The organism is Nonomuraea roseola, assembly GCF_039535395.1.
In the GTDB taxonomy this organism is placed as follows: Bacteria; Actinomycetota; Actinomycetes; order Streptosporangiales; family Streptosporangiaceae; genus Nonomuraea; species Nonomuraea roseola.
Genome location: NZ_BAAAXC010000015.1, coordinates 4192443 through 4247156, shown reverse-complemented (window position 1 = coordinate 4247156; position 54714 = coordinate 4192443). Strand labels below are relative to the sequence as shown.

Annotated in this window: 59 protein-coding genes (2 of these 59 running past the window's edge); 24 read left to right on the top strand and 35 right to left on the bottom strand. The window is 70.2% G+C overall.

Annotation, left to right across the window (positions count from 1 at the left end; translation table 11 throughout):
* A protein-coding gene (locus ABFX55_RS43640; protein ID WP_346129507.1) for an aminotransferase-like domain-containing protein crosses the window boundary here: on the bottom strand, positions 1-782 show its 5' portion. The gene continues 556 nt to the left of window position 1, outside the view; only the first 782 of its 1338 coding nucleotides appear in the window; the start codon lies at positions 780-782; its stop codon lies beyond the left edge, outside the window.
* A gap of 157 nt (positions 783-939) precedes the next feature.
* On the opposite strand from ABFX55_RS43640, the gene ABFX55_RS43635 reads away from it, so the two are divergent.
* A complete protein-coding gene (locus ABFX55_RS43635) occupies positions 940-1593 on the top strand; it encodes a LysE family translocator (protein ID WP_346129505.1) in 654 nt (217 codons plus the stop codon).
* A gap of 31 nt (positions 1594-1624) precedes the next feature.
* On the opposite strand, the gene ABFX55_RS43630 is transcribed toward ABFX55_RS43635, so the two are convergent.
* From ABFX55_RS43630 to ABFX55_RS43605, 6 genes are all read right to left on the bottom strand, one after another.
* On the bottom strand, positions 1625-2101 hold the full coding sequence (locus ABFX55_RS43630) for a flavin reductase family protein (RefSeq protein WP_346129504.1): 477 nt from the start codon (positions 2099-2101) through the stop codon (positions 1625-1627).
* A gap of 251 nt (positions 2102-2352) precedes the next feature.
* The gene (locus ABFX55_RS43625) at positions 2353-2646 is read right to left on the bottom strand and encodes a DUF1963 domain-containing protein (RefSeq protein WP_346129502.1); all 294 of its coding nucleotides are present in this window, start codon (positions 2644-2646) and stop codon (positions 2353-2355) included.
* A 254-nt stretch (positions 2647-2900) separates the two neighbouring features.
* Entirely contained in the window at positions 2901-3833 is a 933-nt protein-coding gene (locus ABFX55_RS43620) for an ABC transporter substrate-binding protein (protein WP_183656089.1), read from the bottom strand.
* 36 nt (positions 3834-3869) lie between these two features.
* Positions 3870-4541, bottom strand: coding sequence for an ABC transporter permease (locus tag ABFX55_RS43615; protein WP_312895828.1), 672 nt, complete (start codon positions 4539-4541; stop codon positions 3870-3872).
* Positions 4538-5215 carry an ABC transporter permease gene (locus ABFX55_RS43610; protein ID WP_246452252.1) on the bottom strand — a complete coding sequence of 226 codons (678 nt, stop codon included), beginning with the start codon at positions 5213-5215 and terminating at the stop codon, positions 4538-4540. The genes ABFX55_RS43615 and ABFX55_RS43610 overlap by 4 nt, the downstream gene beginning before the upstream one ends.
* Entirely contained in the window at positions 5208-6254 is a 1047-nt protein-coding gene (locus tag ABFX55_RS43605) for an ABC transporter ATP-binding protein (RefSeq protein ID WP_346129500.1), read from the bottom strand. The genes ABFX55_RS43610 and ABFX55_RS43605 overlap by 8 nt, the downstream gene beginning before the upstream one ends.
* A gap of 237 nt (positions 6255-6491) precedes the next feature.
* Between ABFX55_RS43605 and ABFX55_RS43600 the strand changes: the two genes are divergently transcribed.
* Entirely contained in the window at positions 6492-8057 is a 1566-nt protein-coding gene (locus ABFX55_RS43600) for an RNA polymerase sigma factor (RefSeq protein WP_346129498.1), read from the top strand.
* A 69-nt stretch (positions 8058-8126) separates the two neighbouring features.
* Here ABFX55_RS43600 and ABFX55_RS43595 read toward each other — a convergent pair whose 3' ends face one another.
* Genes ABFX55_RS43595 through ABFX55_RS43570 form a run of 6 tightly spaced genes read right to left on the bottom strand, consistent with a single transcriptional unit; the run spans position 8127 to position 14200 of the window.
* The gene (locus tag ABFX55_RS43595) at positions 8127-9290 is read right to left on the bottom strand and encodes a lipid-transfer protein (protein WP_346129496.1); all 1164 of its coding nucleotides are present in this window, start codon (positions 9288-9290) and stop codon (positions 8127-8129) included.
* Positions 9287-9718: a MaoC family dehydratase gene (locus ABFX55_RS43590; protein ID WP_346129494.1), complete on the bottom strand. Its 432-nt coding sequence runs from the start codon at positions 9716-9718 to the stop codon at positions 9287-9289. The genes ABFX55_RS43595 and ABFX55_RS43590 overlap by 4 nt, the downstream gene beginning before the upstream one ends.
* Positions 9718-10626, bottom strand: coding sequence for a bifunctional MaoC family dehydratase N-terminal/OB-fold nucleic acid binding domain-containing protein (locus ABFX55_RS43585; protein WP_346129493.1), 909 nt, complete (start codon positions 10624-10626; stop codon positions 9718-9720). Before ABFX55_RS43585 ends, ABFX55_RS43590 begins: the two co-directional genes overlap by 1 nt.
* On the bottom strand, positions 10623-11777 hold the full coding sequence (locus ABFX55_RS43580; RefSeq protein WP_346129491.1) for an acyl-CoA dehydrogenase family protein: 1155 nt from the start codon (positions 11775-11777) through the stop codon (positions 10623-10625). Before ABFX55_RS43580 ends, ABFX55_RS43585 begins: the two co-directional genes overlap by 4 nt.
* The gene (locus ABFX55_RS43575) at positions 11777-12625 is read right to left on the bottom strand and encodes an acyl-CoA dehydrogenase family protein (protein WP_346129489.1); all 849 of its coding nucleotides are present in this window, start codon (positions 12623-12625) and stop codon (positions 11777-11779) included. The genes ABFX55_RS43580 and ABFX55_RS43575 overlap by 1 nt, the downstream gene beginning before the upstream one ends.
* Positions 12626-14200 carry an AMP-binding protein gene (locus ABFX55_RS43570; RefSeq protein ID WP_346129487.1) on the bottom strand — a complete coding sequence of 525 codons (1575 nt, stop codon included), beginning with the start codon at positions 14198-14200 and terminating at the stop codon, positions 12626-12628.
* Between the two features lie 169 nt (positions 14201-14369).
* Between ABFX55_RS43570 and ABFX55_RS43565 the strand changes: the two genes are divergently transcribed.
* Positions 14370-14975: a TetR family transcriptional regulator gene (locus ABFX55_RS43565; RefSeq protein WP_346129485.1), complete on the top strand. Its 606-nt coding sequence runs from the start codon at positions 14370-14372 to the stop codon at positions 14973-14975.
* A gap of 10 nt (positions 14976-14985) precedes the next feature.
* Here ABFX55_RS43565 and ABFX55_RS43560 read toward each other — a convergent pair whose 3' ends face one another.
* Positions 14986-15933, bottom strand: coding sequence for a GlxA family transcriptional regulator (locus ABFX55_RS43560; protein WP_346129483.1), 948 nt, complete (start codon positions 15931-15933; stop codon positions 14986-14988).
* Between the two features lie 71 nt (positions 15934-16004).
* Between ABFX55_RS43560 and ABFX55_RS43555 the strand changes: the two genes are divergently transcribed.
* The 6 genes from ABFX55_RS43555 to ABFX55_RS43530 all read left to right on the top strand — a co-directional run bounded on the left by ABFX55_RS43555 (position 16005) and on the right by ABFX55_RS43530 (position 21278).
* Positions 16005-16952 (top strand): NADP-dependent oxidoreductase, encoded by a 948-nt coding sequence (locus ABFX55_RS43555; RefSeq protein ID WP_346129482.1) that lies wholly within the window; start codon positions 16005-16007, stop codon positions 16950-16952.
* Positions 16953-16996: 44 nt separating this feature from the next.
* Positions 16997-18115 (top strand): steroid 3-ketoacyl-CoA thiolase, encoded by a 1119-nt coding sequence (locus ABFX55_RS43550; RefSeq protein WP_346129480.1) that lies wholly within the window; start codon positions 16997-16999, stop codon positions 18113-18115.
* Positions 18112-19116: an MBL fold metallo-hydrolase gene (locus ABFX55_RS43545; RefSeq protein ID WP_346129478.1), complete on the top strand. Its 1005-nt coding sequence runs from the start codon at positions 18112-18114 to the stop codon at positions 19114-19116. Before ABFX55_RS43550 ends, ABFX55_RS43545 begins: the two co-directional genes overlap by 4 nt.
* Before the next feature lie 24 nt (positions 19117-19140).
* On the top strand, positions 19141-19812 hold the full coding sequence (locus ABFX55_RS43540; protein WP_183656057.1) for a FadR/GntR family transcriptional regulator: 672 nt from the start codon (positions 19141-19143) through the stop codon (positions 19810-19812).
* Between the two features lie 76 nt (positions 19813-19888).
* Entirely contained in the window at positions 19889-20329 is a 441-nt protein-coding gene (locus ABFX55_RS43535) for a GNAT family N-acetyltransferase (protein ID WP_346129476.1), read from the top strand.
* 10 nt (positions 20330-20339) lie between these two features.
* Complete coding sequence (locus tag ABFX55_RS43530) at positions 20340-21278, top strand: DNA polymerase ligase N-terminal domain-containing protein (RefSeq protein WP_346129474.1); 939 nt, start codon at positions 20340-20342, stop codon at positions 21276-21278.
* A gap of 64 nt (positions 21279-21342) precedes the next feature.
* Here the strand turns inward: ABFX55_RS43530 and ABFX55_RS43525 are convergent, their stop codons facing one another.
* From ABFX55_RS43525 to ABFX55_RS43490, 8 genes are read right to left on the bottom strand one after another with little or no spacing between them, the layout of a single operon-like run.
* A complete protein-coding gene (locus ABFX55_RS43525) occupies positions 21343-22272 on the bottom strand; it encodes an aldo/keto reductase (RefSeq protein WP_346129472.1) in 930 nt (309 codons plus the stop codon).
* Positions 22269-22574, bottom strand: a complete 306-nt coding sequence (locus ABFX55_RS43520) for an L-rhamnose mutarotase (RefSeq protein ID WP_346129470.1) — start codon at positions 22572-22574, stop codon at positions 22269-22271. Before ABFX55_RS43520 ends, ABFX55_RS43525 begins: the two co-directional genes overlap by 4 nt.
* 1 nt (position 22575) lies before the next feature.
* Positions 22576-23574 (bottom strand): ABC transporter permease, encoded by a 999-nt coding sequence (locus tag ABFX55_RS43515; RefSeq protein WP_312895826.1) that lies wholly within the window; start codon positions 23572-23574, stop codon positions 22576-22578.
* A complete protein-coding gene (locus tag ABFX55_RS43510) occupies positions 23571-25013 on the bottom strand; it encodes a sugar ABC transporter ATP-binding protein (RefSeq protein ID WP_346129468.1) in 1443 nt (480 codons plus the stop codon). Before ABFX55_RS43510 ends, ABFX55_RS43515 begins: the two co-directional genes overlap by 4 nt.
* Before the next feature lie 29 nt (positions 25014-25042).
* Positions 25043-26083: a sugar ABC transporter substrate-binding protein gene (locus tag ABFX55_RS43505; protein ID WP_183656045.1), complete on the bottom strand. Its 1041-nt coding sequence runs from the start codon at positions 26081-26083 to the stop codon at positions 25043-25045.
* 29 nt (positions 26084-26112) lie between these two features.
* Positions 26113-26850 (bottom strand): SDR family NAD(P)-dependent oxidoreductase, encoded by a 738-nt coding sequence (locus ABFX55_RS43500; RefSeq protein ID WP_346129466.1) that lies wholly within the window; start codon positions 26848-26850, stop codon positions 26113-26115.
* Positions 26847-28136: an L-fuconate dehydratase gene (locus tag ABFX55_RS43495; RefSeq protein ID WP_346129464.1), complete on the bottom strand. Its 1290-nt coding sequence runs from the start codon at positions 28134-28136 to the stop codon at positions 26847-26849. Before ABFX55_RS43495 ends, ABFX55_RS43500 begins: the two co-directional genes overlap by 4 nt.
* Positions 28133-28978 carry a fumarylacetoacetate hydrolase family protein gene (locus tag ABFX55_RS43490; RefSeq protein WP_346129462.1) on the bottom strand — a complete coding sequence of 282 codons (846 nt, stop codon included), beginning with the start codon at positions 28976-28978 and terminating at the stop codon, positions 28133-28135. Before ABFX55_RS43490 ends, ABFX55_RS43495 begins: the two co-directional genes overlap by 4 nt.
* 289 nt (positions 28979-29267) lie before the next feature.
* Here ABFX55_RS43490 and ABFX55_RS43485 point away from each other — a divergent pair, with 289 nt between their 5' ends.
* Together ABFX55_RS43485 and ABFX55_RS43480 are read left to right on the top strand one after the other, a co-directional pair.
* Positions 29268-32495, top strand: a complete 3228-nt coding sequence (locus tag ABFX55_RS43485; protein ID WP_346129460.1) for a glycosyl hydrolase family 95 catalytic domain-containing protein — start codon at positions 29268-29270, stop codon at positions 32493-32495.
* A gap of 10 nt (positions 32496-32505) precedes the next feature.
* On the top strand, positions 32506-32676 hold the full coding sequence (locus tag ABFX55_RS43480) for a hypothetical protein (RefSeq protein ID WP_346129458.1): 171 nt from the start codon (positions 32506-32508) through the stop codon (positions 32674-32676).
* Positions 32677-32758: 82 nt separating this feature from the next.
* On the opposite strand, the gene ABFX55_RS43475 is transcribed toward ABFX55_RS43480, so the two are convergent.
* Genes ABFX55_RS43475 through ABFX55_RS43465 form a run of 3 tightly spaced genes read right to left on the bottom strand, consistent with a single transcriptional unit; the run spans position 32759 to position 34546 of the window.
* Entirely contained in the window at positions 32759-33475 is a 717-nt protein-coding gene (locus tag ABFX55_RS43475) for a hypothetical protein (RefSeq protein ID WP_346129456.1), read from the bottom strand.
* Positions 33472-33810, bottom strand: a complete 339-nt coding sequence (locus tag ABFX55_RS43470) for a PadR family transcriptional regulator (protein ID WP_346129454.1) — start codon at positions 33808-33810, stop codon at positions 33472-33474. The genes ABFX55_RS43475 and ABFX55_RS43470 overlap by 4 nt, the downstream gene beginning before the upstream one ends.
* 31 nt (positions 33811-33841) lie before the next feature.
* The gene (locus ABFX55_RS43465) at positions 33842-34546 is read right to left on the bottom strand and encodes a CPBP family intramembrane glutamic endopeptidase (protein ID WP_346129453.1); all 705 of its coding nucleotides are present in this window, start codon (positions 34544-34546) and stop codon (positions 33842-33844) included.
* Between the two features lie 476 nt (positions 34547-35022).
* On the opposite strand from ABFX55_RS43465, the gene ABFX55_RS43460 reads away from it, so the two are divergent.
* The gene (locus ABFX55_RS43460) at positions 35023-36147 is read left to right on the top strand and encodes a cytochrome P450 (protein WP_346129452.1); all 1125 of its coding nucleotides are present in this window, start codon (positions 35023-35025) and stop codon (positions 36145-36147) included.
* Positions 36148-36611: 464 nt separating this feature from the next.
* Positions 36612-37964: an erythromycin esterase family protein gene (locus ABFX55_RS43455; protein ID WP_346129450.1), complete on the top strand. Its 1353-nt coding sequence runs from the start codon at positions 36612-36614 to the stop codon at positions 37962-37964.
* Between the two features lie 127 nt (positions 37965-38091).
* On the opposite strand, the gene ABFX55_RS43450 is transcribed toward ABFX55_RS43455, so the two are convergent.
* Both ABFX55_RS43450 and ABFX55_RS43445 read right to left on the bottom strand, forming a co-directional pair.
* Positions 38092-38955, bottom strand: a complete 864-nt coding sequence (locus ABFX55_RS43450) for an AraC family transcriptional regulator (RefSeq protein ID WP_346129448.1) — start codon at positions 38953-38955, stop codon at positions 38092-38094.
* Positions 38956-39512: 557 nt separating this feature from the next.
* Complete coding sequence (locus ABFX55_RS43445) at positions 39513-40088, bottom strand: TetR/AcrR family transcriptional regulator (protein ID WP_346129446.1); 576 nt, start codon at positions 40086-40088, stop codon at positions 39513-39515.
* 85 nt (positions 40089-40173) lie between these two features.
* On the opposite strand from ABFX55_RS43445, the gene ABFX55_RS43440 reads away from it, so the two are divergent.
* Genes ABFX55_RS43440 through ABFX55_RS43430 form a run of 3 tightly spaced genes read left to right on the top strand, consistent with a single transcriptional unit; the run spans position 40174 to position 41691 of the window.
* Positions 40174-40905: an SDR family NAD(P)-dependent oxidoreductase gene (locus tag ABFX55_RS43440; RefSeq protein WP_346129444.1), complete on the top strand. Its 732-nt coding sequence runs from the start codon at positions 40174-40176 to the stop codon at positions 40903-40905.
* A 4-nt stretch (positions 40906-40909) separates the two neighbouring features.
* On the top strand, positions 40910-41227 hold the full coding sequence (locus tag ABFX55_RS43435) for a DMT family transporter (RefSeq protein WP_183656015.1): 318 nt from the start codon (positions 40910-40912) through the stop codon (positions 41225-41227).
* A 53-nt stretch (positions 41228-41280) separates the two neighbouring features.
* Positions 41281-41691, top strand: a complete 411-nt coding sequence (locus ABFX55_RS43430) for a DUF2000 family protein (RefSeq protein WP_346129443.1) — start codon at positions 41281-41283, stop codon at positions 41689-41691.
* On the opposite strand, the gene ABFX55_RS43425 is transcribed toward ABFX55_RS43430, so the two are convergent.
* Both ABFX55_RS43425 and ABFX55_RS43420 read right to left on the bottom strand, forming a co-directional pair.
* Positions 41692-42480, bottom strand: a complete 789-nt coding sequence (locus ABFX55_RS43425; protein ID WP_346129442.1) for a type IV toxin-antitoxin system AbiEi family antitoxin — start codon at positions 42478-42480, stop codon at positions 41692-41694.
* A 92-nt stretch (positions 42481-42572) separates the two neighbouring features.
* The gene (locus tag ABFX55_RS43420; protein WP_346129440.1) at positions 42573-43577 is read right to left on the bottom strand and encodes a GDP-mannose 4,6-dehydratase; all 1005 of its coding nucleotides are present in this window, start codon (positions 43575-43577) and stop codon (positions 42573-42575) included.
* A gap of 232 nt (positions 43578-43809) precedes the next feature.
* Here ABFX55_RS43420 and ABFX55_RS43415 point away from each other — a divergent pair, with 232 nt between their 5' ends.
* The 4 genes from ABFX55_RS43415 (at position 43810) to ABFX55_RS43400 (ending at position 47942) form a co-directional block, all read left to right on the top strand.
* Entirely contained in the window at positions 43810-45054 is a 1245-nt protein-coding gene (locus ABFX55_RS43415; RefSeq protein WP_346129438.1) for a glycosyltransferase family 4 protein, read from the top strand.
* Positions 45048-45755, top strand: coding sequence for a class I SAM-dependent methyltransferase (locus ABFX55_RS43410; RefSeq protein WP_183656004.1), 708 nt, complete (start codon positions 45048-45050; stop codon positions 45753-45755). Before ABFX55_RS43415 ends, ABFX55_RS43410 begins: the two co-directional genes overlap by 7 nt.
* On the top strand, positions 45752-46780 hold the full coding sequence (locus tag ABFX55_RS43405) for a prenyltransferase/squalene oxidase repeat-containing protein (RefSeq protein ID WP_346129437.1): 1029 nt from the start codon (positions 45752-45754) through the stop codon (positions 46778-46780). The genes ABFX55_RS43410 and ABFX55_RS43405 overlap by 4 nt, the downstream gene beginning before the upstream one ends.
* A 199-nt stretch (positions 46781-46979) precedes the next feature.
* Positions 46980-47942 (top strand): DUF1702 family protein, encoded by a 963-nt coding sequence (locus ABFX55_RS43400; protein WP_346129435.1) that lies wholly within the window; start codon positions 46980-46982, stop codon positions 47940-47942.
* Here the strand turns inward: ABFX55_RS43400 and ABFX55_RS43395 are convergent.
* Positions 47939-48556, bottom strand: a complete 618-nt coding sequence (locus ABFX55_RS43395) for a class I SAM-dependent methyltransferase (protein WP_346131420.1) — start codon at positions 48554-48556, stop codon at positions 47939-47941. The genes ABFX55_RS43400 and ABFX55_RS43395 overlap by 4 nt on opposite strands.
* An 83-nt stretch (positions 48557-48639) precedes the next feature.
* Here ABFX55_RS43395 and ABFX55_RS43390 point away from each other — a divergent pair, with 83 nt between their 5' ends.
* From ABFX55_RS43390 to ABFX55_RS43380, 3 genes are read left to right on the top strand one after another with little or no spacing between them, the layout of a single operon-like run.
* A complete protein-coding gene (locus tag ABFX55_RS43390) occupies positions 48640-49086 on the top strand; it encodes a pyridoxamine 5'-phosphate oxidase family protein (protein ID WP_346129433.1) in 447 nt (148 codons plus the stop codon).
* Positions 49083-49274: a ferredoxin gene (locus tag ABFX55_RS43385; protein WP_346129432.1), complete on the top strand. Its 192-nt coding sequence runs from the start codon at positions 49083-49085 to the stop codon at positions 49272-49274. The genes ABFX55_RS43390 and ABFX55_RS43385 overlap by 4 nt, the downstream gene beginning before the upstream one ends.
* 6 nt (positions 49275-49280) lie before the next feature.
* Positions 49281-50363 (top strand): Zn-dependent alcohol dehydrogenase, encoded by a 1083-nt coding sequence (locus ABFX55_RS43380; protein WP_346129430.1) that lies wholly within the window; start codon positions 49281-49283, stop codon positions 50361-50363.
* 66 nt (positions 50364-50429) lie between these two features.
* On the opposite strand, the gene ABFX55_RS43375 is transcribed toward ABFX55_RS43380, so the two are convergent.
* Positions 50430-51368: an AraC family transcriptional regulator gene (locus tag ABFX55_RS43375; protein ID WP_346129428.1), complete on the bottom strand. Its 939-nt coding sequence runs from the start codon at positions 51366-51368 to the stop codon at positions 50430-50432.
* A gap of 4 nt (positions 51369-51372) precedes the next feature.
* On the bottom strand, positions 51373-52299 hold the full coding sequence (locus ABFX55_RS43370; RefSeq protein WP_346129426.1) for an NADP-dependent oxidoreductase: 927 nt from the start codon (positions 52297-52299) through the stop codon (positions 51373-51375).
* Positions 52300-52674: 375 nt separating this feature from the next.
* Between ABFX55_RS43370 and ABFX55_RS43365 the strand changes: the two genes are divergently transcribed.
* On the top strand, positions 52675-53319 hold the full coding sequence (locus ABFX55_RS43365) for a formylglycine-generating enzyme family protein (protein WP_346131418.1): 645 nt from the start codon (positions 52675-52677) through the stop codon (positions 53317-53319).
* Between the two features lie 82 nt (positions 53320-53401).
* On the opposite strand, the gene ABFX55_RS43360 is transcribed toward ABFX55_RS43365, so the two are convergent.
* From ABFX55_RS43360 to ABFX55_RS43350, 3 genes are all read right to left on the bottom strand, one after another.
* A complete protein-coding gene (locus tag ABFX55_RS43360) occupies positions 53402-53767 on the bottom strand; it encodes a LuxR C-terminal-related transcriptional regulator (RefSeq protein ID WP_346129424.1) in 366 nt (121 codons plus the stop codon).
* A gap of 10 nt (positions 53768-53777) precedes the next feature.
* Entirely contained in the window at positions 53778-54113 is a 336-nt protein-coding gene (locus ABFX55_RS43355; protein WP_346129422.1) for a hypothetical protein, read from the bottom strand.
* Between the two features lie 205 nt (positions 54114-54318).
* Positions 54319-54714, bottom strand: the end of a protein-coding gene (locus ABFX55_RS43350) for a sugar phosphate isomerase/epimerase family protein (protein ID WP_346129420.1). 609 nt of this gene lie beyond the right edge of the window; only the last 396 of its 1005 coding nucleotides appear in the window; its start codon lies off the right edge, out of view — the gene reads right to left on this strand; it ends in the stop codon at positions 54319-54321.

Sequence of the window (54714 nt, the reverse complement as noted above, 5' to 3'; positions counted from 1 at the left end):
GACCAGATCGCGTCCTCGATCGCGTACAGGTCCAGTCGCCTCAGCAGGCCCGCCAGCTCGACCCGGCGCTCCACCGGCATGGTCAGCGACAGCGGGTTGTGCAGCGTCGGCTGGAGGTAGACGGCGTCGAGCGGGGTCTTGCGGGTGGCGGCCTCGACGGCCTCGGGAACCAGTCCTGCCGCGTCGACGGCCAGCGGCACGAGAGTGACCCCGAGACGGCTCGCGATCGCCTTGACGACGGGATAGGTGAGCTCCTCCACGCCGATCCTGGCGCCGGGGGACGCCAGCGCGGTCATGGCCGCGGCGATCGCCTGGCGACCGTTACCCGCGAACAGCACCCGCTCCTGCTCCGGCCGCCAGTCCTCGCGGGCGAGCAGATCGGCGACGCTGCTGCGCGCCGGGAGCGTCCCCGCCGCGCCCACCGGGCGCATGGACGACTCCAGCACGTCGGGACGCAGCAGAGCGCCCATGCTCTCGGCCAGAAGGCTCGCCTGCTCGGGCACGAAGGCGTAGGTGAGCTCCAGATCGACCCTGCTGTCGGCCGGTTCGGCGAGAGCGGGCTGCGGGCGTGGAGCAGCGGCCCTGACGAACGTGCCGCGTCCGACCTCGCCGACCGTCAGGCCACGGAGGACCAGCTCCTTGTAGACGCGGGCGGCGGTGGAGTTGGCGATGGCGCGCTGCCGCGCGAACTCCCGCTGCGGCGGCAGGCGATCGCCAGGCCGTAGCCGCCCGGCCGCGATGTCCGCCGCCACCTCGTCAGCCACCCGCCGGAAGTCGTCCATGGCCGTCTCCTCTCCGAGGGGAGTCAAGCACAAAATTGCTCCGAGTTCAATTTCCAATATTGCACTGAGAATGAACTGAAAGATAGCTTCGCCATGTCGGCGCAATCGGTGGCCTGCGGCGATCTCATGGCTCGAGCGCAGAAGGTGGACGGTGGCGATGATCGAACAGAGCGCACTGCTCGGCGTGGTGTCGATTGCGTTGGGCATGGTGCTGTCGCCGGGCCCGAACATGATGTACCTGGTGTCGAGAAGCATCAGCCAGGGACGCCGAGCCGGAATCATCTCCCTGGGCGGGGTCGCGGCCGGGTTCCTGGTCTACCTGGTGGGCGCGAACCTGGGGCTGGCGGTGCTGTTCGCCGCCGTGCCCGAACTGCTCACCGTCATCAGGATCGTTGGCGCGTGCTATCTGCTGTGGCTCGCCTGGAAGACCATCAAACCCGGCGGCGTGTCGGTCTTCACCGTTCAGGACGTGCCCGCCGACTCCCCGCGCCGGCTCTTCACCATGGGGCTGCTGACGAACCTGCTCAACCCCAAGATCGCCATCCTGTACGTCGCGATCATTCCGCAGTTCGTCGACCTCACCAAGGGCGACGTGCTGCTCCAAGGCATCATCCTCGGCGGCTTCCAGATCATGGTGGCCGTCTCGGTGAACCTGTCGATCGTGCTGGCCGCCGGAGCCGTCGCGGGGTTTCTCGCCCGCCGTCCCTCCTGGCTGCGGACCCAGCGGATCACCATGGGGAGCCTGCTCGGAGTCCTGGCCATCATGCTCGCCCTCGGCAACTCGGGGAGCGTGACCACACCTCTGACGTAGCGTACGTCCACGCACCCCTGACGCGGCTGCCTTACACCGGCCGGTAGCGTCCGCGCAGCCGTACCAGGGGAAGGGGCGCGGAGTCGACGTAGTCGACGGCGAGCACGCCCGCCACGAACAGAGCGTGGTCTCCCGCGGGCACGACCTGCGTCGTCTCCACCTCCAGCGCCGCCACCCCACCCTCGATGATCAGCGCGTCGGTGTGCTGGCCCCGATGGTGCGGCGCGCCGGAGACCAGGTGACGGGCGCTCGGACGGCCGGCGACCGCGAACCTGCTGGCGATCGCCGCCTGCCCCGAGGAGAGCAGCGAGGCGGCCCAGCGGTCCTGCCTCAGCAACACCTCGGCGAGATAGCCGCGGCTGGACAGACTGGCCAGGATGAGCGGCGGATCGACGGAGACGGACATCAGCGCGGACACCGTCACGCCCACGTCGTCACGACCGTCCTTCACAGTGATCACGGCCACGCCCGCCGCCAGCTGTGCCATCGCCTCGGTGAACTCACTCACTCGATCACTCTGGCACATGACAGGATGTATACCCCACCCCGTCGGGACGGCAGGACGACCTTCGCGCCCGACCTGTCCGTGGCGCCGTCCTCCGTGGTGCGGGCCGCCGCCATGACCGAGAAGCGTTGACGTTCCAGTCCAGGCACCACACCCGAGCGCCGACGCTCAGGGCCAGGCCCCGACTCGGACTGGATGTCGGGTTCGTGCGGGGGTGCTCGCCGAACCGGTTGATGAGGTGGTCCGCCAAGGACTCAGCAGCAGCGCATGTTCGCCTCGGCCCGATACTCCTCATATGGCACGTCGGGATCGAGATAGAAGAAGTTGAGCAGGCCAGGTCGCGTGGGCAGTTCGTTCCCGAGCCATGGGGCGAGGGCGTCGGTGTCGAGTACGGCGTGCAGGGACAGCGGGAAGCCGCCCAGTTCGGGCCAGGAAGTGCCAGGTTCGAGCAGTGCGGGGCCGCCGAGTCGGCATCGGCCGGTGGCCTGGGCGGCGTCTGCCGGAGGGTCCAGCCGGAAGCCGCGGCGGGCCATGCGATTCCGGATCACACCCCACGGAACTTCTCCGCAGAGCGGGAGTGCCGCAGCGCTGGAACGCGTCGAAGGACGCGTCTTACGACCGGGAGTGTGAGGGGCCGGCAGGCCCCTCACCGGGGTTTCAGGGGGCCGTGCCCCCTGAAAACAACACAGTCCGAACCTCACGCGCGAAGCGCGGCCCCATGTGAGGACCGCGCTTCGCGCTGGAGAGCTGCCCGAGCCGCAGACGAGGACCTTGCCCTTGGCTCGGACACCGCGTGTTTCCGTTACAGCAGGCCGTTGGTGGTCAGCCAGTCCTTGGCGACCGTGGCGGGGTCGTCCTTGTCGACGGAGATCTTCTGCATCATCTGCGTGAGGTTCTCGGTCGTCAGCTTGGCCGACACGGCGTTCAGGGTGGTCTTGATCGTCTCCGTCGTGGCCGCCTTGTTCACCAGCGGCGTGACGTTCTGGGCGCTGAAGACGTTCTTGGGGTCCTGCAGCGAGACCATGTTGTTGATGATGATCTTCGGGTCGGTCGTGAAGACGTTGCCCGCCTGGACCGTGCCGTCCTTGATCGCGTCCGCGGTGGTGTCGCCCGTCGGCTTCCACTCCTTGAACTCAAGGCCGTAGACGTCCTTGAACTGCTGCTCACGGCGCTTCTTGAACTCGGGAGGACCGCCGACCGCCATCTGCTTCGAGACCTTGGCCAGGTCCTCGATGGTCGTCAGCTTGTACTTCTCGGCGGTCTCCTTGGTGACCGTCAGAGAGTCGTTGTCCTGCGCGGGAGAGGACTCGAGGATCTCGAGCTCGGCCGGCAGCTTGCTGGCCAGCTCGCTGTTGACCTCCTCCTTCGAGGCGGCGGTCGACTTGGGGTCGACGAAGAACAGCAGCGCGCCGTTGTACTCGGGCAGGATGGTCAGCCCGCCGCTCTTGACCTGGTTGTAGATGACCTCGCGGCTGCCGATGTTCGGCTTCTCCTCGACCGTCACGCCCTTGGCCTTGAGCGCCTGGGCGTAGATGGAGCCCAGCAGCACGCTCTCGGGGAAGTTGAACGAACCGACGACGGCCGTGCCCCCGCCCGGCGCCGACGCGGACCCCGTGGGGGCCGCGCTGGCGGAGGTGGTGTCCAGCGGGTTGCTGCCGCTGCCGCCGCCGCCACAGGCCGACAGGGTGAGCATCGCCGAGAACAGGACCGCCGCGGTGCCGAATATGCGTCTCATACGTATTTCCCTTCTAAACGGGGGGTATTGGAGAGATTAGCGGACCCTCAGTCGCTGGCTCACCCCCGGGGAGACCATCACCTTCTGCGCGAGGGTGAACAGACCCTGTACGGCGAGCGCGAAGCCCACGATCAGCACCGAGCCGCCGACCACGCTCTCGTAGTCTTGTGTCGCCAAACCGTCGATGATGTAACGTCCGAGCCCGCCGAGCCCGACGTACGCGGCCACCGCCGCGGTCGCCACGACCTGCACCGCCGCCAGTCTGAGGCCGAGCATGACGAGCGGCAGCGCGACCGGCACGAGCACCTTGAACAGCACCTGCGGGCCGCGCAGTCCCATGCCGTAGGCCGCGTCGCGCAGCTCGGGATCGACCCCCCTGATGCCCTCGAAGGTGTTGACCAGGATCGGCGGCACGGCCAGCGCCACCAGCGGGATCAGCACGGGCCAGATCGAGGCGGTGCCGAGCAGCAGCACGATGAGCACCAGCAGGCCGAGCGTCGGCAGCGCCCTGGCCAGGTTGGCGCTGACCACCACGATCACCGAGCCCTTGCCCGTGTGCCCGATGAGCAGGCCGAGCGGGATCCCGATGAGCGCGGCCAGCACCAGCGCGGCGGCCGAGAAGCCGAGGTGTTCGAGGAGCCTGACGGGGATGGCGCCGGGGCCCGACCAGTTGTCCGGGTTACCGAAGAAGTCGATCAACCAGTTCACGACGCCCTCCTCGCTCGCATCCAGGGCGTGAGCAGGCGCTGGGCGGCCAGCACGATCCCGTCGCCGACCAGCGCCAGCAGCACGATGAGCACGATGCCCGCGATGGCGGGGGTGTAGAAGTCGCGTTGGAAGGCGTCGGTGAACAGGTTGCCGAGGCCGCCCTGCCCGATGAGCGCGCCGACGCTGACCAGGCTGATGCTGGAGACGGTGACGACGCGCAGCCCTGCCAGCACGACGGGCACCGCGATCGGCAGCTCCACCTGGACCAGGCGGCGCAGCGGCGTGAAGCCCATGGCCACCGCCGACTGCCGCACGTGGTCGGGCACCGAGCCCATGCCGTCGACGACGGCGGGCACCAGCACCGCGAGGGCGTAGAAGGTCAGCGGGATGATCACGGTCATCCTGGTGAGGCCGGTCTGGGGGATCAGCAGCATGAACAGCGGCAGCGACGGCAGCGCGTAGATCACGTTCATGACCGCGGAGGTCGGCTGGTAGAGGAAGCGCCACCGCACGCAGGCCAGCCCCAGCGGCAGCGAGACGAGCAGGCCGAGCACGACCGGTACGAGCGACATCACGACGTGCGCCTCGAGCAGGTTGACGATGCTGTTGGGCGAGTCGGAGTTCCAGTTGCTCTCGACCCAGCTCCATCTGAACAGCGGCTGCTCGTCATCCATCGGCGGCCTCCGAGAGAGCCTCGTCGAGGGCCTTCCTGGTGGCGATGCCGACGACCCTGCCCGACTCGTCGAGCGCCACGGCCTGTCCCGAGGAGGACAGCAGGGCCGCGTCGAGCGCCGCGCGCAGGGAGTCCTTGCCGTGGACGTAGGTGCCGAAGGGCTCGTCGCGATCGAGCCACCCGACCGGCTTGCCGTCCTCGGACACGACCATCAGCCACGCGTCGTCCGAGGGGGTGGCGCCGGAGGACGAGGAGACGGTCAGGTCCGTACGGAGCCTGAGGTGCGAGCTGGAGACGAACGACAGCCGCCTGATGCCGCGGTCCCTGCCGAGGAACTCCCGCACGAAGTCGTCGGCGGGCTCCGACAGCAGCGTCTTGGGCGCTGCGAACTGGGCCAGCTTGCCCCCGACCCGCAGCACCGCCACCTTGTCGCCGAGTTTGATCGCCTCGTCGATGTCGTGGGTGACGAAGACGATCGTCTTGTTCAGCTCGGCCTGCAGCCTGAGCAGTTCCTCCTGCAGCGAGGTGCGCACGATCGGGTCGACGGCGCTGAACGGCTCGTCCATCAGCAGGACGGGCGGGTCGGCGGCCAGCGCGCGGGCCACGCCGACGCGCTGCTGCTGCCCGCCCGAGAGCTGGAAGGGGTAGCGCTGGGCCATCTTGGGGTCGAGCCCGACTCGCTCCAGCAGTTCCATGGCGCGGTCGCGGGCCTTCTTCTTCTCCCAGCCCAGCAGGTACGGCACGGTCGCCACGTTGTCGACGATCTTGCGATGGGGGAAGAGACCCGCCTGCTGGATGACGTACCCGATGCCCCTGCGCAGTGTCGGCGGGTCGATCTGCCTGACGTCGGAGCCGTCGAGCAGGATCTGGCCCTCCGTGGCGTCGATCATCCTGTTGATCATCCTGAGCGTGGTGGTCTTGCCGCATCCCGACGGCCCGACCAGCACGGTGATCTGTCCCGTCTCCGCTTCGAGAGACAGATTGTCCACGGCCACGAAGCCATCCGGATAGCGCTTCGTGACGGAGTCGAATGTGATCATGCGCGACCTCTCGCTCGAGCGGCGGGGCCGCGGCCCGCCCCATGATCTCTGCGAGACAGACTACGGCGAGCGATCCCCGTCTGTCCCGTTGGCCCCCAGGTGAAACGGTTCACGGGGCTACCAAATGAGCATCCAGTGGTGCATTCCAAGACCACAACCGGCATGATTGCCTGCAACACTCCGACGCCGCCCCCTCATCCCCCGCGTCCGATCTTTCTGACAGAGGAATCCGGCCCCGTGACCCTTCCGCTCACCGATCAGCGCTCTCGCGAGGATCTGATCGCCGAGCTCTACGACCGTCACGCCGCCGGGCTGTTCGCCTACTGCGCGGACCAGCTCGGCGACACGGGCTCCGCCTCCGACGCGCTGGACGCCGTGCTGTCCAGCGCGCTCTCCGTGGAGCCGCCGCGTGCCGCGCTGTACGCGCTCGCGCGGCGGGAGATCTTCCGCCGCGACATCGTCTACGCGCCTCCCGTCATCGACCCTCTGGCCGACCCCGCCACCGCCCTGGTCGAGCGCGTCCTGCGCGAGCTGCGCCCGCACCAGCGCGAGGTGCTCGTGCTGTCCGTCGTCATCGGGCTCACCGACGCCGAGCTGGCATGGGTGCTCGACGTGGCCAACGACACCGCCGTCGAGCTGATCCAGAACGCCGCGCTCCGTTTCCGCCAGTCGCTGCTGTCGGCGCTGGGCACCGCGGGGCCGCGGCTGTCCCAACCGGTGGCCGAGGTGTACGGCGCGCTGGGCGTCGCGCCGCTGCGCGATGTGCTCGGCCGCCTGCCGTGGCGCCCTCCGCCGGCCGCGATCAGGATCCGCCTGCTCGGCCCGCGTCCTGCCGCTCCCGCTCCTGCCGCGCGCACGACCTCGCTGTTCGTGAGGCCGCTGTGGCCGACCGCGCCGTCCTGGCCGCAGCCGCTGGGCGACACCGATCCCGCGACCAGCACGGGGATCTTCCCGACCGAACTGCTGACGCCGCCCGACCCTTCGCGCGTCTCACCGCACGAGGCGGCGACCGCGCCGATGCCGAAGCTGCGCGAGGGCCGCTCCCCCCGCCATCCCCTCATGCGCGACAGGCCCTTGCCGCGCTCGTCGGCCGCGCGCGGGCCCGTGCTCTCGGCTCCGACACCCGGCGACGTGCTCGACGCTCCCTCGGCGTGGGACGCCTTCAGCAAGCCCGCCGTCCAGGAGCGGCCCGCCGATCCGCCCGCCGGTGACATCCTCGACGACCACTGGACCGCGGCGCCCCCTGACCACACCCCCGACACCGCCGCCGACTCCACGGACGTGCCGATGCGGGCACGCGACCGGAGGGCGCTGGCCGACCTGCTCGTGCACAAGGGTGAGCCTCGCCCCGAGCCCTCCCTGTTCGCACCGCGCCGCCCCGCCAGGGAGCCGGTCTACGTGCTGCCCCCCGACCCGGCCGGGACGCCGGTGCAGGAGGAGCAGAAGGCCGAGGAGCAGGTGCGGGAGGCCGGGACGTCCGCGGAGGCGACCTCGGCGCCGCTCGCCCCTGATCAGGCGCGGCCCGCCCTGCCCGAGCAGCCGAAGAGTCCCGCCCCGCAGAAGAGCACGCCCCAGAAGAGCACGTCCGCAAAGAGCACGCCCCAAAAGAGCGCTCCGCAGAAGAGCCCTGCTCAGAAGCGCCCGGCCAAGAAGGCGGCCACGGGCAAGGCTGGCCAGGGGAAGTCCGCGGCGAAGAGGAAGGGCAAACGGCGCAACCGTCACCACGACTGGGCGTGGGAGGTGGCAGGCTTCCTCGTCTGCGTGGCGATCGCGATGCTGGTCTTCTTCTGGGTGCCGAGGTAGGAGCAGGCTTACGGGCGCCGAGGTAGGGAGAAGGAGGGAGGCCTGCGGCCCGCGGGCCGCAGGGCCTCCTCAGCCCCGCGTCAGGACCAGGCCGCTGGTCGGCACCCCTGTCCCCGCGGTGACCAGCACGTTCTCGACCCCGCCCACCTGGTTGACCGACGTGCCCCTGATCTGGCGGACGGCCTCGGCGATGCCGTTCATCCCGTGGATGTAGGCCTCGCCGAGCTGGCCGCCGTGCGGGTTGACCGGCAGCCTGCCGCCGAGCTCGATGCCGCCGTCCTTGACGTAGTCCTTCGCCTCTCCCCTGCCGCAGAAGCCGAGCTCCTCCAGCTGGTTGAGGACGAAGGGCGTGAAGTGGTCGTACAGGATGGCGGTCTGGATGTCGGAGGGCGACAGTCCCGACATCTCCCACAGCCTCGTCCCGACCACCGACATCTCGGGCAGGCCCGCCATGTCGTCACGGTAGTAGCTGGTCATCATCATCTGTCCCGCGCCCGAGCCCTGGGCCGCCGCGGCGATCACCGCAGGGGACCTGAGCAGGTCACGCGCGCGCTCGGCCGTGGTGACGACCAGCGCCACCCCGCCGTCGCTCTCCTGGCAGCAGTCGAGCAGGTGCAGCGGCTCCGCGATCCAGCGTGACGCCTGGTGCTCCTCCAGCGTGATCGGCCTGCCGTGGAACCACGCGGCGGGGTTGGTGGCGGCGTGCCTGCGCATCGCCACCGCTACCCTGCCGAAGTCCTCGGAGGTGGCCCCCGAGACGTGCATGTATCTGCGGGCGAACATCGCCACCCAGGCCGCGGGGGTCATCAGCCCGTACGGCACGTGCCAGCTCATCTCGAGCCCCTGGGAGGACGGCTCGCCGCCCACCCGCGCGTCGGGCTGGCCGAACCTGCGTCCCGAGCGCTCGTTGAAGGCCCGGTAGCAGACCACGGTCCGCGCCGCCCCTGTGGCGACCGCCATGGCCGCGTGCATCACCGTGCCGCAGGCGGCGCCCCCGCCGTAGTGGACGCGGGAGAAGAAGGTGAGGTCGCCGATGCCCACCTCACGGGCGACGGCGATCTCCTGGTTGGTGTCCTGGGTGTAGGTGACCATGCCGTCCACGTCGGAGGGGGTCAGGCCCGCGTCGTCGAGGGCGGCGAGCACCGCCTCCGCGGCCAGCCGCAGCTCCGAGCGTCCCGACTCCTTGCTGAACTCCGTGGCGCCGATCCCGGCGATCGCGGCCTCGGACCTCATGGCGCCGCCGTGCCGTCGCCGGGGGCGGGCAGGCGGAAGGCCACGGTGGCGGTGGCGTGGTCGCCGAGGCTGACCTTGCCGCGCACCTCCACGGTGTACTCCCCCTCCTCGCAGTCCACGACCGCGCCGGTGAAGGTCAGCCGGTCGCCCGCGTAGGCGGGGACCCCGAGCTTGACGTTGATCCGCTTGATCACGGCCTCGGGCCCGATCCAGTCGGTGACGTACCGCTCGACCAGCCCCATCGTGGTGAGGATGTTGAGGAAGATGTCCTTGGAGCCCTGGGCTCTGGCGCCCTCGACGTCGTGGTGGACGGGGGTGAAGTCCATGGTCGCCAGCGCCGTGGAGACGATCAATGTAGGAGTGAGATCGATCGAGAGCTCAGGGAGCACCGTACCGATCTCGACCTGTCCTTCGGTCAGCGTACGCATCACGGCTCCCGCGGTGCCCACAGGGGAAGGGTCAGTTCGTCGTCCATCGAGCTGTACGTCACGCGCAACTCCATACCGATACCCACGTCCTCGACGGGACAGTCCACGATGTTGCCCACAATCCGCACCCCTTCCGGCAGTTCCACCACAGCCACCACAAAAGGCGTCTCTCTCCCCGGAACGGGCGGGTGGTGGTGCACCACGAAGCTGTAGAGCGTGCCGAGCCCACTGGCGACCACATGGTCGCGGTTGGCCGATCGGCATGTGGGGCAGAGCGGACCCGGCGGGTGCCGAAGCTCGCCGCAGTCGCCACAGCGCTGGATACGCAGCTCGCCCTTTTTCACGCCCTCCCAGAAGAAGGCGGTGTCCTGATTTACCGCCGGTTTCAGCGGATACGGCTTCTTCCGCTCCTTGGGCCGGAATTTCAGGACTCTGAAGAGCATCTCGGCGACCGGGTCGTCCTCCGAGTACCAGGTGACGGTCCAGGTGGCGAAGTAGCCCTCGCCGAGGGCCGTGCTCTTCGGGCCCTTCAGGTCGGAGAAGCGGGTGGCTGCGGTGACCCGCTCCCCCACGCGCAGCGGCCGATGGTAGGTGTGGTCGCAGTTGGTGGCGACGACGCCGGTGAAGCCCGCGTCGTTGAGCGCGGTCATGACCTCGTCCACAGGGGACGGCTGGCGGGGCCCGAGCCCCTGCATCGTCCAGACCTGCGCCATCGCGGGCGGCGCGACGCCGTCGGCCAGGTAGGCGGGGTTGGCGTCGCCCATCGCGGCGAGCCAGTGCCTGATCATGGGCTCGTTCACGGGGTCGGCGGCGGGAGCCCCTCGCACCTCGCCGAGGGCGGCCTGCTTGGCGGCGAGCTCCATGAGCTCCTCGTGCGCGCCCGTCTCGCCGCGCTCGTGGGCGCTCATCGCGGCGGCCTCGGCAGCGACAGGCCCAGCATGGCGATGAGCTCGCGCTGCACCTCGTTGACCCCGCCGCCGAAGGTGAGCACGACCGCGCCCTTCACGCCGTGGTCCACGCGCTCCATCAGCTCGGCCGTCTCGGGATCGGCGGGGTCGCCGTACCTGGCCAGGACGTCGCAGACGAGCCTGCCGATCTCCTGCATCCGCTCGGAGCCGTAGACCTTGGTGGCGGAGGCGTCGGGCGCGCCCAGCCAGCCGAGGTCCATGTTGGCCGCGACCTGCCAGTTCAGCAGCTCGTTCGTGCGGTAGTAGGTATAGACCCTGGCCAGCGCCCTGCGCACGTCGGGCTCGGCGAGCAGCCCCTTGGCGCGCGCCCACGACAGGAACCGGTCGTAGGTCTGGGCGAGGTTGCCCGCGGGGCCGAGCGTGACGCGTTCGTGGTTGAGCTGGTTGACGATGAGGTCCCAGCCCTTGTCCACCTCGCCGACCACCATGTCCTCGGGAACCCTGACGTCCTGGTAGTAGGTGGCGTTGGTGTGGTGGCGGCCGTCCATGGTGACGATCGGCGTCCACGAGAAGCCGGGGTCGGCGCAGTCCACGATCATCATCGTGATGCCCTTGTGCTTCTTGGCCTCGGGGTTGGTGCGGGCGGCCAGCCAGATGTACTGGGAGTAGTGCGCGCCGCTGGTGAAGATCTTCTGGCCGTTGACGATGTAGTGGTCGCCGTCCTTGACCGCCGTCGTGCGCAGCGAGGCCAGGTCGGTGCCCGCCTCGGGCTCGCTGTAGCCGATGGCGAAGTGGCACTCGCCGGCCAGGATGCGGGGCAGGAAGAAGTCCTTCTGCTTGCGCGTGCCGTACTGCATCAGCGTGGGGCCGACGGTCTGCAGCGTGATGATCGGGTACGGCACGCCCGCGCGCGCGATCTCGTTGGCGAAGATCTGCTGCTCCAGCGGGCCGTAGCCGCCTCCGCCGTACTCCTTGGGCCAGCCGAGCCCCAGCTTGCCGTCACGGCCGAGCCTGCGGCAGTGCTCCATGTAGGCGTCACCGAAGGGATCCTCGGCGATCTTCCTGCGGTCCTCGGGGGTGAGGCAGGCGCGGAAGTACTCGCGCAGCTCGTCGCGGAGCCCGCGCTGTTCGGGGGTCAGGTCGATCAGCATCAGAGGTGCGCTCCGATCAGGTCGAGCTGGGCGTCGGCGCCGCCGAGGAGATGGGTCAGGTGCTTGGCCTGGGCGAAGTAGCGGTGCAGGGGATAGGTCACGTCGAGGCCTAGCCCGCCGTGCAGGTGCTGGCAGGTGAACAGCGCCTTGAACGCCTCGCACACGTGGAACCCTGCGATGGCCACGTCGTCGCGGTCCATGCCCCACGCGGCCGACCACATCGCGACGTCGAGGGCGCGCGAGGCGATGTAGACGTCGGCGATCTGCATGGTGACGGCCTGGAACTCGGCCAGCGGGCGGCCGAACTGCCTGCGGGTCCTGATGTAGTCGGTGGTCAGCCTGAGCGCTCCGGACAGGACACCGCCGGCCTGGGCGGCGATGGCGACGGTGACGATCAGCCGCAGGTCGTCGCCGGGCCCCGCGAGGCGCTCGCCGCCCCTGTCGCGGACCGTCCCCGAGGGCTCGCCCGTGGAGGTGAACTCGGGGGTCACCTCGAAGTCGTCGGTCAGGAACACGCCCTCGTCCGTGGCGTAGAGGACGTGCGTGGCCTGTTGCGCGTAGGGGGCGCTCATGCCCTTGACCGCGACGGTGGGCAGGCCGTCGACCTGCCTGCCGTACCGGGCGAGGGCGAGGGAGGCGGCCAGGACCGGCAGTGCGGGCACGGCGGCGGCGACGGCACCCACCTCGCGCAGGACGACGGCCATCTCCACCGCGCCGAGTCCCTCCTCCGGCGTGCAGATGCCCGCCAGGCCCGCCTGCTCCATGGCCGGCCACTCGGGGTTCTTCGCCAGCAGGTCGGCGGTGAGGGTACGCAGGTCCTGTTGGGTCTCGTCCAGGGTGAAATCCACTCAGCTCTCCAGTAGGTGCGTGCGGCCGTGCCGGGCGAACTCTTCCTCGATCACGTCGATGTCCTCGCCTGTCAGCCTGGTGAACGCCGAGCCGGGGCGGAACCAGACGGGGTCGGAGGTGCGCCAGGCCTGTCCGGCCAGGACGCGTTTGACTACCTTGTGGGAGGCGGTCTGCGGCAGCTCCCCGCAGATCCGGATGTATCGGGGTACGGCCTTGGCGCCGAGCGCCTTGGTGAACGCGGCGAAGGCCCCGGGGTCGAACGGGCGGTCCATGACGAGCGCCGCCATCACCTGGTCGCCCGCCGCCGCGTCGGGCACCGGGTAGACCGCCGCCTCGACCACCCCGGGGAACTCCCTCAACGCCGACTCGATCGGCGCGACCGCCAGGTTCTCGCCGTCCACGCGCAGGCGCTCGGTACCCCTGCCCGCGAAGAACACGAACCCCTGCGCGTCGGCGTAGGCCAGGTCGCCCGACCAGTAGGCGCCCTGTCTGACCCGCTCGGCGTCGGCCGCGGGGTCGTTGTAGTAGCCCTCGAACAGGCCGACGCCCCTGACGTTGACCAGCTCGCCGATCGCCTCGTCCGGGTTGGAGGGCCTGCCGTCGACGACGGTCGCGGGCGCGCAGCGCTCGCCCGTCGCCGGGTTCCTGATCTCGATCCCCTCGGGGAGCCTGCCGAGGGAGCCGCTGGGCCCCGAGGGGTCGGGGGTGATCGACAGGGCCGTCTCCGTGGAGCCGAACGCGTCGATCACGTGACAGCCGAACCGCTCACCGAAGCGTCTGATGGCGGTCGCGCTGCCCTCGTTCCCGAAAGCGATCTTCAGCGGGTTGTCGGCGTCGTCGGGACGCGCGGGCGTGGCCAGGACGTAGGACAGTGCCTTGCCGACATAGTGCAGGTAGGTGCAGCCATGGCGGCGCACGTCGGGCAGCAGGCCCGAGGCCGAGAACCGCCTGCGCAGGGCGAGCGTCGCGCCCGAGGCCACCGCGGGAGCGAGGGCGGCCATGATCGCGCCCGAGTGGAAGAGCGGCATCGAGCAGTAGACGACGTCGTCGGGGGTGAGCATCGCGGCGAGGCTGACACCGGGAACCGCGATCTTCCGCTGCGTGATCCGCACCGCTCTCGGCCTCCCCGAGGTGCCCGAGGTGAAGATCAGCATCACCAGCTCGTCCGGCGCTCCATGGGGACCCAGGTCGCCACCGGCGGACGGCTCGCCGAGGCCGGTCATGCGGAGCGAGGGAAGGGGCAGCGCCTGGGCGAGGTGCTCGTAGGGCTCGTCCCACAGGAGGAGGTCCACGTCGGTGGCGACGGCGTCGTTCTCCAACTCCTCGGCCGATCTGGTCGGGTTGAGCGCGACCACCACGGGGCCGCCGAGCGCCGCGGCCCCGATGAGGAAGACCAGGTCGGGGACGTTGTCGCACAGGACGCCCACGTGCCTGACCCCTGCCAGGCGCCTGGCATGGGCACGGCAGCGGGCGACGACCTCGCGCCACGTCCACGCGGAGTCCTCGAAGAGCAGGCCCTGACGGTCGTCGTCGGCTCGTCGTTCGAGCAGGGCGGCGAGCGTGTCCTCGGTCATCCGGCCTCCCACCAAGCGCTCGGTCAACCGCTCCGCAAACTAGAACAGATTCTAGTGTCTGTCCAGTGGCAGGCCACGAGACGGCTGGACGAACGCCGGGTTCATCAGGGCCGGTCTGTGACTCATAAGTAACAAGCGGGGCCGACGAGACTTCGGATAACGTGTTCTCATGCGCCCTCCGCATGCGACGATCTCCGCGCATGACAACCAGCCCGACGCCGGCGCCCGCACCAGGAGCCAGCGCCAGCGCCGCAAGCGCATCGTCCAGGCCGCCGCCGCGCTCGCCTCGCGGGGCGGGGTCGAGGCGATGCAGATGCGCACGGTCGCCGAGCGGGCGGGCGTCGCCCTCGGCACGCTCTACCGCTACTTCCCCTCCAAGATGGACTTGGTCGTCGCGGTGGTCGGCGAGGAGATCGACCTGCTGGAGAGCAGCATCGAGCGGCGTCCTCCGAGCGCCACGACCGCCCCTGGGCGGGCGGTCGACGTCCTCATGCGGGCCACCAGGGGGCTGATGCGCGAGCCCGAGCTCGCCGACGCCCTCATCAGGTCGCTGATCCTCGCCGAGGTCGAGACCCCGTTCGGCGACAGGATGGCCGAGCTGCTGCTGCGGGTGGCGGGCGGCCCCGACGCCCCTGAGGAGCACCTGGTGCTGACCGGGCTGCTGTCGAGCGTGTGGGTGCAGGAACTGCTGGAGATGCTGCGGGGGCGACGCACCCACGAGCAGATCCAGCGGCGCATCGAGATCGCCGCGACGCGGCTGCTGTCCGACTTCTGACGGCGGGGGCTCACGCCCTGCCCGCGAAGGTGCGGCGGTAGGCGTGCGGCGAGACGCCGAGCACCGCGTGCAGGTGCTGGCGAAGGGAGGCGGCGGTGCCGAAGCCCGCGCGCTCGGCCACCTGGTCCACCGGCAGGTCGCTCGACTCCAGCAGGTGCCTGGCCAGCTCCACGCGCTGCCCGATGAGCCACTGGCCGGGGCTCATGCCGACCTCCTCCCTGAAGCGCCTGGTGAAGGTGCGCCTGCTCATCCGCGCGTGACCGGCCAGGTCGTCCAGCAGGAGCGGCTCGTGCAGCCGGGCCAGCGCCCACTGCCTGGCGTCCGCCGTGCCTGACGAGGCAGGTTCGGGCACCGGACGCTCGATGTACTGGGCCTGGCCACCGTCGCGCCACGGCGGCACCACGCACCGCCTGGCCACCTGGTTGGCGACCTGGCTGCCGTGGTCGCGCCTGATGAGATGCAGGATCAGATCGACGCCCGCGGCGGCGCCCGCCGAGGTGAGCACGTCGCCGTCGTCCACGAACAGCACCTCCGGAGCGACCCTGACCTCGGGGAAGTGCCGCTGGAACTCCTCGGCGTGCGCCCAGTGCGTGGTCGCGGGACGGCCGTCGAGCAAACCCGTGGCGGCCAGGACGGAGGCGGCCAGGCAGATCGAGACCATGCGGGCGCCCTGGCGAATCGTCGAGAGCGCCTCGATCAGCGCCGGCGGCAGGTCGGCCGGCCCCCTGACGTCGCCGAACCACTCGGCGGCGGGCAGGACCACGGTGTCGGCCGTGGCCAGGACGCCCGCGTCGTGCTCGACCGCGATCGAGAAGTCGGCGTCCGTCCGCACGGGCCCGCCGTCGAGCGAGCAGGTGATCACCTCGTAGCGCCCTCTCGCCGTGCCGAAGATGCGCGAGGCGAGGCTGAGTTCGAACGGGATGACGCCGTCGAGCGCCAGGACGACCACACGGTGCATGGCCCAATCCTTACACATCTTGGCCAATGGGCCACTTGGCCCCGCCCCTGGCAGGCGACAGGGTGGAAGGCATGAGAGCAATCAGTCAAGACGTTCTGGGCGGACCCGAGGTCCTCAAGGAGATCGAGCTGCCGCGCCCCGAGCCGGGGCCGACCGAGGTGCTGGTGCGCGTGCACGCGGCGGGGCTCAATCCGACCGACTGGAAGCACCGCGCCAACGGCGGCTTCCTCGGGAAGCCTCCGTTCGTGCTGGGCTGGGACGTCTCCGGCGTCGTCGAGGAGGTCGGCTCCGGCGTCAGCCTCTACGAGCCGGGCGACGAGGTCTTCGGGATGCTGCGCTATCCGTTCGGGCACGGCGCCTTCGCCGAGTACGTCACCGCGCCGTCCAGGACCTTCGTCCCCAAGCCCGCCGGCGTCGACCACGTCCAGGCGGGCGCGCTGCCGCTGGCCGCGCTGACGGCGTGGCAGGCGTTGGTCGACACCGCCGGCGTGCGGTCGGGCCAGCGGGTGCTCGTGCACGCCGCCGCGGGCGGCGTCGGTCACCTCGCCGTCCAGATCGCCAAGGCGCGCGGCGCCCATGTCATCGGTACGGCCAGCGCCGCCAAGCACGACTTCCTGCGCTCGCTGGGCGCCGACGAGCTGATCGACTACCGGACCGAGGACTTCACCGCGCTGAGAGACGTCGACGTGGTGCTCGACACGATCGGCGGTGACTACGGCCCCCGCTCGCTGGAGACGCTGCGGCCAGGCGGCTCTCTCGTCTCGATCGTCCTGTCGCGCGTGGACGAGGAGCTCGCCGCCAAGGCGCTCGGCCTGCGGGCGCGGGTGCGCAACATGCTGGTCGAGCCCGACCACGCCGCCATGAAGGCCATCGCCGCGCTGGTCACGGCGGACAGGTTGAGAGCGGAGATCGCGGCGGTGCTGCCCCTGGAGGAGGCGGCCAAGGCGCACGCGCTCGGCGAGACGAACAGGACGACCGGCAAGATCGTCCTGGAAGTCGGGCCTTCCACGGCAAAGTAGAACGCGTTACTGTTTGCCTCCAGAGCATCATTCTGGAGGCTGCTGTGACCACACCGGTGATCGTCGAGGCCGTCAGGACCCCGATCGGCAAGCGTGGCGGCTGGCTGTCGGGGCTGAAGCCCCAGCAGGTGCTCGCCACGGCGCTGAACGGGCTGATCTCCCGGTCGGGGATCGACCCCAACCTGGTGGAGCAGGTGTTCGCCGGGTGCGTGACACAGGCGGGCGAGCAGGGCGGCCACGTCGGACGGCACGCGTGGCTGTACGCGGGCCTGCCGTACCGGACGGGGGTCACCACGATCGACGCGCAGTGCGGGTCGTCGCAGCAGGCCGTGCACCTGGCGGCGGCGATGATCCAGGCGGGGGTGATCGAGGTGGGCGTCGCCTGCGGGGTCGAGGTGATGAGCAGGGCGCCCCTCGGCAGCAACGTGTTACCGGCCAAGCCCCGGCCCGACGACTGGTCGATCGATCTGCCCGACCAGTTCACCGCCGCGGAGCGGATCGCCGGGCGGCGCGGGCTGACCAGGCAGCGGCTCGACTGGTTCGGCGCCAGGTCGCAGCGGCTGGCCGCCAAGGCGTGGGCCGACGGCAGGTTCGCCAGGGAGATCGTGCCCGTGGGCGAGGTCTCCAGGGACCAGGGACTGCGCGAGACCACGGAGGAGAGCCTGTCGGCGCTCAAGCCGGTGCTCGGCGAGAACGGGTTGCACACCGCGGGAACCTCGTCGCAGATCTCCGACGGCGCGGCTGCGGTGCTGCTGATGAGCGAGTCGGCGGCCAGACGGCACGGCCTGCGGCCGAGGGCCCGCATCCTCGCGCAGACGCTGGTGGGCTCGGAGCCCTACTACCACCTGGACGGCCCCGTGGACGCCACGGCCGCGGTCCTGCGGCGGGCGGGCATGACGATGGGCGATCTCGACAGGTTCGAGGTGAACGAGGCCTTCGCCGCGGTCGTGCTGTCGTGGGCCTCGGCGCACGAGCCCGACATGGACAGGGTGAACGTCAACGGGGGCGCGATCGCGCTCGGGCACCCCGTCGGGGCCACGGGAGCCCGCCTCGTCACGACGGCGCTGCACGAACTGGAGCGGGCGGACCTGTCGACCGCGCTGGTGACGATGTGCGCGGGCGGCGCCCTGGCCACCGCCACCATCCTGGAGCGCGCGCTGTGACCTCGCGCGTGCCGTACGCCGGTCAGAGCCCGCGTGATCTGGGCGGCGGGGTGCGCAGCGTGCCCGTCCCGATCCCCGGCAGCCCGCTCGGCTACACGCTGGTCTACGCCATCGACTCGCCAGGGGGGCCGCTGCTCGTGGACGCCGGGTGGAACCATCCCGACGCCTGGCAGGCGCTGAGCGCGGGCCTGTCCGAGCTGGGCACGGACGTCTCCGCCGTCAGAGGCGTGGTCGTCACCCACTTCCACCCCGACCACGCGGGCCTGGCGGGGCGGGTGCGCGAGGAGTCCGGCGCGTGGATCGCGATGCACGAGGAGGACGCGCGGCTGGTCAAGCTCATGCGCGGCTTCGGCGAGCGGGCGCACCGCGACTTCCAGTCCGAGATGCTGCGCCGCGCGGGCGCCCCCTCCCTGACCCTGGAGGACGGCGCGCGGCCCGAGCCGCCCGCCCAGCCCGACCTGGAGCTGCGCGACGGCGATCTGATCGACCTTCCTGGGCGCACGCTGCGCGCGATCCACACGCCCGGCCACACCCCTGGCCACGTGTGCCTGTTCCTCGAGGACGCCGCCCGACTGTTCACCGGCGACCACGTGCTCCCCGACATCACACCCCATATCGGGATCTATCCGTACGACAGGGATGACATCGACCCGCTCGACGACTTCCTCACGTCCCTGGACAAGGTCGCCGCCCTGGGCCGCACCGAGGCGCTGCCCGCCCACGAACGGATCTTCGACGACACCGCCGCCCGCGCCGCCGAGATCCGCGCCCACCACGAGGACAAGCTCGTACGGCTGGCCGCCCTGCTCACCGAGCCCCTCACCATCTGGGAGGCCGCGGCCCTGATGAGGTGGAACCGGTCATGGGAGGACCTCTCCCCCATGCTCAGAGGCATGGCGGCGGGCGAGGCCGCGGCCCATCTGCGCGCCCTCGAGGCTCGTGGCCTGATCCGGCGGCTTCCAGAGGTCGATCCCGTGCGCTTCGTGGCCGTAGACTCCTAGACATCCGATGTCTAGGGGGATTACGTGGCGGTCACGGACGCGGCCATCGACAAGATCAAGCAGATGATCCTCTCGGGCGAGCTCTCCCCGGGCGACAGGCTGCCCAAGGAGGCCGACCTGGCCGAACGCCTCGGTCTCTCGCGCAACTCGCTGCGCGAGGCCGTGCGGGCGCTGGCCCTCATCAACGTCCTCGACGTACGGCAGGGCGACGGCACCTACGTCACCAGCCTCGAGCCCAGGCTCCTGCTCGACACGATGTCCTTCGTGCTCGACCTGCACCGCGACGACACCGTGATCCAGTTCTTCGAGGTGCGCCGCATACTCGAACCCGCCGCCACGGCGATGGCCGCGACCGCGATGAGCGACGACGACGTCGCTGAGCTGAAGGCGGTCCTCGACTCCCTGCCCTCCGAGCCGACGATCGAGGAGCTGGTGGCCAACGACCTCACCTTCCACCAGCGCATCGCCCAGGGAGCGGGCAACGCCGTCCTGTGCTCGTTCATCGAGAGCCTGTCGGGCCCGACGACCCGGGCGCGCATCTGGCGCGGACTGACACAGGAGGGCGCGATGGAGAAGACCCAGGAGCAGCACACGGCGATCTACGAGGCGATCGCCTCGCGGCAGCCCGAGGTGGCCCGCTCGTGGGCCATCGTCCACGTGGCGGGCGTCGAGGCCTGGCTGAGGAAGGCCCTCTGAGCGCTCGTCGGGCGAGAACCAGCGGACCGGCAGATATCGGACTGCGGGACTGTCCCCGTTGTGGCAGGTTGATGTCGTGCTGATCCGTGACATCGACCCCGACCAGGCGCTGCTTGACCTGCAGCGCGCCGCCTACGCCGTGGAGGCGGAGCTCATCGGCGACGACCGCATCCCGCCCCTGCACGAGTCGCTCGACGAGTTGCTCGCCGAACCTCTGCGCTGGAGGGGCGTCTTCGACGACGACGGCACGTGCGTGGGCGCCGTGGCCTGGGCGGAGACGCCCGAGGAGATCGACATCGACCGCCTGGTCGTGCACCCCCGAGCCCATCGCAGGGGAATCGGCAGGGCGCTGGTGGCCGAGCTGCTCGGCAGGGCGGCGGGCAGGCACGTGATCGTCTCCACCGGCCGCGACAACGGCCCCGCGAGGACGCTCTACGAGAAGCTGGGCTTCACCAAGGTCGAGGACGTCGAGGTGATCCCAGGACTGTGGACAACAAGGTACGAGATTTACGGGTAGTACCCCGGATGTGGCCGACAAGCTGGAGAGCTACCGAGGCAAGAGAGACCCTTCCAGGACCCCTGAGCCGGTCCCCGACCAGCCGCCCGAGCCCAGGGGCGACGACACGTTCGTGATCCAGGAGCACCACGCCAGGTCGCTGCACTGGGACCTGCGCCTCGAGCGTGACGGTGTGCTCGCCTCGTGGGCGATCCCCAAGGGGCTGCCCGAGGATCCCGCGATCAACCACCTGGCGGTGCACACCGAGGACCACCCGATGGAGTACGCGACGTTCGAGGGCGAGATCCCGCGCGGCGAGTACGGCGGCGGCGCGATGACCATCTGGGACCGCGGCACCTACGAGACGGAGAAGTGGTCCGACCGCGAGGTGAAGGTGGTCCTGCACGGCGAGCGGGCGCAGGGCAGGTTCGTGCTGTTCCAGACGCGCGGCAAGAACTGGATGATCCATCGCATGGATCCCCGCCTCAGGGACCCGCTGCCCGAGCTCGCCCCGATGACGCCCGTCACCAGGACCAGGGTCCCGAAGAACGCCGACGGCTACTCCTTCGAGTTCGCGTGGGGCGGACGCAGGACGCTGGTCCCGATCGAGGGGGGCCGCACCACCGTGCCGCTGCTCAGACCGCTGGCCGAACGGTTGGGCAGCAGGACGGCGGTGCTCGACGGCGAGATCGTCACCATGTCGGACGCCGAGATCTTCATCGCCTACGACCTGCTCTACGACGAGGGCAGATCGCTGGTCGCCGAGCCGTACCTGCGCAGGAGGGCGGCGCTGGAGGCGCTGGAGATCGCCGGCCCCCGCTGGCAGACCGCGCCCGCGTGGCGGGGTCAGCCCCAGCCGGTACGGCAGGCCGCACGCGACCAGGGCCTGCCAGGAGTGGTGGGCAAGCTGATCGACTCGCCCTACGAGGAGGGCGAGTCGAGGTCCTGGATCTTCGTGCCCTCGTCCTGACCTTCGCCCGGCAGGGCGGCGCCCAGCCGGGGGGTCAGGCCCCCTTCCCTAGCCGCGTGCCCGTTCAGCCCGGCGGCCGGACCAGGCCCTCCGACGTCAGCTCCGTCCACACCTCCTCGGGCACCGGCCGCGCCGCGAGAGCGGCGTTGCGCCTCACCTCGCCGGCGTTGCGGGAGCCCAGCACGACCGACGACACGGCGGGGTGCCGAAGGGGGAACGCGATCGCCGCCTGGGGCAGGCTCACGCCGTACCGCGCGCACACCGCGGCGATCTTCCTCGCCCGATCCACCAGGCTCGCCGAGGCGGGGGCGTAGTCGAAGGTGCCGCCTGGCTCGTCGGTCGCCAGCATGCCGCTGTTGAAGACCCCGGCCGCGATCACCCGCACCTCTCGGGCGGCGCACTCCTCCAGCAGGGGCAGGCCCGACTGGTCGAGCAGCGTGTAGCGCCCCGCCAGCATGACGACGTCGATGTCGGTCTCCCTGACGAACCTCAGCGGCAGCTGCCACTGGTTCATCCCGAGCCCGATCGCCCGCACCACTCCCTCGTCGCGCAGGGCGGCCAGCGCCGGGTAGGCCTCGGTCAGGGCCTGCTCGGCGTGGTCGTCGGGGTCGTGGACGAGGGCGAGGTCGATCGAGGGCAGGCCGAGCCGTACGAGCGAGTCGTCGAGAGAGCGGCGCACTCCCGAGGCGGAGAAGTCCCACTTCCTGTGCAGGTCGGTGGTGACGGCGAACCCCTCGGTGTCGGGCGCGGGCTCACCCCGCTCCAGCACCCTGCCGACCTTGGTCGACAACACGTAGCCCGACCGTCCGGCCAGGGCCGAGCCGAGGCGGCGCTCGGACAGGCCCAGGCCGTAGTGCGGAGCGGTGTCGAACAGGCGCACCCCCGCCTGCCACGCGGCCTCGACGGCGTCGACGGCCTCCTGGTCGCTCACGGGGCTGAACAGGTTGCCGATGGGCGCGCCGCCGAAGCCGAGTGCGGGCAGCGCGAGGCTCATGCCATCTCCCAGACCAGCGCGAGCCCGCCGGAGTCCTTGTCGAAGTCGCCGTCGAGCAGGCGGTTCATCCGGGCCTGCCACGCCTGGTCGGCGGGGTGGTCCTTCATCGCCGCCTGCAGGGCCGCGTAGTCGTCGACCTCCACGAAGTGGAACAGGTCGAGACCGTCCCTCCAGATCCGCCAGGAGTGGACGCCGTTCTCGCGCATGGCCTGCTCGAGCTCGGCGGGCACGGTGGCGTGCTCCCTGTCGTAGATCTCCTCGCAGCCCGCCCTGAGCCTGGTGCGGAGCGCCAGCCGCTGCATCTCAGTCCTGCGCCTTTCCGCCGGCCACCCGGCTGATCATGAGCGCCACCAGGATGATCACACCGTAGACGAGCTGCTTCCACTCGCCCGGCACGCCCTTCAGCGTGAGGATGTTCTCCACCAGGCCGATCACCAGCACGCCGGTGAGGGCGCCGAAGATCGTGCCCTTGCCGCCGTCCATGCTGACGCCGCCGATGACCGCCGCGGCGAACACCATGAAGATCCAGCCCACGCCCTGGTTGGCGCTGATGCCGCCCAGGCGTCCGGTCTCCAGGATGCCCGCGAGCGCGGCGAGGGCGCCGCCGATGATGAACACCGTCCACACCACGCGCTCGACGCGGATGCCCGCCGCACGAGCGGCGTCGGCGTTGCCGCCGATGGCGTACAGCGAGCGCCCCACACGGAAGTAGCCGAGCGTCACGATGCCGACCGCGAACAGCACGCCCGCGATCCAGATGGCGGCGGGCAGGCCGAGCCAGGTGGCGCTGCCCAGGTAGAGCAGGGACTCGGGCAGCTCGAACAGGCTCTTGCCGCCGGTCAGGCCCAGGTGCAGGCCGTGCACGACGATCAGCATGGCCAGCGTCACGACGAACGCCGACAGCTGGAACTTCAGGATCAGGAAGCCGTTGAACGCCCCGATCGCCGCGCCGATGAGCAGGCAGATCGGGATCGCCAGCAGCCCCATGCCGCCCGAGGCGGCGGGGATCAGCAGCACCGTGATCGCCGGCGCCATGCCGACCGTCGACTCCAGCGACAGGTCGAACTTGCCGGCGATCAGGATCAGCGCCTCGGCCAGCACGACCAGCGCGAGCGCCGACTGCTGCTGGAGCACGTTGGTCAGGTTGCCTGGGGTGAGGAACACCGGATCGACGAAGGCGCCCACGACCAGCAGCAGGACGATCACCGGTACCAGCGTCAGGTCCCTGAACCTGGTCAGCCTCAGCCTGGGCCCCGCCGCGCTCACCGCGGTGGGCGCGGACGGGGTGGTCGATGTGGTCACTGTTCGATACCTTCCATCACGGCCACGAGCTCGTGGTCACTCCAGCCACGCGGCACGTCCTTCACGACCCTGCCGTGGAACATCACCAGCACCCTGTCGCAGACGCGCAGGTCGTCCAGTTCGTCGGAGACCAGGACGGCTCCCGCTCCCCTCTCGACGGCGTCCTCGACGGCGCCGAGCAGCGACTGCTTGGCCTTGACGTCCACCCCGGCGGTCGGGTTGATCACCACCAGCGCCTTGGGGTCGTCGGCCAGCGCTCTGGCCAGCACGACCTTCTGCGCGTTTCCTCCCGACAGGTCGCCGACGGGCTGGTCGGGCCCCTCGGTCTTGATGTCGAGATCCTTGATCATCTCTACGGCCCGCGCGCGCCTGCTCGCAGGGGACACGAAACCGAACCTGCCGAGCTTGTGCGCGATCGGGATCGTGGCGTTCTCCGCGATCGACAGCAGCGGGACGAAGCCCTCGTGGTGACGGTCCTGCGGCACGAAGCCGAGCCCCGCCTTCAGCGCGGACGGCACGTCCTTGATCGGGGTGCCGTTCACGCTCACCACGCCCTTGTCGGGCCTGCGCAGGCCCACCAGCGTCTCGGCCAGCCCGACCTTGCCGCTGCTGCCCGAGCCCGCCAGGCCGACGATCTCGCCGGAGCGCACGGTGAGGTCGACCGCCTCGTAGCGGCCGGTCAGCGACAGGCCCTTCGCGGCGAGCACGACGCCGGCGCCCGCCGTACGGGATCGGTAGGTGTAGGTGGCGGTGGCCTCGCCTGTCATCGCGGAGACCAGCTCGTCGTGCGGCAGGTCGTCGACCTCCGCGGTCCTGATGTGCCTGGCGTCGCGGAAGACGGACACGCTCTGGCAGATCTCGTAGACCTCGTCGAGGTGGTGCGAGATGAACATCATCGTGACGCCCTGCTCGCGCAGCGCGCGCATCCGCTGGAAGAGCCGCTCGATGGCGGGGCCGTCGAGCTGGGCGGTGGGCTCGTCGAGGATGATGAACGTCGCGCCGAAGGAGAGGGCGCGGGCGATCTCGACGAGCTGGCGCTGCTCGACGCCGAGGTCGCCGGCGAGCACGTCGGCGTCGATGTCGACCTGGTAGGTCTCCAGCACCTCGCGGGCGCGGGAGCGCAACGCCTTCCACTTGATCGGGCCGCCGGTGGTCTGCCTGTTGAGGAAGAGGTTCTCCGCGACGGACAGCTCGGGGATGATCGTCGACTTCTGGTAGACGCAGGCGACCCGGCGGCGCCAGGCGTCCCTGTCGGCGAGAGCGGGCGCCGCCTCTCCCGAGAACAGCACCTCGCCCTCGTCGGGACGCTGGAGCCCGGTCAGGATCGACACAAGCGTGGACTTGCCCGCGCCGTTCCTGCCGACGAGGGCGTGGGTGTCGCCCTCTTTGATGGAGATGCCGGCTCCGTTGAGCGCCACGGTCGGGCCGAAGCGCTTCACGATGTTCCGGGCTTCAACGTGATTTTTCATTACTTGACCTGGTTACCCCAGAGATTCGGGTCGTCCACATTCTCCTTGGTCACCAGCGGCGCCGGAAGCTGGTCCTCGAGACCGTTCGGCAGCTGGATGATCGTGGAGTCGTGGTCGGTCGGGCCCGGCTTGAAGGTCTTGCCCTCCGCGGCGGCCTTGGCGTAGTAGAGCGCGTACTTGGCGTACAGGTCGGCCGGCTGGGAGACCGTGGCGTCGATCTCGCCCTTGCGGATCGCCTCGAACTCCTGCGGGATGCCGTCGTTGGACACCACGAAGACGTGCTTGGCGTCCTCAGGGGCGACCAGCATGTTCTTGGCCTTCAGCACCTGCAGCGTCGGGGCCAGGTGGACCCCGCCCGCATGCATGTAGATGCCCTTGACGTCGGGGTTCTGCTCCAGACGGGTCTGCAGCATCGAGGCGGCCTTGCCGCCGTCCCACTCGGTCGGCTCCTCGAAGACGGTGATCCCGGGGAACTTGGTCTTCATGCACTCGCGGAAGGCCTCGGCCCGGTCACGGCCGTTGACCGACGACAGCGCGCCCATCAGCTCGACGACCTTGCCCTTGCCGCCCAGCTTCTCGCCGAGGAACTCGCAGGCCTTGGTGCCGTACGCGCGGTTGTCGGCGCGCACGACCATGTAGACCTTGCCCTTGTCGGGCCTGGTGTCCACGGTCACGACCGGGATCTTCTTGTTCTCCAGCTGCTGGAGCGTGGAGGCGATCGCGCCGGTGTCCTGCGGGGCCATGACCATGACCTTGGCGCCCTGGCTGACCAGGGCCTGCGTGTTTGCCACCAGCTTGGCGACGTCGTTCTGCGAGTTGGTCGAGTTCATCAGGTCGACCTTGAGCTCGGTCGCCATCTGCGGGATGTACTTGATGTAGGAGTTCCAGAAGTCGGAGTCGGCCCGCGGGTGGTCGATACCGATCTTTCCGCCGGTCGCGCCGCTCGCGGCGGCGCTCGGGCTGCTGCCGCTCTCTGTGGAGCCGCACGCGGTGATGAGAGCCAGAAGGGCCGCGCTCGCGACCACGGGGCCGAACTTCATGATTTCGCCTCTTTTTGGGGGGTGGATTCCTAGTTACTCGGACGCAGGCGCAGACCCTGCATGCCGCCGTCGACGGCGAGTGACGTACCGGTGGTGGCGCCCGCCTCGGGCCCCGCCAGATAGCTGATGGCCGCCGCCACCTCCTGCGCCGAGACCAGGCGGCCCATCGGCTGGCGGGCGTTGAGCGCCGCGCGCTCGGCCTCGGGGTCGTCGGCCGCGTCGAGGAGCCTGCCGACCCATGGAGTGTCGGCGGTGCCGGGGTTGACGCAGTTGACCCTGATGCCCTCGCGGACGTGGTCGGCCGCCATCGCCAGCGTCAGCGACAGGACCGCGCCCTTGGTGGCGCTGTACAGGGCCCTGTTGGGCAGTCCCGCGGTGGCCGCGATGGAGCAGGTGTTCACGATCGAGGCGTGCTCCGACTGCCTGAGGTACGGCAGCGCCGCCCTCGACACCCTCACCACACCGAGGACGTTGACGTCGTAGACCCGCCGCCACTCCTCGTCGGGGTTGGCCTCGATCGTGCCCTGGGCGCCGATGCCGGCGTTGTTCACCAGGACGTCGAGCCCGCCGAGGCGTTCGACGGCCTCGGTGACGGCCGTACGGACCTGGTCGTCGTCCGTGACGTCGGCCTTGACGCCGACGAACGGCTCGCCTGGCGGGTTGACGTCCAGGCAGGCGACCTGCCAACCGCGCGCGGCGAACGCCTCCGCGGTGGCCAGTCCGATGCCGGACCCGCCGCCGGTGACCAGAGCTCTGATGACGGTCATGAGTTCCTCCAGACCTCTCCGTCGGGGAAGGAATGGGCGGCGATCGACTCGGGACGCATCTCCGCGCTGAAGCCCGGCCTGCTCGGGGCTACGTAGCGGCCCTGCTCGATCACCACGGGGTCGACGAAGTGCTCGTGGAGATGGTCCACGTACTCGATGACCCTGCCGTCCATCGTTCCCGTGACCGCGACGAAGTCGAACATGGACAGGTGCTGGACCAGCTCGCAGAGGCCGACGCCGCCCGCGTGCGGACAGACGGGCACGCCGAACCTGGCGGCCAGCAGCAGGATCGCGATGTTCTCGTTGACGCCGCCGACCCTGGCGGAGTCGAGCTGCAGGTACGACAGCGAGCCCGCCTGGAGCATCTGCTTGAAGATCATGCGGTTCTGCACGTGCTCGCCGGTGGCCACCTTGATCGGGGCGATGGCCCTGGCGATCGTGGCGTGCCCGAGCACGTCGTCGGGGCTGGTCGGCTCCTCCACCCAGTGGGGGCCGAACTCCGACAGCGCGTGGATCCAGCGGATGGCGGCGCCGACGTCCCAGCGCTGGTTGGCGTCGATCGCGATGGGGAAGTCGGGGCCGCAGACCTCTCGGGCGACCTTGAAGCGGCGGACGTCGTCCTCGAGGTCGGCGCCGACCTTGAGCTTGATCTGGGTGAAGCCGTCGTCGAGCGCCTCCTTGCACAGGCGGCGCAGCTTGTCGTCGTCGTAGCCGAGCCAGCCGGGCGAGGTGGTGTAGGCGGGGTAGCCGCTCTCCTTCAGCCTGGCGATGCGCTCGGCCTTGCCGACGGCGCCCCTGCGCAGGATGGCCAGCGCCTCGTCACGGGTCAGCGCGTCGCTCAGGTAGCTGAAGTCGACCAGCTCGACGATCTCCTCGGGGGACATCTCGCCCAGCAGCAGCCACAGCGGCTTGCCCTCGCGCTTGGCCTTGAGGTCCCAGAGGGCGTTGACCACGGCGGAGACCGCCATGTGCATGACGCCCTTCTCGGGGCCGAGCCAGCGAAGCTGGGAGTCCCAGACCATCTCCTTGTACAGAGCGCCGAGGTCCTCGGCGTCCCTGCCGATCACGTACGGCTCCAGCGCCTTGATCGCGGCGGTCTGCACGTCGTTGCCGCGCCCGATCGTGAAGGCGAAGCCGTGCCCCTCGAAGCCGTCGTCGGTCCTGAGCACGACGTAGGCGGCGGAGTAGTCGGGGTCGGGGTTCATCGCGTCGGAGCCGTCGAGCTCCAGCGAGGTGGGGAAGCGGATGTCGTGGGTCTCCACCGCCACGATGCGGTAGTCGCTCATGCCTGACCCACCGTCTGGCGCTGGCGCCCGAGGCCGTCGATCTCCAGCTCGATCACGTCGCCGCTCTTGAGGTACGGCTGTCCCGGCAGGCCCAGCGCCACGCCCGCGGGCGTGCCCGTGTTGATGACGTCACCGGGCTCCAGGACCATGAACCTGCTCAGGTAGCGGACGACCTCGGCCACGTCGAAGATCATGTTCTTGCTGTTGCCGTTCTGGCGGAGCTCTCCGTTGACCCACAGCCGCATGCCGAGGTCCTGCGGATCGCCGACCTCGTCGGCGGTGACCAGCCAGGGGCCCAGCGGGTTGAAGGTCTCGCACGACTTGCCCTTGTCCCACTGGCCGCCGCGCTCGAGCTGGAACTCCCGCTCCGAGACGTCGTTGGAGATCGCGTAACCGGCGATCTTCGTCAGCGCCTCCTCCCTCGACTCCAGGTAGCGGCAGGTCTCGCCGATGACCACGGCGAGCTCGACCTCCCAGTCGGTCTTCACGCTGTCACGTGGGATCAGGACCTCGTCGTCGGGCCCAATCACCGTGTTGGGCGCCTTCATGAAGACGACGGGCTCGGTGGGCGGGGTCGCGCCCGTCTCCGCCGCGTGGTCGCTGTAGTTGAGGCCAATGCACACGATCTTGCCGGGCCTGGCGATCGGCGGGCCGACCCGCAGGCCCTCGGCGTCGATCGCGGGCAGGTCGCCGCGCTCCAGCGCGTCGCGGACGCGCGCCACTCCCCCTGAAGCGAGGAAGGCCCCGTCGATCTCGGGCTCTCCGATGTCGTACAGGTTTCCTGCGGCGTCCATCACCGCCGGGCGCTCCTGACCGACATGTCCTACTCGCAGCAGCTTCACACCGCATCCCTCGGCTATACATCGGATGTCTCGCTTCCCGATGCTCGTGCGCCGTCGAGTCGCTGTCAAGTACTCCCCTGCATATACATCCGATCCGTGACCTGGCTGGATGCACCCTTTTGCCGTATGTGAGCGCTCATGCTTGCCAAAACATCGGAGCTGAACCCTTGTTACGACTGCGTTTCAGGTGCTACCTACTTGGCGGACACCCCCGATTCACCGGAGGATCCCGTTGGCCGTACCCCGCGCCTTAGTTCTGATCTCCGCCCTCCTGATCGGAGCCATCCCCGTGCCAGCCGCCCAGGCCGCCGCCGCCGGCCCACCCGACGACCTGACCCTCTGGTACGACCAACCGGCCACCAACTGGGAGAGACAGTCGCTGCCCATCGGCAACGGCGCGCTCGGCGCGACGGTGTTCGGCGGCGTGGCCGGCGAGCAGCTGCAGTTCAACGAGAAGTCGCTGTGGACCGGCGGCCCAGGCTCCAAGGGCGGCTACGACTTCGGCAACTGGACCAGCCCGAGGCCGGGCGCGATCGCCGAGGTACAGGCGCAGATCGACCGCGACGGCAGGATGTCGCCCGACGCGGTGGCCAGGAAACTCGGCCAGCCCAAGAGCGGCTTCGGCGCCTACCAGACCTTCGGCGATCTCTGGCTGGACACCGGCCACACGGCCGCCACCGGCTATCGGAGGGAGCTGAGCCTGCGCGAGGCCGTCGCCAGGGTCGGTTACACCTCGGGCGGCGTCACCTACGCCCGCGAGTACTTCGCCAGCCATCCCGGCAACGTGATCGTCGGCAGGCTCAGCGCGTCGGAGGCGGGCAAGGTCTCCTTCACGCTGCGGACCTCGTCGCCGCGCAACGACAAGACGGTCTCCGTCAAGGACGGCAGGCTGACCGTTCGCGGCGCGCTGGCCGACAACGGCATGGTGTTCGAGTCGCAGGTCCAGGTCATCACGACCGGCGGCAGCCGTACCGACGGCGCCGACCGGATCACCGTCGCGGGGGCCGACAGCGCCGTCTTCGTGCTGTCGGCGGGCACGGACTACGCCGGCTCCTACCCCACCTACCGAGGCGAGGACCCGCACGCGAAGGTCACCGCCACGGTCGACGCCGCCGTCGCGAAGGGCTACGACGGGCTCAGACGGGCGCACCTCGAGGACTACACGAACCTCTTCGACCGCGTGAAGCTCGACATCGGGCAGAAAGCGCCCTCCGTGCCGACCGACAGGCTGCGCGCGAGCTACACGGGCGGCTCCTCCGCCGACGACAGGGCGCTGGAGGCGATGTTCTTCGCCTACGGCCGCTACCTGCTCATCGCCTCCTCGCGTGACGGCTCGCTGCCCGCCAACCTGCAGGGCGTGTGGAACAACTCCACCAACCCGCCGTGGTCGGCCGACTACCACGTCAACATCAACCTGCAGATGAACTACTGGCTGGCCGAGCAGACCAACCTGGCGGAGACCACCACCTCCTACGACGACTACATCAAGGCGCTGGTCGCCCCGGGAAAGCAGACCGCCAAGGAGATGTTCGGCTCGCGCGGCTGGGTGGTCCACAACGAGACCAACCCGTTCGGCTTCACCGGCGTGCACGACTGGTCGACCGCCTTCTGGTTCCCCGAGGCCGCGGCCTGGACCACCCAGCAGATGTACGACCACTATCTGTTCGGCAAGGACCTCGACTACCTGCGCTCGGTCTACCCGGTGATGCGCGAGGCCGCGCTGTTCTGGGTGGACAACCTGCACACCGACCCGAAGGACGGCAAGCTCGTCGTCTCCCCCAGCTACTCCCCCGAGCACGGCGACTTCTCGGCCGGCGCGTCGATGTCGCAGCAGATCGTGCGCGACCTGTTCGGCAACGTGCTGGAGGCGGCCGCCGCCCTCGGCACCGACGAGCCCGAGGTACGGCAGGCGATGGAGCGGCTCGACCCCGGCCTGCGCATCGGCCGCTGGGGCCAACTCCAGGAGTGGAAGTCCGACTGGGACGACCCGAACAACACCCACAGGCACGTCTCCCACCTGTTCGCCCTGCACCCCGGCCGCCAGATCGCTCCTGGCTCCAAGGAGGCGGAGGCGGCCGAGGTCTCCCTGACCGCGCGCGGCGACGGCGGCACCGGCTGGTCCAAGGCCTGGAAGATCAACTTCTGGGCGCGCCTGCTCGACGGCGACCACGCGCACAAGATGCTGGGCGAGCAGCTCAAGGGCAGCACCCTGGACAACCTCTGGGACACTCACCCGCCCTTCCAGATCGACGGCAACTTCGGCGCCACCTCCGGCATGTCCGAGATGCTGCTGCAGTCGCAGTCGGGCGTGGTCGATGTACTGCCCGCGCTGCCGTCGGCATGGGGCACGGGCTCCGTCGAAGGCCTGCGCGCTCGTGGCGACGTGACCGTGGACGCCACCTGGAAGAACGGCGCGACCAGCGAGATCGCGCTGCACGCGGGGTCGGCGGGGCCGCTGACCGTGCGCAACCAGATCTTCGCCGGGCGGTTCAGGCTTCTCGACCCTGCCGGCCGGGCCGTCCCTCTGACCAGGGACGGCGACACGATCACCTTCACCGCCGAGGCGGGGAAGACCTACCGCGCCAAGGGAGAGGTCCGCGTCGCACTGGAGGCGCCCGCCGAGACGGGCGCAGGACAGTCGTTCCCCGTCAAGCTCACCGTCACCGCCACAGGCGGCCGCGCGGTCCCCGCGGGCGACGTGACGCTCCAGCTGCCCCAGGGCTGGACGGCCACGCCGGGCTCGGTCCACCTGCCCGCCACGACGCAGGGCAGGACGAGCAGCGCGGCCTTCACCGTCACCTCAGGTCCCGCCGACGGCTCGCGCAGCGCCCGGATCACCGCGACCGTGAAGGGCGACGAATGGTCGGGCCGCGCCTCCGCCTCGCTCGCCGTCGCCCCCTGCGCGATCCCGTCGGCCGCCAAGCCGCTGGTCGCATGGGACCCCTCCGCAGGCACGACCGTCGCCGACGGCTCGGGCAACGGCAGGGACGCGACCGTCGCGGGCACGGCGGCCTACGACGGCGACGGCGGTCTGGTGCTCAACGGCGCCACCTACCTGACCACCGCGCCCACCACCCTCGGCTTCCTGAAGGAGGCCTCCTTCGCGGCTGAGGTCAAGGTCGCGGGCAGCGGCTACCGCCGACTGTTCGACTCCCAGCCCTCGGGCGACCCCGGCAACGACGGGGTGCTGATCGACCTGACACCCGACAACAGGGTCCGCTTCATCGGCGCGGGCCTCAACGTCACCAGCGACGCCACGGTGCCCACCGGCCGCTACGTCGACCTGGTCGTCACCATGGGCCGCGACGGCACGGTCACCGTCTACGCCGACGGGGCGCGGATCGGCGGCGCGAAGGTCCCTGCCGACGGGATCACCGGCTGCGCCACCAGGCCGCTGCGCTTCGCGGCCGACCAGGGCGGCGGCCAGCGTCTCAGCGGCGCCGTGGACCGAGTGGCGATCTTCGCCCGCGCGCTGACCCCCGCCGAAGTCCCCACCTGGCAGCAGCTCGCCTTCTGACAGGCCCCCCGTGAACGACTCGTTCCACCCGTCCCGCCCGGCCGTGCTCGGCGGGACGGCGGGCGCCTCGCGCACGCCACGGTGGCCGTGGCCCCCCCCCAAGGAGCTGGTGGCGCTCAGGCTCGGCAGCAGGTCCAACGGCCACGTCTTCGCGCTCAACCTGGAGCGGCCGCTCGCCTGACCCACCTCAACCAGACCCGCCGCGCGCACCGGGACCCGTCGCTTTGATCCGGACCCGTCGCGCGCATCGGGACCCGTCGCCTTCAGCCGGATCTGTCGCGCCTTCGGGCCTGGAACCAGAGCGATCCGAGGGCGGCCAGCGCGCCGCCGGCCGCCCCCGCGAGCAGACCGACCACGAACCCGGCGCCTCCGCCCGACACATTGGTCAGCAGTATCAGCGCGACCGCCAGGCACACCGCCGAGAACCCGACCAGCAGGAAGAACCGCCTGCTGAGGAAGACGCCCTTCCCCGGCGCGCGGGGAGGGTCGCCCAGCTGCGCCTCCGGTCCGAGGCTCGCCGCCTTCGGCCGCTTGAAGTACTCGTAGTAGAACCAGGTGCCGCACGGCTCCCAGCCGTCGGGGGCGAGCTCCTCGACGAGGGCCTTCCTGCCCTTCCTGGTGACCACCTCGCGGCGGTACTCCCAGCGCTGGGGGTTGTCCTCGTCGCGATGGCTGACGAACCGGCCCGTCGCGTCGACCCTGTCGACCTCCCAGCCCTGGTCGCCGAACTCGTTCAGGTGGCGCTCGTCCACGAAGATGTCGGCCGTCCAGCGCCAGGTGCTCGACTCGGCGGCACTCTCACTCGCAGGCGCGGCCCCGAGCTGCTGCGCGAAGTCGGCGGCGGGGCCGAACTCCTCCTCGGGGTCGCCCCCGCTCTCCGCCAGGTACGCGGTGAGGTCCGCGACGGTGGCCGTCACCGTCTCCTCAGGCACGCCGCGCTCGCGCAGCCGTACGGCCAGCTCGTCGAAGTAGGTGCTCACTGGATGCCCCCCTTGGCCAGCACCGACCGCACCGACCTGTCGAAGGCGACCCACAGGTCGCCCTGTTCGGCCAGGGTGCTTCTGCCCTGCTCGGTCAGCCGGTAGTAGCGCCTGCCCGGCCCCCGCTCGGTGACCCTGAACTCGGCCGCGACCAGCCCCGCCTCTTCCAGGCGGTTGAGCACCGGGTAGAGCGTGCCGCCCTTGATCTGGCCGAGGCCGGACCCGGCCAGGCTCTTGGCGATCTCGTAGCCGTAGTTCTCACCCTCGGTGAGGCTGGCCAGGACGAGCAGGTCGAGCACGCCCTTGAGCCAGCTCGCCCGGCGGTCGGCGGTCATGCCGTCCCTCTTTCCATAGTAGCGATGCTACCTACGCCGCTCCCCCACCTACGACCTCACGCACCGGAGGCTGCGGGCGCTCGGCGGGCCTGGCCATCAGCAGGGAGCGGATGTCGACCAGGACATGGATCACGATGGGCAGCACCAGCGAGCCGCTGGAGAAGTAGACCATGGTGAGCGAGAAGCCGGCGAGCGTGACCATGACCATGCCCCTCCACCCCTGATAGAGGTGGCCCGCCACGAACAGCGCCAGCGCGAGGCCCGCGGCCACGGGCCTGGGGGCGCCCATCGAGGTGAACATCGCGATCAGCAGCCCCCTGAAGACGATCTCCTCGCAGACGCCCGCGCTGACGGACATGGCGACCGCCATCCACCTCTCGCCTCCGGTCCTGGGGACGAGCGCCTCGAACGCCGCCTGACCCGGCATCGCCGTGCCCGACTTCCGCATGACGAGTGCGACCACCACGGAGACGATGACCAGGCCGGTGATCATGCCGAGGAACGTGGACAGGTCGGTGGGAGCCGTCAGGCCCAGGTCGACGAGGTCGAGGTCGGGTGACAGGCCGACGATCAGCAGCGCCACCGCGGCCATGCCCCACAGTTCGGCGATCCAGGCGAGGAAGGTCCGCGTGTAGCGGCTCCGGTCGGCCTGGAGAGCGGCGTAGGTCCGGCGGCCGAGCAGCGGGCTCACCACCGCGAGGTGGACCACAAGGGCGACGAACAGGACGAGCGACATGGGGAGAACCTCCTGAGTTCCGGTACGAGCTAGACGGTAGAACAAGCTAGTTAGGAATGCAACCTAGCTAGAGACGCCTGACTACTTGACGGTCGTACAGGACTCGCATACAAAGACAGGGACCAACCAGCCCTTGAGCGAGCCAGGAGTCGCGCGTGATCGAGCTCTACGACCCGGCCGCCCACGAGCGCGGCGTGCCGTACGAGGGCCTGGGTAGGCCACGCGGGAAACGACGCCGGAACCGATCGCCAGGCCGGGCCACCCAAGAGGAACCGTCCCCACGAGGAGCACGCTTGCCGCGGATCACCACCACCAACATGGGCGCCCCGCACAACGGCGCAGGGCTTGCCCTCCTCACGCTGGTTTCATACCCTGGCACCTACCAAGCGCTTGACCAAGCCCGAGGTGACGGCTCGTGAACATCGACCTCGTCGATCAGGACCACTACGCGACCTTCGGCCCCCCCGCACGAGCAGATGCGCTGGCTGAGAGAGCACGCTCCCGTCTACTGGCACGAGGGCGAGCCGGGATTCTGGGCCGTCACCCGCCACGAGGACGTCGTCCACGTCTCCCGCCACTCCGACCTGTTCTCCTCCGCGCGCAGGCTCGCCCTGTTCAACGAGATGCCGGAGGAGCAGCGGGAGCTACAGCGGATGATGATGCTCAACCAGGACCCGCCCGAGCACACCAGAAGGCGCTCCCTCGTCAACCGCGGCTTCACCCCGCGCACCATCCGCGCGCTGGAGCAGCACATCCGCGACATCTGCGACGACCTGCTCGACCAGTGCTCAGGCGACGGCGACTTCGTCACCGACCTCGCCGCGCCCCTCCCGCTCTACGTGATCTGCGAGCTGCTCGGCGCGCCCGTCGCCGACCGCGACAAGATCTTCACCTGGTCCAACCGCATGATCGGCGCCCAGGACCCCGACTACGCCGCCTCACCGGAGGAGGGCGGCGCCGCGGCCATGGAGGTCTACGCCTACGCCTCCGAACTGGCCGCACAGCGTCGCGCCGCGCCGCGCGACGACATCGTCACCAAGCTCCTCCAGCCCGACGAGAACGGCGAGAGCCTGACGGAGAACGAGTTCGAGCTCTTCGTGCTGCTCCTCGTGGTCGCGGGTAACGAGACCACCCGCAACGCCGCCTCCGGCGGCATGCTCGCCCTCTTCGAGCATCCGGACCAGTGGGACAGGCTGGTCGCCGACCCCTCCCTCGCCGCAACGGCCGCCGACGAGATCGTCCGCTGGGTCTCGCCGGTGAACCTCTTCCGCCGTACGGCGACCGCCGACCTCACCCTGGGCGGACAGCAGGTCAAGGCCGACGACAAGGTGGTGGTCTTCTACTCCTCTGCCAACAGGGACGCGTCGGTCTTCTCCGATCCCGAGGTCTTCGACATCGGACGGTCTCCCAACGCGCACATCGGGTTCGGAGGTGGAGGCGCGCACTTCTGCCTGGGCAACCATCTGGCCAAGCTCGAGCTGCGCGTGCTCTTCGAGCAACTGGCCAGGAGGTTCCCGCGCATGCGGCAGACCGGCGAGGCCCGCCGGTTGCGCTCGAACTTCATCAACGGCATCAAGACCCTCCCCGTCACCCTCGGCTGAACCCTCACCCCGGCCGGCCCCTCCCCCGGGTTCGGCCGGGATCCCAGCTCCAGGCAGCATCCCGAGTCTTCGCAACTCGAACGCCGCCGGCGACCAGCGATCGAGGGGCCGCCCGCGGGACCCTGGAAGACCTGCTCGAACTCGTTCGACCAGGAGGCCTTCACCCGCGCGGTCTCCGTCGTGGCGGCCGCAGGCTCGGTGCTCGTCCACGGCGCGGGGACCTCCGAGGCGAGGACGGAAACCGATGTGGATCCCGTCGCCGCCCATGAGGCTCGCCGGGCCGGCTCGGAGCGGCCCATGGTAGTGCCCGCCCTACCCTGACGCACCAGCGCGCTGCACCGGAAAGATGCTGGTCAGCGCCATGGGAGGCGCGCTCGCGTGGCCATACTCTCGTCGACGTATGGATCTCACCGTGAGGTCTGATCCTTCTCGAATGGCAATACGCGAGTGAAGAGGTAATCAGCATGGCTAGGGACCGGAAGCGCATCAGCCGTCGGGGACTGATGGCGACGGCGGTGATCGCGATGGGAGCGGTCCTCGCCCCCGTGGCGGCTCAGGCGGCCACGTCCGACACGGTCGGCGGGAGGCAGAACCCGGTCCGCGCACTGGAGCAGGCGGCGCACCCGCTGCGCTCGACCGAACCCGGGAGGAATACGGCCGACCTGCGAGTTCTGGGTGCGATGATCGGCGACGCCAAGGTGGTCGGCCTTGGTGAGGCCACTCACGGCTCGCACGAGTTCTTCACCATGAAGGAGCGGGTCTTCCGCTACCTCGTCGAGGAGAAGGGCTTCACCACCTTCGCCCTGGAGCTGAGCTGGTCTGCGGGGCTCGAGATCGACGACTACCTCCAGACCGGCAAGGGCGACGCACGCAAGATCGCGAAAGCGGCGCTGGCCGGCTCGCCGTGGGACCGGGAGGAGTTCGTGAGCCTCATCGAGTGGATGCGGGACCACAACCGCCGCCACCCTGGCCGCACGGTCCATTTCATGGGCGACGACATCGGCGCCCCCAAGCTGAGCGACGACTTCTTCAATCGGGTGACCAGCTACGTGCAGCGGACCCACCCGGAGTCGCTGCCGCACGTCACGCGGCTCTACACCGGTCTGCGCCCGATCGACGACGTGTTCGCCTACCTGGGCAAGCCCCTCGCGGAACGGCAGCGGCTCGCCGCCAGGGCACGGCAGGCCCTGGATCTGATCAGCAGCCGCAAGGGCCCGGACGAGAGCGAGTTCGAGCTTGCGGTCCAGAACGCCCGGTCCATCTCCCAGACGGCCACGTTCCTCGCCTTCGACCTCACCGACAAGGCCGCGCTGCCCGTCGCGCAGCGCTACCGCGACCAGGTGATGGCCGAGAACACCGCCTGGTGGCAGCGGCGCACCGGCGACAAGATGCTGCTGTCGGCGCAGAACGACCACGTTGGGTACGCGGCCGGTGAGCCCACGCTCTACCCCAAGACGCAAGGGTCGTACCTGCGCGACACACTGGGCACGAAGTACCTCCCCATCGGCTTCACCTTCAACCAGGGCTCCTTTCTGTCGAAGGACGCCGCTCTCAGCGGCGAATGGAAGAAGTTCACCGTGGGCGCGGCCGAGCCCGGCATGAACGAGTACACCCTCGACAAGGTCCGTTACCGGGATTACTACCTCGACATCCGCAACGCCCCGGCCGCGGCGCGCGCCTGGCTGGACGTCACCCGCCCCACGCGCAATATCGGCACGCAGTACCCCTTCCCGCCCGGCAACCTCGCGATCGCCCGCTCCTTCGGCGTCCTCATCCACCTCCACGACGTCCGGGAGGCCGACCAACCGAAGCCATGACGGCCCGGCTCCAGCGTGAGCCGCCCGACATCTCCTGACCTGCGGGGAGGACGGCCACGAGGCCGGCCTCCACCGGGGTCTGCTGGGACTCGCCTGCGGCATCATCTGCCTTCGACGACCTCGCGAATCACTCTGAAATGCTCAGTAAGGGTGGGGTTCCGGGTGGGGCGGCTTCTCGGTAGGTGCCGGGAGTGACGCCGTACGTTCGGGTGAACCAGCGGGTCAGATGGCTCTGGTCGGCGAAGCCCGCCTGCGCCGCGACCTCTCCCAACGAGAGACCCTCGGCGATCAGGCGGCGGGCCGTACGGAGTCTGAGCTGGCGTTGGTAGTCGCTCGGGGCCATCCCGTACACCGCATGGAAGGCCCGGTAGACGGTGAAACGGCTGCATCCCGCCGCCGCCGCCAGGTCGGTGGCGGTGAGGTCGTCGAGATGGGAGTCGTTCAGGCGGCTCCTGACCCGTTCGGCGATCAGCGCGGTGCCGCCAGGGGCCGGACGGCGGGCGTCCACGGAGCCGAAAGACCTGCTGCCCCTGCGTGCCATCGCCGCGAGCGTCGCCCTGAGCAGCTCGTCGCGGCGGAGGGCCGAGGCGCCACCGAGCAGGGCGAGATGGAGGGCGTGGAGCGAGCGGGCGAGCAGCGGATCGTCCAGGACGGGTTCGACGAAGAGGGGAAGCCCGGTACGGCGGCCCGTGGTGTCCTCCAGCGCGTCGGCCACCAGCTCCGTGCCGATGTGGAGGATCCGGTAGGTGAACCCGAGCTGGTCGGCGGCGTGTCCGTCGTGCGGGTCGTCGGGGTTGAACGCCATGACCATGCCCGCGGCGCTGGTGTGCGCCGAGCCCCTGCACTTGAAGGCCTGGGCGCCGTCCTCGGTGACGCCGAAGCTGTAGGTGTCGTGGCTGTGGCGGTGGTAGACGTGGCGCACGAAGTGGGCGTGCATGGCTTCCAACGGCCTGTCGGGAGAGCGCCAGTAGCGGGACCAGTCATGCGTCACCCTCCCATTCTCGCCATCCCGGCAACCCACCAGGGCTTGGCGCAGGCAGTGGAGCCGTCGAGGCGTGCTCGGAAGCGGCCGAGTCGCAGGGTGAAGTGACAGCCCACGCCGGGCGCGAAGACCGGCCGACGCCCTGAGGGCCAAGGCCGGCGCGGGGAACCACCGAGAGGACTGCGGAGGCGGAGAACCACCCGGGGGGCGCCGGGGGCGTGAGCGAGGCGTGACCGAGTCAGGACGCCCGCGAACCTCGAGCCTCCTACCCGACGCGGAGTGCCGGGCGGGAAGTCAGGCGGGGCACGCCGGACGAAGGCGCCCGGAAGCGGCCAGGCGGGGTTCGAAGGAGACGCTGAAGGAGCCTGACGTCTCGGTGGGTCAGGGGCGGCGCTGGAGGGGCGTGGAGGACGGGCGGTCACCGGTGACCGGGGTGGCCTGTCGGGTGCTTGCCGTAGCGGAGGGGGGCATCGGGAAGGCGCGCCAGGCCGGGTGATCGACCGCGCTGAAAGAGAGCCAGGGCGGGTGGTCGAACCCGCACACCGAAACAGAGCCGGGCCAGGTGGTCAGCGGAGGGGGAGGAGGTGGTCGAGGGCGGATTTGACGCGGTCGACGGTCACCCCGCAGGTGCGCAGGCGGTGCGCCAGGAGGGGAGCCGCCAGCGGGGCCAGCAACTGGTCGGCCAGGACATAGGCGTCGGCCGTCGGATCCGCCTGGCCGATGAGCATCGACAGGTGCGCGTGGTAGCCGTCGTACGCGCCGCCGAACCGGGCGAAAGGGCTCGCCGTCTCCGCCATCAGCAGCAGGTCGAGCTGCTCGACCGTGCGGTCCGTCAGCGCGTGCAGGAAGGCGCGGATCCTGGTCACCGGGTCGGCTCCCGGGCCGAGCGGTGGCGGGCCCTCGATGAAGGCCGACTGGAACTCGCGCTCCCTCTCGTCGATCAGCGCGTACGCCAGCCCCGAGCGGTCGCCGAACCTGCGGTACAGCGTGCCGACGCCCACCCCCGCCGCGGCGGCGACCTCGGCCATCGCCAGCCCCTCCACCCCGTGGACGGAGACGATCTCGGCCGCCGCGGCCAGGATCTTCGCCCGGTTGCGCGCGGCGTCGACGCGCTCGCGTCGCGGGTTGGTCACGGCCTCCACGGACACAGCCTACTGAAGGACTTGCAAGCGGAACACGTTCCGGTTTATCGTGCAAGCGGAACCTATTCCGCATATGGAGGACGTCATGACACGCAGAGTCGCGCTGGTCACCGGAGGAAGCCGCGGCATCGGGGCCGCCATCGCCCTGAGGCTGGCCGCCGAGGGCGCCGATGTGGTGATCACCTATGCGCGTGCGGCCGACCGTGCCGCGACGGTCGTCAAGGAGATCGAGGCCGCGGGCGTTCGCGGGCTGGCCGTGGCGGCGGAGGCGTCCGACGCGAGCCAGGTCGTCGCGGCGGTCGAAAGGACGGTCGCCGAGTTCGGCCGGATCGACGTGGTGGTCAGCAACGCGGGCGTCGCGCCGTACGGGCCGCTGGAGGACGTGACGCTCGAGGAGGTCGACAGCACGCTGGCGATCCACGCGCGCGCCTCGTTCGTGCTGGCCCAGGCGGCCGCCGCGCACATGGGCAGGGGCGGCAGGATCATCTGCATCGGCAGCAGCCTCGCCGAGCGGGTGCCGTATCCGGGCTGGACCCTCTACTCGATGAGCAAGTCCGCGCTGATCGGGCTGACCAAGGGCCTGGCCAGGGATCTCGGCCCGAGGGGCATCACCGCCAACCTGGTGCATCCCGGCTCGACCGACACCGAGATGAATCCTGCCGACAGCCAGGACGCGGAGGAGGAGCGGCGCTACACCGCCCTCGACACCTACTGCAGCCCCGAGGACATCGCGGCCACCGTCGCCCATCTGGCCGGTGAGGGCGGCAGGCACATCACCGGCGCCGCCATCACCGTCGACGCGGGCACCACGGCCTGACGTCATGGCATGGCTGCTGCTCGTCGTCGCCGCGGGGCTGGAACTCGTCTGGGCCACCGCGCTCGAGCGTTCGGACGGGTTCACCAGGCCATGGCCCGCCCTCCTCGGGGTGTCGGCGGCGGCGCTGAGCCTCGTGCTGCTCACCTTCGCGCTCAGGTCGTTGCCGATGGGCACGGCGTACGCCGTATGGGTGGGCCTCGGCGCCGTCGGGGTCGCCGTGGCGGGCATCGTCGCCCTCGGGGAGAGCGCGGCCCCGGCCAGGCTGGCCTGCCTGGCCCTCATCGTGCTCGGGGTCGTCGGGCTGAGGCTGCTCGACGGCTGAACCCCGCACCAGCGTTCAAGACGGGGAGCGGAGGGGCGGGCAGGGTGGACGGCATGCGGTTCGATACGAAGATAGGCATCGTGGTCCGTGAGGACCTCGCCGCCTGGCAGAAGCTGAACGTCACCGCCTTCCTGGCCTCCGCCGTCGCGGGCGGGGAGCCCGAGACGGTCGGCCGGCCGTACGAGGACGGCTCGGGGAACGAGTACCTCCCGATGTTCAGGCAGCCGGTGCTCGTCTACGCCACCGACGGCGAGGGACTGGCCGGAGTGAGGGAGCGGGCCGTGGCCCGCGGGCTGCGGGTGGCTGTCTACACCGAGGAGCTGTTCAAGACGGGCAACGACGACGACAACAGGGCGGCGGTGCGGGCCGTGATGGAGGAGGACCTGCGACTGGTCGGGCTGGCCCTCTACGGTCCGCGCAACGCGGTCGACAGGACGACGAAGGGGTTGCCGCTCCATCCGTGATCACCACCTGCGGCGGCGGGCGGCGCGCAGCCTGCCGAGGATGCGGGTGACCTGGCCCGACGTGGGCTGCCATCCGCGCTCGATCAGGGCGTTGGCCACCTGCTCGACGAGGTCGGCGCCGCGCCCTGGGATCCCGTCGCGGCGCACGGGGATGACGCGCCATCCCGCGGTGCGCAGGGCGGCGCGTCGGACGAGGTCGCGTCGGCGGTCGGCGGCTGAGGTGTGGTGCTCGTGGCCGTCGTACTCGACGGCGAGCAGGAACGCGGGCCAGCCGAGATCGAGGTAGGCGAGCCTGTCGCCGGGCAGGCCGACGCGGATCTGGGTGGCGGGGCGCGGCAGCCCGCCGTCGACGAGGATGACCCTGAGCCAGCTCTCCCGAGGGGAGGCGGCGCCCCTGTCGGCCATCGCGAGCGTCTCCCGGAGGCCGCGCGAGCCCGTGGCCCTGCGCAGGAGGCGATCGTGGTCGACGCCGCGGCGCAGGAACTGGTCGACGATGGCGACACCCTCGGGACGGGGCAGCCGCCGGGCGCAGTCGAAGGCGGTGCGTTCGGGCGTGGTCACGCGAACGGACCTGTGGCGGGTCACGTCGGCCTGCGGCAGCGCGGTGACGTGGAGGGCGCAGCCGGGAACCTCCACCGGATGCGGGACGGCGAGCTCGACGGGCCACTCGTCCTCGCTCTCGCTCAGGGCGTTGAGGCCCCAGACGTGAGCGGCCGTGCGCAGACAGGCGATGGCGCCGGGGACCACGGCGGTGAACAGGCGGGCCCTGTCGAGGAGGGAGGCGTGCACCGGGCCAGCCTGGCCCGGTGGCGCGCGGCCGTGGCCGTCCGAACGGGGTTCTGTGGACGCGCGAGCGCTGTCCACAGAACGGTTGTGAACCCTCAGGGCCAGGAGGAGTCCTGGTCGGGGTCTCCGCCGTCGGTGAGCAGCCGAAGATCCGACTCCACCATCATCGCCACGAGCTCCTCGAAGGCCACCGTGGGCTCCCAACCGAGCTGGGTGCGCGCCTTCTTGGGGTCGGCGCACAGCAGGTCCACCTCGGCGGGCCTGTGCAGGCTCTGGTCGCCGACGACGTACTGCTCCCAGTCGAGCCCTGCCGCCGCGAAGGCCGCCTCGACCAGCTCCCTGACCGAGTGCGTGCGTCCCGTGCCGATCACGTAGTCCTCGGGCGTGTCGGCCTGGAGCATGAGGTGCATGGCCCGCACGTAGTCACCGGCGAAGCCCCAGTCGCGGCGCGCCTCCAGGTTGCCCAGTTTCAGCTCCGAGGCGAGCCCGAGCTTGATCCGCGCCACGCCGAGCGACACCTTGCGCGTCACGAACTCGGCTCCGCGCCTGGGCGACTCGTGGTTGAACAGGATCCCCGACACCGCGAACATCCCGTAGGACTCGCGGTAGTTCTGGGTGAGGAAGTGACCGTAGGCCTTGGCCACGCCGTAGGGCGAGCGGGGGTGGAAGGACGTGCGCTCGTTCTGCGGCGTCTCGCTGACCTGCCCGAACATCTCCGAAGAGGAGGCCTGGTAGAAGCGGATGGAGGCGCCGCGCGAGGAGCACACCCTGATCGCCTCGAGCATCCGCAGCACGCCCATGCCCGTGACCTCGGCCGTCAGCTCGGCCTGCTCCCACGACATCGGGACGAAGGAGATCGCCCCCAGGTTGTAGACCTCGTCGGGCTGGACCTTCTCCACGGCGGAGATCAGCGACCCCTGGTCGAGCAGATCGCCTCTGACGACCTGGACGTCGGCCAGCAGCTTGCGCATCCTCGACACCCGCGGGTTGGCCTGCCCCCTTGCCAGCCCCCACACCTCGTACCCCGAAGCGAGCAGGTGCTCGGCCAGATAGGAACCGTCCTGCCCGGTGATGCCGGTGATCAGTGCGCGCCTGGCCAACGAGGCCCTCCATCAATAGTCCTTGGGACGGGAATGTACAGCTACGCCCGTCAATGAAGCATCAGCCCCCATAGAACGCGTTCCACCGAATGGCGTTCGGTACGGCTAACTTCCCAGTTCGCGCCCTGTGAAAGCCATACGAGGAACAATTCCACAAGAGCATCCCCATACCTACCCAATGGTAAGGTGCGCAGACTAAGGTCATCTTTCACGGTACCGGGCGGAGAAAGGGGTGCCAGTGGGCGACTCTCTGCGGATCGCACTGCTGTCCTACCGGAGTAAGCCCACCTGCGGAGGTCAAGGCGTCTACCTCCGCCACCTGAGCAGGGAACTGGTCGCCCTCGGCCACCACGTCGAGGTCTTCTCCGGCCAGCCGTACCCCGAGCTCGACGAGGGCGTGATCCTCAACAAGGTCCCGAGCCTCGACCTCTACCGCGACGAGGACCCCTTCCGCACGCCGAAGCTCCACGAGTACCGCGACTGGATCGACCTGCTCGAGGTCGGCACGATGTGGACGGCGGGCTTCCCCGAGCCGCTGACCTTCACGCTGCGCGCCTACCGCGAGATGAAGAGGCGCCGCAAGGACTTCGACGTCGTCCAGGACAACCAGACCCTCGGTTACGGCCTGCTCGGCATCCAGAAGCTGCTGCCCGTGGTCGGCACGATCCACCACCCGATCAGCGTCGACAGGCGCATCGAGCTGGAGGCGGCCAAGGGCGTCAAGAAGCTCACCATGCGCAGGTGGTACGGCTTCGTGAAGATGCAGGCCAAGGTCGCCCCAAGGTTGAGCCCGATCCTCACGGTGAGCGAGTCGAGCCTGGCCGACATCCACCGCGACTTCAACGTGCCCCAGGCCAACATGCGCCTGATCCCGCTGGGCGTGGACACCCGCTACTTCCACCCGCGTCCCGACAAGCCCCGCAGGAGGGGCTCGATCGTCGCCGTGGCGAGCGCGGACTCCCCCATGAAGGGCGTCTCCACGCTGCTGAGGGCGGTCGCCAAGCTGGCCACCGAGCGCGACGTGAACCTCACCGTGGTCAGCAAGCCCACCCCCGGCGGCCCGACCGAGCAGCTGGTCCAGGAGCTCTCCCTGCACGACAGGGTCAGGTTCGTGCACGGCATCTCCGACGACGAGCTCGGCGAGCTGATCGCCACCTCGGAGATCTCCGTGGTCCCGAGCCTCTACGAGGGCTTCTCGCTGCCCGCCGTCGAGCACATGGCCTGCGCCACCCCGCTGGTCGCCAGCCGTACGGGCGCGCTGCCCGAGGTGGTCGGGGACGCCGCGGTGCAGGTGACGCCGGGCGACGCCGAGGAACTGGCCGCGGTGCTGCGCCGCCTGCACGACGACCCCGAGGAGCGCGAGCGGGTCGGCAGGGCGGGCTACGACCGCGTAATGGAGCGCTACACCTGGAACGTCGTCGCCAAGAAGACCGTAGAGGCCTACCGAGAGGCCATTGAGGAGTTCGGCACGTGCTGACCGTCGACTTCGCCCGGCTGCCTGTCGGGCCGGGCATTCGTGTGCTCGACCTCGGGTGTGGCGGAGGCCGCCACGCCTTCGAGGCGCTGCGCAGGGGCGCGGACGTGGTCGCCTTCGACATGGACCAGTCCGAGCTCGACGGCGTCAAGTCGATGTTCGCGGCGATGGAGGAGACCGGCGAGGCGGCGGGCACCGGCGAGACGGTGCAGGGCACCGCGCTGGACATGCCGTTCGAGGACAACAGCTTCGACCGGGTGATCGCCGCCGAGGTGCTGGAGCACATCCACGAGGACACCACCGCCATGCGGGAGATCCTGCGGGTGCTCAAGCCCGGCGGGCTGGCCGCGGTCACCGTGCCCGCGTTCCTGCCCGAACGCATCTCGTGGGCGCTGAGCGAGGACTACCACACCGCTCCCGGCGGGCACATCCGCATCTACACGCTGGCCGAGCTCAAGGCCAAGCTGAAGGCCACCGGCTTCAAGGTCGGCCCGCACCACTTCGCGCACGGCCTGCACGCGCCGTACTGGTGGATCAAGTGCGCCGTCGGTGTCGACAACGACGAGCACCCGCTGGTCAAGGCCTACCACCAGCTCCTTGTCTGGGACATCATGAAGCGCCCCAGGACGACCAGGGTCGCCGAGGCGGTGCTGAACCAGCTCATCGGCAAGAGCGTGGTGGTCTACCTCAGGAAACCCGCGTGATCTCCAGCGGCCAGGTCCTCCAGACGGCGCAGAGCATCGCCGACATCCAGGAGGACGACGGCGGCGTGCCATGGCCCGAAGGTCACGTCGACGCGTGGAACCACGTCGAGTGCCTGATGGCCATGTCGGTGGCGGGCCTCACCGGCAACGTCGAGCGCGGCTACGCCTGGCTGGAGCACCACCAGCGCGACGACGGCTCCTGGCCGATGAAGCTGGTCAAGGGCGAGCCCACCGAGCTGGGCGGCGAGTCCAACCACGCCGCGTACGTCGCCGTCGGCGTGTGGCACGACCTCCTGATCACCGGCGAGCTCGACACGGCGCGCGAGCGCTGGCCCATGGTCAAGAAGGCCCTCGACTACGTCGTCGACCTCCAGACCCCGCGCGGCGAGATCGTCTGGGAGCGCGACGCCCACGGCCGCGCCGCGGGATACGCCCTGCTGACCGGCTGCTCCTCCATCCACCAGGCGCTGCGCAGCGGCGTCCTGCTCGCCGACCGCCTCGACGACCCGCAACCGCACTGGGAACTGGCCGCCGACCGCCTGGCCAACGCGCTGCAGAACCTCCCCGACGCGTTCGCCGACAAGAGCCGCTTCTCGATGGACTGGTACTACCCGGTCCTCGGCGGCGCCGTCCGCGGCGACCAGGGGCTCGAGCTGCTGGACAAGGAGTGGGACACCTTCGTGGTGGAGGGCCTCGGCATCCGCTGCGTCTCCGACCAGCCGTGGGTGACGGGCGCGGAGACCTGCGAGCTGGTCCTGGCCCTCGACGCCCTGGGCGACCGCAGGCGCGCCGAGCGGCTGTTCGCCGACATGCAGCACCTGCGCCACGAGGACGGCTCGTACTGGACGGGCTGGCAGTTCGCCAACCGCAAGCACTTCCCGCATGAGCGGTCGGGCTACACGGCCGCCGCCGTGGTGCTCGCCGCCGACGCCCTGCTGGGGCTCACCCCTGGCGCGGCCCTCTTCCGTGACATCCCCTCCCCCGTACGGCAGGCGGGCCTGACGCCACCGCGCCCGCGTGGCTGAGGTCCGTCCAAGCACGCCACTCCAGCGCGACTCCGGCTGATCGCCGTCACATCACCCCCGAAGCAAGCCGTTTTGCCGGTTCTTTGCCACGAAAAGCGGAGCGCCGTCGAGGAGCGCCGCAAGGCCGTCACTAGGTTCGTGGCTGGCCGTACGATGCGTCTTCGGGGGAAGAGTGGGCGACACGGGCACATTGCCGTTCTTGAACCAGCTCAGGACCGAGCCGATCAACTCCCCCGCGCAGGGTCTGCGCCGCCTCCTGAGCAAGGATCCGGCCGAGGCCGATCTGGGCAGGCGGCGCTTCCGCCTCAGAGCCGGACAGGCCCGCGCCACGCTGGAGCGCGCCGAGCGCTCCCACATCTTCGGCTACAACGCCGTCCTGTCCCACGAGACGGGCAAGATCGACGATCTGCCCGCCGAGCAGCGCGGGTTCGCCTACGAGGGCGCGGCCATGGCGTGCGCCACGCTCGACCTGCTGACCGCGAGCAGGGGCAGACGGGCGCACGAGCTGCTGGCCGGCCTCGCCGTACGCCATCAGCACGCCGCGCACCTCGGCATCGGCCGCGCCTACGCCAGGCTGCGCCTGCGGCCGCTCTGGGGGTTCGGCGCCTGTCATCCGCTGCTGCGGTGGCTGGCGGTCGACGGGTTCGGCTTCCAGCGCTCGCTCACCCACGCCGACCGCATGGTGGGCGAGCGGTCCATGCCCGACCTGCTGACCAGGGCGCATCGGGCCATCTTCGACCAGGGGCTGGGCCGCCTGCTGTGGTTCCACGACTGCGCCTGCCCCGAGGATGTCGCGGCCCGTGTCGCGGAGTTCCCCGCGGGGCGCAGAGCCGACCTGTGGAGCGGGGTGGCGTTCGCGGCCACCTACGTGGGCGGCGCGGACCCGGAGGAGCTGTGCGTGCTGGCGGCGCACGCCTCGGCCGACGGCTTCCGCGCCCATGTGTCGCAGGGCGCGGCCTTCGCGATCGCCACGCGGCTGCAGGAGGGACACGTGCCCGAGCAGGCGGCGCACGCCGTCCAGCTGTTGACGGGGGCAGAGCCCGAGCAGGCGGCGTCGTGGACGGACACGGCGCTGATCGCGCTCGGCCACGATCCCCACACCCATGAGGACTTCCAGGCCTGGCACGCCCACACCCGCCGCGCGCTGACCCGCCGCCGCTAGAGGCGCGCGAGGACCCTGAGGGAGCCCGTCACCGAGACCTCCTTGAAGGCCCCCGACTCCAGCGCGCGCAGATAGACGCGGTAGGGGGCCTGGCCGCCGTCGGCGGGGTCGGGATAGATGTCGTGGAAGACCAGCGCGCCGCCGGGGGCGACGTGCGGGGCCCAGCCCTCGTAGTCGCGGGTCACCGGCTCCTCGGAGTGCCCGCCGTCGATGAACAGCATGCCGAGGGGCGTGTTCCACAGCCGCGCCACCTGCTCGGACCTGCCGACGATCGCGATGACCTCGTCCTCGAGCCCTGCGGCGGCGATCGTCGCGCGGAAGGCGGGAAGGGAGTCCATCTTGCCGAAGCGAGGGTCGACCAGCGTCGGATCGTGGTGCTCCCAGCCCGGCTGGATCTCCTCCGATCCCCTGTGGTGGTCGACCGTCACCACGACCGAGCCGATGTGCCTGGCGGCGGCGCCGAGGTAGATGGCCGACTTGCCGCAGTAGGTGCCGATCTCGCAGATGGGGCCCTGCCTGCCGTACTGGAGGGCCGCCTCGTAGAGCGCCCGCCCCTCGTCCGGGGGCATGAAGCCCTTGGCCCGCTCGGCGGCCTGCAGCAGTTCGGGCGGCATCTCCATGACGAGCACCCTACTGGAGGTCGTTCAAACCGAACATTCCTCTTGAACCGTATTCTGGAACCTGTTCTACTTGGCACGTGAATCAGCGCGCCAGCATCACGATGTCCGACGACGACGTCAGCGCCCTCCTCAGGGAGTCGCGCAAGCTGCAGCTCGCGACGATCAACCCGGACGGCACGCCGCACCTGGTCACCATGTTCTACGCGCTCGACAGCGAGGGCAGAGTCGCCTTCTGGACCTACGGCAAGGCCCAGAAGACGCGCAACCTCGAGCGCGACCCCCGCGTCAGCTGCCTGATCGAGACCGGCGACGACTACGCCGAACTGCGCGGCATCCTGCTGTACGGCGTGGCCGAGCAGGTCGACAGGACGCTCGACATCGGCATGGAGATCGCCAGGAGGATGACCCCCGGCGTGCCCGACGAGCTGCTTCGCGAGTACGTGGAGCACACGGGGAAAAAGCGAGTCGCCTTCGTCGTGGAGCCCACCAAGGTGGTGTCATGGGACCACAGGAGGCTGTCATGAAGATCAAAGTTGATGACCTGGTGTGCGAGGCCAACGCGGTCTGCATGGGGCTCGCCCCCGAGGTCTTCGAAGTGGACGACGACGACCAGCTGCACATCCTGCTGCCCGAGCCGCCGCCCGAGATGTTGGACCGCGTCCGCCACGCGGTGCGGTCATGTCCGAAAGCCGCCCTCTCTCTCGAGGAGTAACCCCTCATGCGCGCTGCGCTGCTCCACACCGTAGGAGACGACAAGCTCGACATCCGCGACGACGTCACGCTGGCTCCGGTCGGCCCGACGCAGGTGCGCGTGAAGATCAGGGCGACCGGCGTCTGCCACTCCGACCTGTCGGCGATGAGCGGCGTGGTGCCCCAGCCGGTGCCGCTGGTCCTGGGTCACGAGGGAGCGGGCGAGGTCGTCGAGGTGGGCGACCACGTCACCTCCGTCCAGCCCGGCGACCACGTCATCATCAACTGGCGGCCCTCCTGCCAGGAGTGCGCGCTGTGCGTGGGCGGGCAGCCGTACCTGTGCATGAAGTACATCGTCGAGTCCTTCACGACCGGCAACTTCAGGATCGGCGACACCATGGCGTACGGCATGGCCGGGTGCGGCACCTGGGCCGAGGAGATCGTCGTGCCGTGGCAGGGCGCCATCAAGGTCGACCCCTCCCTCCCATGGGAGGCGGCCGCCCTGATCGGCTGCGGCATCACGACCGGCGTGGGCGCGGCCATCAACACCGCCCGCGTCAGGCCCGGCAGCACGGTCGCCGTCATCGGCTGCGGCGGCGTCGGCCTCTCGGTCATCCAGGGCGCGCGCATCTCCGGCGCCCGCGCCATCCTCGCCGTCGACCCGCTCGCCGCCAAGCACGAGCTCGCGCTCAAGGTCGGCGCCACCCACGCCGTCACCCCCGACGACCTGCCCGGGGCCCTGCAGGAGCTCACCGGCGGCGCCGGCTTCGACTACGGCTTCGAGGTGGTCGGCAAGTCCGCCACCATCCAGTCCGCCTGGCAGCTCACTCGCCAGGGCGGCGACGTGATCGTGGTCGGCGCGGGCGCCATGGACGACATGGTGCAGATCTCCGCGTTCAGCCTGCTGTTCGAGGGTAAGAACCTGCTCTCCTCGCTGTACGGCGAGGCGGACGTGCGGCACGACTTCCCGTACTTCGCCGAGCTGTACAAGGCGGGCCAGCTCGACCTCGACTCGATGATCAGCGCCCGCATCAAGCTGACCGACCTGAACGAGGCGGTCGCCGCCCTGCGCAGCGGCGAGGCCCTCCGCCAGATCGTCCTCATCGACTGAGAGCGTCGTCCCCGTCGGGGGCGCTACGCGCGGGAAGACGGCAGGCCGCCGGTGGCCGTTCCGTCGTCAGGCCGTCCGGGTCTGGCGGCGGTAGCCGCCGGGAGCCATGCTGTACTCGCGTTTGAAGGCCTTCGCGAAGGCGAACTCCGAGCCGTATCCCGCCTGCGCGGCGACAGCGGTCAGCGGGGTGTCCGACTCACGCAGCAGCCGGGCCGCGGTCGTCATGCGCCAGCGGGTCAGATAGGCCATGGGCGGCTCCCCGACCAGCGCCGTGAACCGCCGGGCGAAGGCCGCGCGCGAGAGCCCTGCCCGCTCGGCCAGCGACTCGACGGTCCACGGGGCCGACGGGTTCTCATGGATGGCCGCCAGCGCCGGCGCGACCGCCGAGTCACCGAGCGCGGCGGCCCAGCCCCTCGCCGCCGCCGGGGGCTGGGCCTCCAGCCAGGCCCGCAGGACGTAGAGCAGCAGCGAGTCGATCAGCGTGGGGACGATGCCGTCCGATCCGATTCGTGGATTCTCCAGCTCGGCGCCGAGCAGCTGGACGGCGGCGCTCAGCTCGGGGTGGTGACCGTGCCGCGTCCGCAGATGGATCACCTCGGGCAGCTGCCGTACCAGCGGGTGCGGCCGCCCCTGGTCCAGGTGGTAGTTACCGCACAGCAGGCTGGTCAGCGCGCCGTCGCCGCCCAGCCTCACCGTGCCGATCGGCGAGCCTGGCTGGAACTGCTCGGGCCTTTCCACCTCGGCCGGTGTGGACGGATGGTCGGCGAGGATGTGGCCACGGCCGTCGCGCAGGAAGACCACGTCGCCGGGGCTCAGCGCGATCGGCTTCACCTGGTCGCCAGCGTCCTCCAGGGGGACCAGCCAGCACGTGCCGTACAGCACCACGTGGAAGCCGGCCCCCGCGACGGGCGGAAGCCGGAGGCCCCAGGGGGCACGGCCGTCGGTGCGGACGGACGTCGGCCGCCCGGTCCGCATCGAGCTCAGAGCCTCGGTCAGGATGTCCACGCACTCACCCTACGATCAGGACGACCTTGCCCTGTACCCGACCGGAACCGACCAGTTCGTGAGCCTTGCCCGCCTCTTCGAGCGGGAACGTCTCCTGTACGTGAGGCCGGATCCGTCCGGCGTCGATCAGTTCGGCGATCGCCTCCAGCGACGCGTAGTCAGGCTCGACCGACACCCCCGCGAAGTGCCGACCCGCCGCCTCTGCCTCGGCCTCCAGCTCCCGGTTCCAGTGCTCCATGATAGTCACGAGCGTGCCGCCCCTTCGCAGCACGCTCAGCGAACGCGAGCCCTGGGCGTTGGAGTCGAAGACGACGTCCAGATCGCGCACCGCGTCCGCGAAGTCGGCGACCCGGTAGTCGATCACCTCGTCCGCCCCGAGACCCCGCACGAACTCATGCCGCGCCTCACTGGCCAACGCGATCACGTGCGCCCCGCGCGCCTTGGCGATCTGCACCGCGAAGTGCCCGACGCCACCGGCGGCGCGGTGGATCAGCACCCGGTCGCCGGCCTTCACCCGCGCCGCGTCCACCAGCCCCTGCCAGGCCGTCAGCGCGGCCAGCGGCACGGCGGCGGCCTCCACGTGGCCGATCGAGGCGGGCTTGCGAGCGACCTGCCTCGAGGGCGCGGCGACGTACTCGGCGTATCCTGTCGCGGCACGGGGGAAGAACGGCATGCCGAAGACCTCGTCGCCCACCCTGAAACGGGCTCCTGGACCGGCCTCCTCCACGACGCCGGAGATGTCCCACCCCACCCCGAAACTGGGCTCGCCCAGCAGCGGATAGGCCCCCGACCTGACGGCGACGTCCACGGGGTTCACGCCACTCGCCATGACCCTGATGAGCACCTCACCGCCGAGGGGCTCAGGCCGTGCGATATCGACGGTCTCCAGGACCTCGGGGCCGCCAAAGGAATTCTGGACTACAGCACGCATGGGAGCTCTCCCTTGTCGTTCAGGTTGACGCCCCAACGTTAGGGAGGTCCGATGAGCGGCGTAATGGTCCGCCGTCTCGGAAACATGTCCGATCGTCTTCCGTCCGGACGCTCTCAGCCGCGACCGTTCGTTCTTCCCCGCCGCACTTCCCGCCCGCCCGTCCCTGCCGGCCGCCGTCTCGTCACGCCCCGGCAGCCGATCGCCGAGCCGTCACCCCTAGCCTGAAGCTGCGGCGCGCCCGGCAGGCACGTTCAAGTCAGCGCCGCACCCCTGAACACAGCACCCGCATCAGGGCGCGCGACCGACCTCGCGGCCGCCCCGGACCGAGAGGCGCGCCACGTGCACCCACCGACCGACGACCCGGCGCTCCCCTCGATGGTTCAGCTACCCGGGGGCGCCGTGGACCTTCGGGACGACCGACGCGGCACCCGCTGGCGGGTCGAGATCGCGCCCTTCCTGCTCGGCAGGTATCCCGTGACGGCGAGCCTCCACCGCGCCGCCACAGGGTCGGACCCCGATCCCTCCGCGAGCGCAGGCTCCCCCGTGACGAACGTCAGCTGGCTCGACGCGATCGACGCGTGCAACCGGCTCTCGGTGCTGTCCGGGCTGGACGAGGCCTACGCCGTCGACGCGCGGAGCGGGGAGGTGACCTGCGACTGGGCCTCCAACGGCTACCGCCTGCCGACCGAGGCGGAGTGGCAGTACGCCTGCAAGGCGGACACCACCGACTACCGGTACGGGGAGATCGACGACATCGCCTGGTTCGCCGACAACTCGGACGGCCGCGTCCACGACGTCGGCGGCAAGGCGCCCAATCCGTGGGGGCTGTTCGACATGCTGGGCAACGTCTGGGAGTGGTGCTGGGACCTCTACGACGAGGAGGTCTACGGCTCCTACCGCATCTTCAGGGGTGGGAGCTGGGCCGAGCCCGCGCGGGGCTGCGGAGCCTCCGTACGCCGCCGCAGTCACCCCACGTTCGCCATCGACGACCTCGGCTTCCGGCTCGCTCGAAGCATGTGACTCGAAGCATTGATGAGCCCCCGCGCCTCCGCCACGCCGGGTGGAGGGCGTCCCTGACGGCCACGCGGCGTCTTTCGAAGGTTCAGATCCAGCCGCGCTCCTTGGCCAGGAGCGCCGCCTGGAACCGGTTTCCCGCCCCCAGCCGGTTCATCAGCTCCGCCACGTGCGTGCGGAACTTGCGCAGCGAGATGTTCACCGCCCTCGCCGCGGTCTCGTCCTTGTCGTACAGCGCGAGCGCCTGCAGCACCTGGTGTTCGACGGCCGTCAGCGGCGGCTCGTTGAGGTCGCGTCCTCGTGCCCACATCATCTCGAACCCGTCGACGAGGGTGGCCACGACGCCGGGCTGGCGGATCATCAGCGCCCCCGCCAGGCGATCGGCGGGGTCGATCTGCACGAACGCCACCGACCTGTCGAGGAGGACGAGCTTCCTGTTAAGCCCGGTGGTCATCCGGTGCAGGTCACCCAGGGCGTGCTGCTCGCGCGTACGCCAGTTGCCCGGGGTCGCTCAGGCACTCCTCCGACACCAGGGTCCTGGCGGCGAGCCCTGCCGACAGGCGCCTGCGGAAGCGGGCGACCCGCGCGGCGTCGTAATGGGGGTTCCTCGCCTGGTTCTTGGAGTTCATGATCTCCTTGCTGGAGGAGGAGATCTCCTGGATGCGGCGGTTGACGTCGGCCACGCCCTCGATCCGCTCGACCAGTTCGACCGGACGGCCGGTGCGCTGCTCCTCCGTCAGGTCGCGCACGATGTCCCATGCCGCGCTGAGCTGGTTGAGCTCAACGCTCGCGGCCGACACGACGGCCTCCCACTTCGCCGCCACCCTGCGCTGAGCCGCGCTGCCGCACGACCCCGAGCTCTCCCTGGGCTCGGATCTGGTGCCGCGCCCGAAGGTCGCGGAGAAGGGCTATCTCCACGCCGTGGTGGAGCGCCTCGCGGGTGATGTGCAGGACGAGCGCGGCCGCCTCTGCCGTTCAGGTCCGAGGCGGCCGTGACCGCTCCGGCTACTCCGAGGAGAAGGCGGCGTCGAAGGCGGCGGTGGGCGGCGTGATGGCGTTCATCCTGCGGATGTAGTCGAGCGCCTCGGGAGCGCCGTCGAGCCTGTCCATCCCCGCGTCCTCCCACTCGATCGAGACGGGGCCCGTGTAGCCGATCGAGTTGAGCGCCCTGAAGCACTCCTCCCACGGCACGTCGCCGCGCCCCGTCGAGACGAAGTCCCAGCCGCGTCGCATATCGGCCCACGCCAGGTGGGACGACAGGCGGCCGCGGCGGCCGTCGCCGACGCGCACGCGGGTGTCCTTGCAGTCGACGTGGTAGATCCGGTCGGCGAAGTCGAGGATGAACCCGACGGGGTCGAGGTCCTGCCACACCATGTGCGAGGGGTCCCAATTGAGGCCGAA

What these genes read in the sequence shown, in the direction of transcription:
- ABFX55_RS43635 (WP_346129505.1), top strand. Translation starts at nt 940, where the DNA reads ATGATCGAACAGAGCGCACTGCTCGGCGTGGTGTCGATTGCGTTGGGC.
- ABFX55_RS43620 (WP_183656089.1), bottom strand. Translation starts at nt 3,833, where the DNA reads ATGAGACGCATATTCGGCACCGCGGCGGTCCTGTTCTCGGCGATGCTC.
- ABFX55_RS43610 (WP_246452252.1), bottom strand. Translation starts at nt 5,215, where the DNA reads ATGGATGACGAGCAGCCGCTGTTCAGATGGAGCTGGGTCGAGAGCAAC.
- ABFX55_RS43605 (WP_346129500.1), bottom strand. Translation starts at nt 6,254, where the DNA reads ATGATCACATTCGACTCCGTCACGAAGCGCTATCCGGATGGCTTCGTG.
- ABFX55_RS43595 (WP_346129496.1), bottom strand. Translation starts at nt 9,290, where the DNA reads ATGAGGTCCGAGGCCGCGATCGCCGGGATCGGCGCCACGGAGTTCAGC.
- ABFX55_RS43590 (WP_346129494.1), bottom strand. Translation starts at nt 9,718, where the DNA reads ATGCGTACGCTGACCGAAGGACAGGTCGAGATCGGTACGGTGCTCCCT.
- ABFX55_RS43585 (WP_346129493.1), bottom strand. Translation starts at nt 10,626, where the DNA reads ATGAGCGCCCACGAGCGCGGCGAGACGGGCGCGCACGAGGAGCTCATG.
- ABFX55_RS43580 (WP_346129491.1), bottom strand. Translation starts at nt 11,777, where the DNA reads ATGCTGATCGACCTGACCCCCGAACAGCGCGGGCTCCGCGACGAGCTG.
- ABFX55_RS43570 (WP_346129487.1), bottom strand. Translation starts at nt 14,200, where the DNA reads ATGACCGAGGACACGCTCGCCGCCCTGCTCGAACGACGAGCCGACGAC.
- ABFX55_RS43565 (WP_346129485.1), top strand. Translation starts at nt 14,370, where the DNA reads ATGCGCCCTCCGCATGCGACGATCTCCGCGCATGACAACCAGCCCGAC.
- ABFX55_RS43560 (WP_346129483.1), bottom strand. Translation starts at nt 15,933, where the DNA reads ATGCACCGTGTGGTCGTCCTGGCGCTCGACGGCGTCATCCCGTTCGAA.
- ABFX55_RS43555 (WP_346129482.1), top strand. Translation starts at nt 16,005, where the DNA reads ATGAGAGCAATCAGTCAAGACGTTCTGGGCGGACCCGAGGTCCTCAAG.
- ABFX55_RS43525 (WP_346129472.1), bottom strand. Translation starts at nt 22,272, where the DNA reads ATGAGCCTCGCGCTGCCCGCACTCGGCTTCGGCGGCGCGCCCATCGGC.
- ABFX55_RS43520 (WP_346129470.1), bottom strand. Translation starts at nt 22,574, where the DNA reads ATGCAGCGGCTGGCGCTCCGCACCAGGCTCAGGGCGGGCTGCGAGGAG.
- ABFX55_RS43505 (WP_183656045.1), bottom strand. Translation starts at nt 26,083, where the DNA reads ATGAAGTTCGGCCCCGTGGTCGCGAGCGCGGCCCTTCTGGCTCTCATC.
- ABFX55_RS43500 (WP_346129466.1), bottom strand. Translation starts at nt 26,850, where the DNA reads ATGACCGTCATCAGAGCTCTGGTCACCGGCGGCGGGTCCGGCATCGGA.
- ABFX55_RS43495 (WP_346129464.1), bottom strand. Translation starts at nt 28,136, where the DNA reads ATGAGCGACTACCGCATCGTGGCGGTGGAGACCCACGACATCCGCTTC.
- ABFX55_RS43470 (WP_346129454.1), bottom strand. Translation starts at nt 33,810, where the DNA reads ATGACCGCCGACCGCCGGGCGAGCTGGCTCAAGGGCGTGCTCGACCTG.
- ABFX55_RS43465 (WP_346129453.1), bottom strand. Translation starts at nt 34,546, where the DNA reads ATGTCGCTCGTCCTGTTCGTCGCCCTTGTGGTCCACCTCGCGGTGGTG.
- ABFX55_RS43460 (WP_346129452.1), top strand. Translation starts at nt 35,023, where the DNA reads ATGCGCTGGCTGAGAGAGCACGCTCCCGTCTACTGGCACGAGGGCGAG.
- ABFX55_RS43455 (WP_346129450.1), top strand. Translation starts at nt 36,612, where the DNA reads ATGGCTAGGGACCGGAAGCGCATCAGCCGTCGGGGACTGATGGCGACG.
- ABFX55_RS43440 (WP_346129444.1), top strand. Translation starts at nt 40,174, where the DNA reads ATGACACGCAGAGTCGCGCTGGTCACCGGAGGAAGCCGCGGCATCGGG.
- ABFX55_RS43435 (WP_183656015.1), top strand. Translation starts at nt 40,910, where the DNA reads ATGGCATGGCTGCTGCTCGTCGTCGCCGCGGGGCTGGAACTCGTCTGG.
- ABFX55_RS43430 (WP_346129443.1), top strand. Translation starts at nt 41,281, where the DNA reads ATGCGGTTCGATACGAAGATAGGCATCGTGGTCCGTGAGGACCTCGCC.
- ABFX55_RS43395 (WP_346131420.1), bottom strand. Translation starts at nt 48,556, where the DNA reads ATGCCGCCCGAACTGCTGCAGGCCGCCGAGCGGGCCAAGGGCTTCATG.
- ABFX55_RS43385 (WP_346129432.1), top strand. Translation starts at nt 49,083, where the DNA reads ATGAAGATCAAAGTTGATGACCTGGTGTGCGAGGCCAACGCGGTCTGC.
- ABFX55_RS43380 (WP_346129430.1), top strand. Translation starts at nt 49,281, where the DNA reads ATGCGCGCTGCGCTGCTCCACACCGTAGGAGACGACAAGCTCGACATC.
- ABFX55_RS43370 (WP_346129426.1), bottom strand. Translation starts at nt 52,299, where the DNA reads ATGCGTGCTGTAGTCCAGAATTCCTTTGGCGGCCCCGAGGTCCTGGAG.
- ABFX55_RS43365 (WP_346131418.1), top strand. Translation starts at nt 52,675, where the DNA reads ATGGTTCAGCTACCCGGGGGCGCCGTGGACCTTCGGGACGACCGACGC.
- ABFX55_RS43360 (WP_346129424.1), bottom strand. Translation starts at nt 53,767, where the DNA reads ATGACCACCGGGCTTAACAGGAAGCTCGTCCTCCTCGACAGGTCGGTG.